The organism is Sphingobacterium kitahiroshimense (assembly GCF_025961315.1).
GTDB lineage: Bacteria > Bacteroidota > Bacteroidia > Sphingobacteriales > Sphingobacteriaceae > Sphingobacterium > Sphingobacterium anhuiense.
The window spans coordinates 2,479,878-2,537,548 of sequence record NZ_JAOQNK010000001.1 but is presented as its reverse complement, the minus strand read 5'-3'; the positions used below and the strand labels follow the sequence as shown (position 1 = coordinate 2,537,548).

The 57,671-nt window shown below is 37.4% G+C and carries 40 protein-coding genes, 2 tRNA genes and 3 rRNA genes (2 of these 45 cut by a window edge); 30 read left to right on the top strand and 15 right to left on the bottom strand.

All coding sequences use genetic code 11. The annotated features are described in order from the left end of the window. Positions 1-1,472, bottom strand: the 5' portion of a protein-coding gene (locus M2265_RS11445; protein WP_132772287.1) for a DUF4139 domain-containing protein. The gene continues 139 nt to the left of window position 1, outside the view; only the first 1,472 of its 1,611 coding nucleotides appear in the window; the start codon lies at positions 1,470-1,472; its stop codon lies beyond the left edge, outside the window. A gap of 359 nt (positions 1,473-1,831) precedes the next feature. Between M2265_RS11445 and M2265_RS11440 the strand changes: the two genes are divergently transcribed. After that, positions 1,832-2,725 carry an alkaline phosphatase family protein gene (locus tag M2265_RS11440; RefSeq protein WP_132772289.1) on the top strand — a complete coding sequence of 298 codons (894 nt, stop codon included), beginning with the start codon at positions 1,832-1,834 and terminating at the stop codon, positions 2,723-2,725. Between the two features lie 496 nt (positions 2,726-3,221). Further along, positions 3,222-4,889: a DNA repair protein RecN gene (gene recN / locus M2265_RS11435; RefSeq protein WP_132772291.1), complete on the top strand. Its 1,668-nt coding sequence runs from the start codon at positions 3,222-3,224 to the stop codon at positions 4,887-4,889. A 202-nt stretch (positions 4,890-5,091) separates the two neighbouring features. Here the strand turns inward: recN and M2265_RS11430 are convergent, their stop codons facing one another. Continuing rightward, on the bottom strand, positions 5,092-5,568 hold the full coding sequence (locus M2265_RS11430; protein ID WP_021187772.1) for a helix-turn-helix domain-containing protein: 477 nt from the start codon (positions 5,566-5,568) through the stop codon (positions 5,092-5,094). Between the two features lie 922 nt (positions 5,569-6,490). On the opposite strand from M2265_RS11430, the gene M2265_RS11425 reads away from it, so the two are divergent. From M2265_RS11425 to M2265_RS11405, 5 genes are all read left to right on the top strand, one after another. After that, on the top strand, positions 6,491-6,706 hold the full coding sequence (locus M2265_RS11425; RefSeq protein ID WP_021190221.1) for a hypothetical protein: 216 nt from the start codon (positions 6,491-6,493) through the stop codon (positions 6,704-6,706). Then, entirely contained in the window at positions 6,696-6,995 is a 300-nt protein-coding gene (locus M2265_RS11420) for a type II toxin-antitoxin system RelE/ParE family toxin (RefSeq protein WP_021190222.1), read from the top strand. The genes M2265_RS11425 and M2265_RS11420 overlap by 11 nt, the downstream gene beginning before the upstream one ends. Before the next feature lie 468 nt (positions 6,996-7,463). Next, entirely contained in the window at positions 7,464-8,276 is an 813-nt protein-coding gene (locus M2265_RS11415; protein WP_132772293.1) for an RNA polymerase sigma factor, read from the top strand. A gap of 14 nt (positions 8,277-8,290) precedes the next feature. Beyond that, the gene (locus M2265_RS11410) at positions 8,291-9,385 is read left to right on the top strand and encodes a hypothetical protein (RefSeq protein WP_021190224.1); all 1,095 of its coding nucleotides are present in this window, start codon (positions 8,291-8,293) and stop codon (positions 9,383-9,385) included. A 107-nt stretch (positions 9,386-9,492) separates the two neighbouring features. Then, positions 9,493-9,882 (top strand): hypothetical protein, encoded by a 390-nt coding sequence (locus M2265_RS11405; RefSeq protein ID WP_132772295.1) that lies wholly within the window; start codon positions 9,493-9,495, stop codon positions 9,880-9,882. 340 nt (positions 9,883-10,222) lie between these two features. Here M2265_RS11405 and M2265_RS11400 read toward each other — a convergent pair whose 3' ends face one another. Both M2265_RS11400 and M2265_RS11395 read right to left on the bottom strand, forming a co-directional pair. After that, complete coding sequence (locus M2265_RS11400) at positions 10,223-10,636, bottom strand: hypothetical protein (RefSeq protein WP_132772296.1); 414 nt, start codon at positions 10,634-10,636, stop codon at positions 10,223-10,225. Between the two features lie 126 nt (positions 10,637-10,762). Next, positions 10,763-13,297 (bottom strand): ATP-dependent Clp protease ATP-binding subunit, encoded by a 2,535-nt coding sequence (locus tag M2265_RS11395; RefSeq protein WP_021190227.1) that lies wholly within the window; start codon positions 13,295-13,297, stop codon positions 10,763-10,765. 182 nt (positions 13,298-13,479) lie between these two features. Between M2265_RS11395 and ettA the strand changes: the two genes are divergently transcribed. From ettA to ccoS, 7 genes are all read left to right on the top strand, one after another. After that, a complete protein-coding gene (gene ettA, locus M2265_RS11390) occupies positions 13,480-15,162 on the top strand; it encodes an energy-dependent translational throttle protein EttA (protein ID WP_132772298.1) in 1,683 nt (560 codons plus the stop codon). A gap of 3 nt (positions 15,163-15,165) precedes the next feature. Next, on the top strand, positions 15,166-16,356 hold the full coding sequence (locus M2265_RS11385; RefSeq protein WP_132772300.1) for a PAS domain-containing sensor histidine kinase: 1,191 nt from the start codon (positions 15,166-15,168) through the stop codon (positions 16,354-16,356). Between the two features lie 6 nt (positions 16,357-16,362). Next, on the top strand, positions 16,363-17,424 hold the full coding sequence (locus tag M2265_RS11380) for a response regulator (RefSeq protein WP_132772302.1): 1,062 nt from the start codon (positions 16,363-16,365) through the stop codon (positions 17,422-17,424). Positions 17,425-17,619: 195 nt separating this feature from the next. Continuing rightward, positions 17,620-18,033 (top strand): hypothetical protein, encoded by a 414-nt coding sequence (locus tag M2265_RS11375; RefSeq protein WP_021190230.1) that lies wholly within the window; start codon positions 17,620-17,622, stop codon positions 18,031-18,033. Between the two features lie 4 nt (positions 18,034-18,037). After that, positions 18,038-19,411, top strand: coding sequence for an oxygen-independent coproporphyrinogen III oxidase (gene hemN / locus M2265_RS11370; RefSeq protein WP_132772303.1), 1,374 nt, complete (start codon positions 18,038-18,040; stop codon positions 19,409-19,411). Between the two features lie 10 nt (positions 19,412-19,421). After that, entirely contained in the window at positions 19,422-21,809 is a 2,388-nt protein-coding gene (locus tag M2265_RS11365) for a heavy metal translocating P-type ATPase (protein ID WP_132772305.1), read from the top strand. A gap of 25 nt (positions 21,810-21,834) precedes the next feature. Next, positions 21,835-22,014: a cbb3-type cytochrome oxidase assembly protein CcoS gene (gene ccoS, locus M2265_RS11360; RefSeq protein WP_132772306.1), complete on the top strand. Its 180-nt coding sequence runs from the start codon at positions 21,835-21,837 to the stop codon at positions 22,012-22,014. A gap of 2 nt (positions 22,015-22,016) precedes the next feature. Here ccoS and M2265_RS11355 read toward each other — a convergent pair whose 3' ends face one another. From M2265_RS11355 to M2265_RS11340, 4 genes are all read right to left on the bottom strand, one after another. After that, positions 22,017-22,979, bottom strand: coding sequence for an FAD:protein FMN transferase (locus tag M2265_RS11355; RefSeq protein ID WP_132772308.1), 963 nt, complete (start codon positions 22,977-22,979; stop codon positions 22,017-22,019). 23 nt (positions 22,980-23,002) lie between these two features. Continuing rightward, complete coding sequence (locus tag M2265_RS11350; protein ID WP_132772310.1) at positions 23,003-25,186, bottom strand: PepSY domain-containing protein; 2,184 nt, start codon at positions 25,184-25,186, stop codon at positions 23,003-23,005. Between the two features lie 5 nt (positions 25,187-25,191). Further along, a complete protein-coding gene (locus tag M2265_RS11345; RefSeq protein ID WP_021190236.1) occupies positions 25,192-25,587 on the bottom strand; it encodes a DUF2271 domain-containing protein in 396 nt (131 codons plus the stop codon). 94 nt (positions 25,588-25,681) lie between these two features. After that, positions 25,682-27,187 carry an ankyrin repeat domain-containing protein gene (locus tag M2265_RS11340; protein WP_132772312.1) on the bottom strand — a complete coding sequence of 502 codons (1,506 nt, stop codon included), beginning with the start codon at positions 27,185-27,187 and terminating at the stop codon, positions 25,682-25,684. A 1,574-nt stretch (positions 27,188-28,761) separates the two neighbouring features. Between M2265_RS11340 and M2265_RS11335 the strand changes: the two genes are divergently transcribed. The 5 genes from M2265_RS11335 (at position 28,762) to rrf (ending at position 33,889) form a co-directional block, all read left to right on the top strand. Next, a 16S ribosomal RNA gene (locus M2265_RS11335) occupies positions 28,762-30,291 on the top strand. Between the two features lie 121 nt (positions 30,292-30,412). Continuing rightward, positions 30,413-30,489, top strand: a tRNA-Ile gene (locus M2265_RS11330). 10 nt (positions 30,490-30,499) lie between these two features. After that, positions 30,500-30,573: transfer RNA gene (locus M2265_RS11325), tRNA-Ala, on the top strand. Positions 30,574-30,796: 223 nt separating this feature from the next. After that, positions 30,797-33,684 (top strand): 23S ribosomal RNA (locus M2265_RS11320). A gap of 93 nt (positions 33,685-33,777) precedes the next feature. Beyond that, positions 33,778-33,889: ribosomal RNA gene (rrf, locus tag M2265_RS11315) — 5S ribosomal RNA — on the top strand. The 16S, 23S and 5S rRNA genes sit together here with 2 tRNA genes alongside, the layout of an rRNA operon. A gap of 579 nt (positions 33,890-34,468) precedes the next feature. Here rrf and M2265_RS11310 read toward each other — a convergent pair. Then, entirely contained in the window at positions 34,469-34,654 is a 186-nt protein-coding gene (locus M2265_RS11310) for a hypothetical protein (RefSeq protein WP_132772071.1), read from the bottom strand. Between the two features lie 202 nt (positions 34,655-34,856). Here M2265_RS11310 and ccoN point away from each other — a divergent pair, with 202 nt between their 5' ends. Genes ccoN through M2265_RS11280 form a run of 6 tightly spaced genes read left to right on the top strand, consistent with a single transcriptional unit; the run spans position 34,857 to position 40,620 of the window. Beyond that, positions 34,857-36,995, top strand: coding sequence for a cytochrome-c oxidase, cbb3-type subunit I (gene ccoN, locus M2265_RS11305; protein ID WP_132772070.1), 2,139 nt, complete (start codon positions 34,857-34,859; stop codon positions 36,993-36,995). Between the two features lie 11 nt (positions 36,996-37,006). Continuing rightward, the gene (locus M2265_RS11300; protein ID WP_021188306.1) at positions 37,007-37,198 is read left to right on the top strand and encodes a hypothetical protein; all 192 of its coding nucleotides are present in this window, start codon (positions 37,007-37,009) and stop codon (positions 37,196-37,198) included. A 2-nt stretch (positions 37,199-37,200) separates the two neighbouring features. Then, positions 37,201-38,070 carry a cbb3-type cytochrome c oxidase N-terminal domain-containing protein gene (locus M2265_RS11295; protein WP_132772069.1) on the top strand — a complete coding sequence of 290 codons (870 nt, stop codon included), beginning with the start codon at positions 37,201-37,203 and terminating at the stop codon, positions 38,068-38,070. Positions 38,071-38,081: 11 nt separating this feature from the next. Continuing rightward, complete coding sequence (gene ccoG, locus M2265_RS11290; RefSeq protein WP_132772068.1) at positions 38,082-39,464, top strand: cytochrome c oxidase accessory protein CcoG; 1,383 nt, start codon at positions 38,082-38,084, stop codon at positions 39,462-39,464. 33 nt (positions 39,465-39,497) lie between these two features. Further along, positions 39,498-39,920 carry a FixH family protein gene (locus M2265_RS11285; RefSeq protein WP_021188309.1) on the top strand — a complete coding sequence of 141 codons (423 nt, stop codon included), beginning with the start codon at positions 39,498-39,500 and terminating at the stop codon, positions 39,918-39,920. 1 nt (position 39,921) lies between these two features. Beyond that, positions 39,922-40,620 carry a sulfite exporter TauE/SafE family protein gene (locus M2265_RS11280; RefSeq protein ID WP_132772067.1) on the top strand — a complete coding sequence of 233 codons (699 nt, stop codon included), beginning with the start codon at positions 39,922-39,924 and terminating at the stop codon, positions 40,618-40,620. Here M2265_RS11280 and M2265_RS11275 read toward each other — a convergent pair. From M2265_RS11275 to M2265_RS11265, 3 genes are read right to left on the bottom strand one after another with little or no spacing between them, the layout of a single operon-like run. Beyond that, positions 40,613-42,067 carry an efflux transporter outer membrane subunit gene (locus tag M2265_RS11275; RefSeq protein ID WP_132772066.1) on the bottom strand — a complete coding sequence of 485 codons (1,455 nt, stop codon included), beginning with the start codon at positions 42,065-42,067 and terminating at the stop codon, positions 40,613-40,615. The two genes, M2265_RS11280 and M2265_RS11275, sit on opposite strands and share 8 nt — an antisense overlap. Positions 42,068-42,077: 10 nt before the next feature. After that, positions 42,078-45,233 carry an efflux RND transporter permease subunit gene (locus tag M2265_RS11270; protein WP_132772065.1) on the bottom strand — a complete coding sequence of 1,052 codons (3,156 nt, stop codon included), beginning with the start codon at positions 45,231-45,233 and terminating at the stop codon, positions 42,078-42,080. A gap of 35 nt (positions 45,234-45,268) precedes the next feature. Beyond that, the gene (locus M2265_RS11265; protein ID WP_132772064.1) at positions 45,269-46,429 is read right to left on the bottom strand and encodes an efflux RND transporter periplasmic adaptor subunit; all 1,161 of its coding nucleotides are present in this window, start codon (positions 46,427-46,429) and stop codon (positions 45,269-45,271) included. Between the two features lie 239 nt (positions 46,430-46,668). Here M2265_RS11265 and cls point away from each other — a divergent pair, with 239 nt between their 5' ends. Then, entirely contained in the window at positions 46,669-48,156 is a 1,488-nt protein-coding gene (gene cls, locus M2265_RS11260; RefSeq protein WP_132772063.1) for a cardiolipin synthase, read from the top strand. 91 nt (positions 48,157-48,247) lie between these two features. Continuing rightward, positions 48,248-50,974: a carboxypeptidase regulatory-like domain-containing protein gene (locus tag M2265_RS11255; protein WP_132772062.1), complete on the top strand. Its 2,727-nt coding sequence runs from the start codon at positions 48,248-48,250 to the stop codon at positions 50,972-50,974. 57 nt (positions 50,975-51,031) lie between these two features. Here M2265_RS11255 and M2265_RS11250 read toward each other — a convergent pair whose 3' ends face one another. Both M2265_RS11250 and M2265_RS11245 read right to left on the bottom strand, forming a co-directional pair. After that, entirely contained in the window at positions 51,032-52,033 is a 1,002-nt protein-coding gene (locus M2265_RS11250; RefSeq protein ID WP_021188696.1) for a YihY/virulence factor BrkB family protein, read from the bottom strand. Between the two features lie 69 nt (positions 52,034-52,102). Next, positions 52,103-53,869, bottom strand: a complete 1,767-nt coding sequence (locus M2265_RS11245; protein WP_132772061.1) for an AMP-dependent synthetase/ligase — start codon at positions 53,867-53,869, stop codon at positions 52,103-52,105. Positions 53,870-54,059: 190 nt separating this feature from the next. Here M2265_RS11245 and M2265_RS11240 point away from each other — a divergent pair, with 190 nt between their 5' ends. Continuing rightward, positions 54,060-54,560, top strand: coding sequence for a hypothetical protein (locus M2265_RS11240; RefSeq protein WP_132772060.1), 501 nt, complete (start codon positions 54,060-54,062; stop codon positions 54,558-54,560). Positions 54,561-54,618: 58 nt separating this feature from the next. Here M2265_RS11240 and M2265_RS11235 read toward each other — a convergent pair whose 3' ends face one another. Continuing rightward, entirely contained in the window at positions 54,619-56,352 is a 1,734-nt protein-coding gene (locus M2265_RS11235; RefSeq protein WP_132772059.1) for a M61 family metallopeptidase, read from the bottom strand. A gap of 207 nt (positions 56,353-56,559) precedes the next feature. On the opposite strand from M2265_RS11235, the gene M2265_RS11230 reads away from it, so the two are divergent. Continuing rightward, positions 56,560-57,426: an N-acetylglucosamine kinase gene (locus M2265_RS11230; RefSeq protein WP_132772058.1), complete on the top strand. Its 867-nt coding sequence runs from the start codon at positions 56,560-56,562 to the stop codon at positions 57,424-57,426. 9 nt (positions 57,427-57,435) lie between these two features. Then, positions 57,436-57,671, top strand: the start of a protein-coding gene (locus tag M2265_RS11225) for a glutathione peroxidase (RefSeq protein WP_132772090.1). The gene runs 283 nt beyond the window's last position; 236 of the gene's 519 nt are visible here — the first part of the coding sequence; it begins with the start codon at positions 57,436-57,438; the stop codon falls past the right edge of the window.

Genomic DNA, 57,671 nt, shown 5'->3' with positions numbered 1-57,671 from the left:
TCGACTGTGATTTCCATCGATTTGTCTGTCGAAATTGGTATCTGGTCCTGCAGGTTGATGGTTACACTGCTCTTCTTATTATTTTTTATGGTGATCTCATACACCAAGCTTTGTTTTTTGCTTCCGCCCAATATCTTGGTTTGAGATAGATCATTCACCTTGTCACGCTTTATGCTGATCATCTTGTCTCTCCCCATGCTCATTTTGAGCGTATCGGTAGACATATTTGGATCAATAAAGGTCTTGCCAACCAGCATATTTTCGAACATGACATTTGCAATTCCGGGCATCAGATTTAGTTTTTCGTAATCTGTTAATTCCGCCATGAGATAAACGCTAGGATCTAAGCGAGGTATCGCTACATAATTGTAATTTGCCGGATGCTTGTATTCTTTTAACGATACACTATGTGGCTTGCCGTTGGATGCAATATCGTATGGGATAGTAATATCAAATGTCGTATTCAGCTGATTTTCGTTTTGCTGCGTATAAGCATTGATACCATTTGTTCCCCGAATGCGGATATTTTTTTTGTCACTTATGGTAACGACCTCATCAAGCACAAGGCCTGAAGCCTTATTTTGCAAAGCTTGAGGAAACGTGGGTTGATTATAATACAGTTGCCAAGGAACTAGCGTTGGCGCTATTCCGTATTGAGACGGAGCACCTGTTGACAAGGTCAGATGAACCTGTTTCCAGTCGATTCCGGTTTCTTGCGTGACATTCGCTTTGTAAATGATTTCCAACGGTGCAGTAGTACTAGCGGATCGTAGATCATATGATGCATTCCAGGATGCCTGTGAAGATGTATACGTAATGTCGAAAGGTTGATTTCCAGCTTGGTTATTGATAACCTGAACAATCAGTTGTCCCCCTGAACCTGTTGTTTGTCCCTGTACCTCTTCTAGCTGGACTTTTGCTCTGTTAACGACATCTTGCTGGCTAACGATTTTATCTTCTAATATGGTAATATTACTTTTTACCTCCAGGTATTTAGTCTTATAATAATCGGCCATTTTAGCAAGTTCAGCAACAGTGGTACTACCATTTGTTCCAGCTATTTTTTGATTGTTTTCCAGTAGTTTTAAGATACTTTCTTCCGTTGCCTTTTGATTTTCAAAAGCTTTTAAAGCGTTAGCCTCCTTTTTGTATAAATTCTCTGCTTGTACAAATGCGTCACTTTTGACATCAGCTCCAATATAATTGACAGCTGACCGTACGGACATCACCGTTACGTTAGGAGAGCTTCCGATCTGAATACTGTTTTCATCGATGCCATTTGCAACATGTGTAAATACAAGTTCACTAGTTCCTGTGGGCAGGTTTACGGTTGCATGATGATTCAGTTCAGCCGCATTGGTATACAGCATAACCTCTTTTAAATCCGTCTTAATAATTTGGGGGCTCTGTGCAAATAAACTGCCACTGATGATGATGCTACCAATTGTTAATGAAATCTTTGTTATCTCCATCTTGTTCATTTAGTAATTTATATAAAGATGCGGTAATTAGTTTTATTTCATAAAAATAATTTCGCACAGGAATAATGTTGCCCCATGTACCTGGAATAATAGATTGGGATCTGATATTATTGGTACAATATGCTAGAGATGAATTTTGTTTTAAAAGAATGAGTAGGTATTTAATAAAAGGCTGCTTATCAGTAGGTAAACGGCGGTTGAAGAAATTTCAATTTTAGTTTTAATAAACAAAGTTTATGTTTGCTAAACAAAAGATATTTTCTAACTTTAGTTTTACCAATGTAATGGGACCGAATTGTTCTGGTGATGCAGTGAGTGAAATTCTGTTAAAAAATATAATATATAATACCATGAAAATAAGAGTATTAATAGTAGCATTGTTTATACTGGTTTACGTTAATGTAAACGCACAAAGGGTAGTTATAATTGGCCTTGATGGTTTTAGTACTGAAGGGTTCAACGGTTCTAAACACCCTAATATTGATCGGCTATTTGAAAAAGGACTGATTACGTTGACAAATAGGCCCGTAATGCCATCGATCACATTGCCCAATTGGACAAGTCATTTAACGGGACAGGGACCGGAAGAACACGGTATAACAGCCAACAACTGGACAATGGAAAACCATATATTAAAAGCCATAGAAACAGATGAGCAGGGATATAGTCCGTCTATCTTTAAGGTATTCAAAGATAAAAAAAACAATGCAAAAACAGCATTTTACTACAACTGGGCCGAATTAATCAATCCAATTAACAAAAAATATTTGGATGAAGTCTCCTTTGAGGAAGGCGACAGGTATAAAGATAATTATGCAAAGGCATTGAAATTTATAGAGAAAAATAAAAATGATCCTACTTTAGTCTTTTTGTATAGTGTGCATACAGACCATGCAGGACATGAATATGGATGGATGTCGCCGCAGTATATTACAGCAATTGAAGAGGTGGATGTAGAAATCGGTAATTTCATTGATAAGCTTAAAGAACAAAAGCTTTACGATGATACCTACTTTTTGTTTATTACAGATCATGGCGGTATAAAAAAAGGTCATGGTGGCGTGACTATGAATGAAATGCAGATTCCATGGGCGATTACCGGTCCAAAAATTAAAAATCTAGGGCTTACTGATCAGTTTTTTAATAGTAATAAAAATACCTCTTTGGTACTCGCTAAGCTATTTGGCTTGAAGAATATTCCAAAATCCTGGACGGGAATTGCGCCAATTGTGATTTTTAAATAACGATATGTTTCTGCTCTCGCTAGGCAGAGATCTGAAAGATAGGTATACGAAAATTTATCGCGCCTGTCTTTTTTTATTGAAATGCTTTTACTGATGATACTTGCAGAAGTGTTCTTATTCCTTTTGTGCTAATACAAATTAACGTGCGCACTTCGTATACATTCGCTTATTTACCTTGTCCCCCTTAAATATATTTTTGTACAGCTAGATGGTTATATAGGTTTGTTTTTCTTCCACATACCGCTTGTTTATACTAATAAAAATAGATTTTTAGCTATTTATATTAGTAAATTATCATTTATTGTTTTATCTTAGTGCTGGAAATTTTTATAGTTAGCTCGTTTTCAGTTAGCTTATAAAAAGATAATATTTATTATCTTTCCGATATTAAATAATTCTTGATGGTAACGGAGAGAGCGATATATTCGTTTAAATTTGATAGCGTTCAAGATTAATCTCATATAAATTAAGTCAAAAAATAGACACATAAAAAAATATGCTAGCGAGATTAGATATTAAAAATTACGCATTGATTGACGAATTATCAATTCAATTTGATAAAGGATTGAATATCATCACAGGTGAAACTGGTGCGGGTAAGTCAATTATCATGGGTGCGCTATCCCTTATTTTAGGAAGTAGGGTAGAAGGAAAATATTTTTTTAATCAAAATAAGAAATGCAGCATTGAAGGTTTTTTTCAAATTGAAGCATACGATCTGAAAGGTTTTTTTCAGGAACATGATCTGGATTATGAAAATGAAACCATTATTCGTCGTGAAATTAGTGTAGATGGTAAGTCGCGTGCTTTTGTGAACGATTCACCAGTTACCTTAGCTATCCTTAAAAGTTTAGGTGAAAAGTTGATTGATATTCATTCACAGCATGCCACCTTGCAGATCAATACAGAGGAATTTCAGTTTTTGGTCGTGGATAATGTAGCAAAGTCCACTGCTTTAAAAGCGGGTTACCTAACCTCATTTTTAAGGTATAAAAAAGTTAAAAACGAATTAAGAAAGATAAAGGAACAAGCCAAGCAAGCTCATATTGAAGCAGATTTTAATCAATTTCAGTTTGATGAGCTTCATCAAGCATCGCTAACAGCGGATGAGCAGGTGAATTTGGAGGCCGAGCAGCAACAACTTGAGAATGCAGAAGAGATAAAAAGAGGCTTACTTGGTGCCGTACATATCTTAGAGGAGCAGGAGCAGAACGTAATCTTACAGGTGAAAGAATCTTTAGGTCAGTTAGAGTCTGTAGCTCCTTATCTTACAGCTTTGCCCGATCTGGTCAATCGACTTCGGAGTGTCTGGATAGAGGCCAAGGATATTGCGACAGAAATTGGTTATCTGGAGCAGGGAACAAATTTGGATCAGGATAAATTATTGTTGATCAATGAACGTCTAAGTTTGATTTATAACCTTCAAAAGAAACATCATGTCGATACAGTAGAGGATTTATTGGCTATTAAAGATGCTTTAGAACAAAAACTACTGGATGTTAATAGTCAGGATGAACGGATCATCGCATTAGAGAAAGAGCTGACCGAGACTTATCAGCAGGCTTTAGAAAAAGGAAAAGCATTAACAGAGCTTCGGCAAAAAGCTTTACCTCAAATTGAAAAGCATGTCGTTTCAATCTTAGCGGAAGTAGGAATGCCAAATGCCAAACTGGAAGTCAGGCTGGAGGATTTAGCGGAAAATGAACTGAAAGAAAATGGAATGAACAGTATCCAATTTCTATTTTCGGCAAATAAAGGACAGGAATTACAGACAATTCATAAGGTTGCTTCAGGTGGAGAGTTATCGCGTGTTATGCTTGCGATTAAATCTTTGATTGCAAAGAGCTCAGCATTACCGACGATTATTTTTGATGAAATTGACACCGGTATTTCTGGTGAAGTAGCATTGAAAGTTGGGGAAATCATGGAACGCTTGGCTGGGGATATGCAGGTTATTGCGATTTCTCATTTACCTCAGATCGCATCAAAAGGAAGATCTCATTTTAAAGTCTACAAAATTGATGAAGGTGATAAAACAAAATCTAATATTGTGCTTTTAAATCAAGAAGAGCGTATCAAAGAAATCGCTCAGATGTTGAGCGGAATAAAACCGACCTCTGCAGCACTAGCGCATGCTAAGGCCTTGTTAAATATTGTTGATTAGTACGTGTAAGTACTAAAAATGATCTGATTAATCATAGTGGTCTAGTATGTTCAAGATAGATAAAGAGTTAACAACATGATCCTTGATAGATTGCTTGAATTTTGTACTTCTATAAGTTTTCGGCGTCTCAGCTTATTCAAAGGTCTTGCATAAGCTGAGATTGCTCATAAAATATATGATGAGATGTTGAATATTTGATCAATTAACTATTTCTATCCTCTTTCAATTTTTTCACTTCACTGGCCAGATCTAAAACCGCTTTACTTAATGCTGCAATAGATTGTGTTTTGATGCGGTCTTCCTCAATGAATTTTTCCAGTAGTGCCAATAATTTGTCGGAACCATCAGAATTGAATGTTGGTTGGGTATGCTGACTATGACTTTGATCTATTGCATGATCATTAAATGTATTCGTGTTATTCTGGATATTATATATTACATTTTCGTCTTTAAACGATTTGACGAAATCTGGTGTTACCCCAAGTGCATCTGCCAATTCTTTTAAAAGAGGTTCGTCAAAAGCAACCATATTTTCAAAATCAGAAATACGTTGTTGAGAGTATTTGCTTCTGCATAATTGCCCAAGGGCCTCTTGTTTAATTCCTTGAATTTCTCTTATCCGTTTTATATTGTGACCGATGTGCATGGTTTCTTTTTTTTCTTCAAAAATAGTGTTCATATGCTATGATTTTGTGGATCGGTACTATACCGGTAAATCGGTAGGATACCATGGAATGATTATGGTTGACAAAGTATAAATTTGATTTAAAATTACGAAAGTTTGTTGGTAAAGACAAAATGTAATGTATTCCTCTGCAAGAGGAATTATAAACCAAGATTAAACTTCTTAGTTCTTTGACGTATTGGTATTGATTGGAATAGTTAGTGGGGTAGGACTCACTACGTGATGCATTAGTTAGATAGTTAGAAGGTTAGTAAGTTAAGGGGGGCGAAGGTTACTTTGGCTCTTATTATAAAATAATTGAGGCTTCTTGTAACGCCGTAGGGTGAGGGTTATTGCCACTCACTGAATATCGAAAATGTATGAGTTGTAATTGACCATAATTTGAAAGGTATATACAACTTCTTTAATCCAAATATAGTACTTTTCGGGTTTTTAATGACCAGAATTTGGAAGGTGTATACAACCAGAACTTCAAGAGAGAATAGATTTGCTAGGTTGTTCCTGACTACAATTTGGAAGAGCGTTTGAAAATAGTTAGAAAGTTAAAGGGTGAGAAGGTTAGTTTCTAGTTTACCATATAAAATAATTGAGGCTTCTTGTGACGCCGTAGGGTGAGGGTTATTGCCACTCACTGAATATTTATCAATAATCTGAAATTTATACAGTGTTCTTGGCAGTAACACCTCATTGTTTAGGTTTAAGTTATATACACAATGCGTCCGCTTATTCGTTAATGAAATTAGAAAATAAGCTGTCAATTTTTTCTGGTCGTATTCTTTAATCTAAAAATATTCATATATAAAAGGTAGCTCTATATTGGAAATACTAAAATTAGACAAAATTGAGGTTCTCTTGATGCGGTCATTTCAAACTATTGCCAGTTAGGAACTTATAATATTTATTACTAAATTTGGTTATGACTACATTTAAAGTATCTGTTCCGGAAGACAAGACTTCTTTTTTCCTCGAAGTACTCGAACTTATCGGGGCTACATATGAGTCGAAAGAGACTAATTTCAAACTAACTGATGAACAAGAGCAGTTCCTTTTGTCTCAGAATGATGTGCCGCTTGATGATTGCCAGCCTGCTAGTCTAGTTTTCGAAGAGTTGAAGGTCAAATATGGCCTATAGCATACTTATCACTCCTGCAGCAAGAGAGCAAATTGAAGAAGCTACCGCGTATTATTTGGAACACGTCTCTAAAAAAGTTGCCTTAAAATTTCTTCAGGACTATAACAAAGCTGTTGCTGATATTTTGAAAGTCCGATACTTCCAGGTATTCTATCTTAACTTTCGTGGCAGGATGCTAACGAAATTTCCTTATATCGTTTTTTATACGTTAGATGAGGAGAAGGAGATGATCATCATCAAAGCGGTTTTTCATACCGCACAAACTCCGCAAAAATACCCTCACACATAAATAATTCTTGAGGCTGCTTGTGAAGCCGTAGGGTGAGGACTATAGGTCTCTCACTAAATACTTATTTATTACAACTATCCATAGTTGAATACTTCTGTATATACAATCTATGGGATAGCTATGCTACTAATTACTACACAACGGCCTACTGTTAGTCCATATTCTAAAAACTCCATATACCTCTAGGCATGCTCAGGTCACTTTGATGACGATGAAAAAGTAAGCCTATATATTATCTAGGTACTCACTCTTTGAGTTTAAGTCGTTAGATATATAACCGATTGGTATTCTCTTGATAAAGCTACTTATTTCCGATCAATTCCAATATGATATTAATGTTCTAAGTAGTCCTAGTATACCTCAAACATGATCTCAGTTTCCAATAAAATCCGCCAGGCCGGCTGAGATCTGTTGAGGTGAATAACCGATGAATTGGTATGCTCATATGCCTTGACTAAAACGATGATTATGAATAAAACTTTACAAATACTGAAAGCCGAAAAGTATATTTCCCTGCTTCAAGATGGAGATGAGCGTGGCTTAAATTATTGCTACAATCGCTTTTACGGATATCTTTTCGTTAGATCATTTCGGGCGACAAAGGATGATTGTGTAGCTGAGAGTATAGCTCAAGAAGCTTTATTGCGACTATGGCTATATAGAAAACAGGTGAAGGATATTGACGATACCTTAAATTTTTTAAAGGCACAGGTTAAATCGGCTATACATGCATTCTTTAATACAACGTGCAATAGATTTCACAAAAGCCTATTACGGCTAGATGGTATTGAGGATTATCAAAAGTTTTTACTCGGCTATGAAATTGAAGAAGAGGACGAAGTAGATCTGATCTATTTGGAGAAACTGGAGGAAGAAAAACAAGAACGATTGGATCAACTTAACAAACTATTGCCAAGCCTTAGTAATCAACAGCAGCTATTCATTAAACTTTGTTTAAAATACAGTTTTAACTATGAGCGTATTGCTCATTATTTGGGCGGTATATCTGACTATGAAGTCAGCTTGCAGGTTGAAAAAACCATTGAGACACTACGTTCTGTATTCAATAATTCGCAACACATGGAACTGTTAAATAGATCATCTAAAATTGTCCTTGAAGGTGAATTCAATGACCATCAGACAGAAATTTTTCATATGCGCTATGCGCTTCAATTGTCATTTGAGCAAATCTCTGAATCACTGAAATTGAATCCTACTATGGTCAAAAAGCTTTTTGTCCAGGCACATGCTAAGATTAAAACCGCCAAGAAAACCGCTTAATTATATATACCGTTATGGAAAAAGATACGCTAGTTTTAACACGAAAAGTTCAGCTTTATTTAGATTGTAATGATAAAGAACAACGATCTGAGTATTATAAGAAATTGTTCGAATGGCAGGACGTTGTGTACCGCGGATCGAATATGGTGATGACGCACCAATTTATTCAAGAGCAGATGAAGGATCTCATTTATCTGCGTGATGATATTAAAGTTAAATTGGGAGATTTTAAAAAGGATCCGGAAGGTATCTTCACATCATCAAAGATGAATACCACCTATCGCATATTGTCTTTATATTTTAAAGGAAAACTACCATCCGATATTCTTTCATCAATGAATATGACGTTGAACAGAGCTTTTAGTACTGATCGGGTGGCTTATTGGAAAGGTGAAAAATCTTTAAGGAATTATAAAAAGGACATGCCAATTCCCTTCGGTGGAAATCAAGTAAAATTGAGCAATGATGAGAAAGGCTGGGATTTTAAATTGAAGCTTTTTAAAATTCCTTTCCGCACGTATCTAGGTAAAGACCGATCAGACAAAAGGGTTTTACTACAACGAGCACTGGTGGGACATATCAAAATATGTACAAGTTCAATCCAGATTGTGAAAGGGAAAATATTTCTGTTGCTTGCTTTGGAATTACCGAAAAAGCAACACGAACTAAAAGATCATATCATTGCTGAAGCATCATTGTCTGTCGAGCATCCGATCACAGTTTCTATTGATAAGAATAGTTATCAAATCGGAAACAAAGAAGAATTCCTATACCGTCGGATGGCTATTCAGGCTGCTAAGCAACGATTGCAAAAGGCTGCAACATTCAATAGGGGTGGTCATGGTCGTAAGAAAAAAATGAAAAGTTTGGAGCAGTATAACGAAAAGGAGAAGCAGTATGTAGATAGTCGTCTCCATCTATATAGTCGAAGGCTGATTGATATATGTGTGAAATCTGAAGCAGGAACATTATTATTAGTCAATCAGACGACCAAAGAAGAGTTTGCTAAAGAGGATGAATTTCTATTACGAAACTGGAGCTATTATGGTTTGATTGAAAAGATTAAATACAAAGCCAATATGGCTGGTATAAATGTTATTGTAGAATAATTTTTTTGGATAGCAGATCGAAGTAAATTAAATTTGGTGTAGATATCTAATCGGGAAAAGGTTTAAATCATAGAAACGTAACAAATACTTGTTAATAAAAGTAAAGCATGGATAAATTATTTTTTGTAATCTTCAACAGTTATTATAAAGACAATCAATTTAAAAATGATAACCCGCCGCTGACAGTTGGAGGGTTATTCTTTGGTCTTTATGTAACTTTTTACTATTGTTATATTCTATATTTAGACATAGAGACGCGACAAGGGCCTACAGATTCAGCAGCAATTTTATTAGGTTTTTTGAGCGTATTAACGACGTATTTTGTTTTTTTTGGGAATAGACGCTACATGACCATCTATGAAAAGTATAAGGATGACATTGCGTTAAGAAGCAAAACAACAAAATTTTTCTGTTTCTTTTTAGTGTTCTTTCTTATACTTTCCAGTCTATTTTTAATTGCTATTCGGAATAAGCTTGTATTTGGAAATTGGATATAAGTAGACAGGAATAAGTGTGGGAGATAGGAGAGTGATTAGAGGCTAACATGCAAGTTTTTGTTATTTCTCATCTATTGCCAGATTGCATCAAAAGGTAGATCTCATTTTAAAGTCTACAAAAATGATGAGGGAGCAAAGATTAAGTACTATTGGTCTTTGAATCAAGAAGAACAAATCAAGGAAATTTCTCAGATGTTTAGCGGTATAGAACTAAAGTCGGTACCATTTTTATAGGTGAAGAATCTATCAAATGTTGTTGAACAGCCTATTTAAGTTAAGCCTTAATAACAAAAAACAAGTAAATTTAATCATTCAAATTTACTTGTTTTTTTAAGAAAAATTAATTGCCAACTGCTGCATCTGTCAAAACAATTTTGATATCCATATCGTTGGGTGCTTTTGGAGTTAAACCACTTACATCCCTCGCGAAAATACGTACTTTACCAATTGAATAGTTCGAAGAGTAGTCATGACCAAATATTATAGAAGGAATTAGTTCGTATGTTTTAGAATCTACAAAGTTTACAGCTACACTTACATGCCCATTTTCGTAATATTCTGCATCTAAGTTGTTAACAGCAATCTCGATACTATACATATTGCCATTTTTTGTCCATTGATTGGAGTTAACTGGGTATACATAACTGAATCCATCTAATACATTAACTTCTTGAGTAATATACTCTTTCGTGCAAGAACTAAATGAAGTTAAGGTTGCACCACCTATTAATAAGGCTAATAAAATTCTTTTCATATCTGTAGTTTTTTTGTTCCTTAATTTGTAAGACTGTTTGTAACTAAAATAGTTTAACAATCTTTTAACACTTCTAACAAAAAATGCACCATTTCTGGTGCATTTTCTTAAATAAATCAAATTCTATTAATCTTCTTTTTTATCTGCTGGCTCAATCGGTCTTTCAGAACGATCAGCAGTGACTTCAATTTCTTTAGTTTCAGCGTTTAAATCAACTTTTAAACGATCGCCAGATTTGATATCACCTTTTAAGATTTCTTCAGCGATTGGATCTTCTAAATATTTCTGAATTGCTCGTTTTAATGGACGGGCTCCAAAATTAGTGTCGTATCCTTTTTCTGCAATAAACTCTTTTGCTGTTTCAGTCAAATCTATTGTGTAACCTAAATCTGTGATTCTACCGAATAGAGATCTCAACTCAATATCAATGATTTTGAAGATATTCTCTTTCGATAACGAATTGAAAACAATTACATCGTCGATACGGTTCAAGAATTCAGGAGCAAAAGCACGTTTCAACGCTGTTTCGATAACAGTTCTTGAATGTGAATCTGCTTGTGTTGTTTTTGCCGCAGTGGTAAAACCAACACCTTGACCAAATTCTTTCAATTGACGTGCTCCGATATTAGAAGTCATGATGATGATGGTATTTCTAAAATCAACTTTACGACCTAAACTATCTGTCAATTGCCCTTCGTCCAACACTTGTAATAATAAGTTGAAAACATCCGGATGTGCTTTTTCAATCTCATCCAATAAGACTACAGCATATGGTTTGCGACGAACTTTTTCTGTTAACTGTCCACCTTCTTCATAGCCAACATATCCTGGAGGCGCTCCCACTAAACGTGATATCGCAAATTTCTCCATATACTCACTCATGTCAATCTGAATCAATGCATCTTCAGAATCAAACATAAAGCGTGCTAACTCTTTTGCCAACTCAGTTTTACCAACACCGGTAGGGCCTAAGAAGATGAATGAACCAATTGGTTTCTTCGGATCTTTAAGACCGGCACGTGTCCGTTGAATAGCTTTCACTAATTTCTGAACAGCATCATCTTGTCCGATGATTCTATTTTTCATCAGGTCACCCATGTTCAACAGTTTTTGACTGTCTGTCTGGCTAACGCGTTGTACAGGAATCCCTGTCATCATCGAAACAACTTCTGCAACATTATCTTCAGTTACGACATAACGTTTTGCTTTCGTTTCCTCTTCCCATGCTAATTTTTCACGGTCAAGTTCCTCTAACAGTTTTTTCTCAGTATCACGTAGTTTTGCAGCTTCTTCATATTTTTGACTGCGCACAACACGATTTTTCTCCAATTTGATCTCTTCGATTTTCTCTTCGATATCAATGATGGATTGTGGAACATGTATGTTTGTTAAATGCACACGTGAACCAGCTTCATCCAGCGCATCGATAGCTTTATCCGGTAAGAAACGATCGGTAATATAACGAGTCGTTAAACTTACACAAGCTTCGATAGCTTCAGGAGTGTAGTTGACATTATGGTGTTCTTCGTATTTTTCTTTAATACGATTTAAAATCTCAATAGTCTCATCACGAGTTGCAGGTTCAATGGTGACGCGTTGAAAACGACGATCCAAAGCTCCATCTTTCTCGATGTACTGACGGTACTCATCTAATGTAGTAGCACCGATACATTGAATCTCGCCTCTTGCTAAAGCAGGTTTGAACATGTTGGATGCATCTAATGAACCCGAAGCTCCACCAGCACCTACAATGGTATGAATCTCATCAATGAATAAAATCACATCTGGAGATTTTTCCAATTCGTTCATCACAGCTTTCATACGCTCTTCAAATTGGCCACGGTATTTTGTACCTGCCACTAAAGATGCGAGATCAAGCGTAACGACGCGTTTGTTAAACAGTACACGTGATACTTTACGTTGTACAATACGTAATGCTAATCCTTCTGCAATGGCAGATTTACCAACACCCGGCTCTCCGATTAACAACGGATTGTTTTTCTTACGACGTGATAAAATCTGAGAAACACGCTCAATTTCTTTTTCACGACCTACAATAGGATCAAGACGTCCTTCTTCCGCAGCTTTTGTTAAATCGCGGCCAAAGTTATCCAAAACCGGAGTTTTAGATTTAATGTCAGATACCTTTTTAGGTTGGATGAATTGCTCTTCTTCAGGATAATCGTCATCACCAGTGGACGAACCTGGAGCTTCATCTCGGATAGTTGTTTTATTTTGTTCTACTTCCGCTTTGAAGATATCATAACTCACTTGATATTGTTGTAGTATTTGAGAAGCGATATTATCCTCATCTCTCAAAATAGCTAATAACAAATGCTCTGTTCCTATGATTTCACTTTTAAAAATTTTAGCTTCTAAATATGTGATTTTAAGTACTTTTTCTGCTTGTTTAGTAAGTGGCATATTGCCAATTGGAGCGCGAGATACAGCTGAGCTTTTCACGGCCTCCTCTACAGACTGACGTAAAGCCGCAGTGTCAATTCCGATATTTTTCAAAATCTTAATTGCCATGCCATCACCTTCACGAATCAAACCTAACAACAAGTGTTCTGTGCCAATATAATCGTGACGCAACCTCAAAGCCTCTTCTCTACTGTACGATATGACATCTTTTACGCGCGGTGAAAATTTTGCTTCCATGTAATTTACCTTTCTTTTAATGACCAAGAATGATATAAATGTAATAAATTTACTTTATCAATCCTTAATATTTTAGTAATATTTATCAACAATTAAGCCATGCTATTAAATCGATCAAAATGTCAGTATAAAAGTTTACATTTGTGTGTATTTATTGTCCAAACAAAGAATAATTGATTAGTATGTCAGACGAAAAAATAATCTTTTCAATGGCGGGTGTCAACAAAATCTACCCTCCTCAAAAACAAGTTTTAAAAAATATTTACCTTTCTTTTTTCTACGGTGCAAAGATTGGTGTAATCGGTCTTAACGGTTCCGGAAAATCTTCACTGTTAAAGATAATTGCTGGTTTAGATAAATCTTTTCAAGGTGAAGTTGTTTTCTCACCAGGTTATTCTGTGGGTTATTTAGCGCAGGAACCTATTTTAGATCCGGAAAAAACAGTACTTGAAATTGTTCAAGAAGGTGTTGCCGAGATCACGGGTATTCTGAAAGAGTACGAAGAAATTAATGAAAAATTTGGCTTACCTGAAGTGTATGAAAATGCAGATGAAATGGATAAGCTTTTGGCTAGACAAGGTGAACTTCAGGATATTATTGATGCAACCAATGCTTGGGAAATTGACTCAAAATTAGAACGTGCCATGGATGCTTTACGTTGTCCAGAGCCTGATGCTAAGATTGCCAATTTGTCAGGAGGGGAGCGCCGTCGCGTGGCAATGTGTCGTCTTTTGCTACAAGAACCGGATGTTTTATTATTAGATGAGCCAACCAACCACTTGGATGCTGAGTCTATCGATTGGTTAGAACAACATTTAAAACAATATAAAGGTACAGTTATCGCTGTAACCCACGATCGTTACTTCTTGGATAATGTCGCTGGATGGATTCTGGAATTGGATCGCGGTGAAGGTCTTCCTTGGAAAGGAAACTATTCTTCTTGGTTAGATCAAAAATCTAAACGCTTAGCGCAAGAGGAAAAAACAGAGTCAAAACGTCAAAAAACATTAGAACGTGAATTGGAATGGGTACGTATGGCTCCTAAAGCTAGACATGCCAAATCTAAAGCACGTCTTCATAATTATGAGAAATTAGCTTCAGAGGAAACGAAAGACCGTGAAGAGAAATTAGAATTATTCATTCCACCGGGACCACGCTTAGGTAATGTCGTGATCGAAGCAGATAATATTTCAAAATCTTACGGTGACCGTATCTTATTTGAAAACTTAAGTTTCTCACTTCCTCCTGCAGGTATTGTGGGTATTATTGGTCCCAATGGTGCCGGTAAGACAACTTTGTTCCGCTTGATTACAGGACAGGAACAGCCTGATACGGGTACATTTAAAGTGGGCGAAACGGTAGCTCTTGGTTATGTGGATCAAAACCATGATGACTTGGATCCGGAGAAATCAGTATGGGAAAATATTACCGATGGAAACGAGAATATCATGTTGGGCAACCGCTCATCAAATTCGAGAGCGTATGTTTCAAAATTTAACTTTAATGGAGCAGATCAGCAGAAAAAAGTTGGTGTGTTATCTGGAGGTGAGCGTAACCGTGTACACTTGGCCATTACATTGAAGAAAAGTTCGAACGTACTTCTTCTGGATGAGCCTACCAATGATATTGACGTGAATACTTTACGTGCTTTGGAAGAAGGTTTGGAGAATTTCGGTGGTTGTGCAGTTGTCATTTCCCACGATAGATGGTTCTTAGATCGTATCTGTACGCATATTTTAGCATTTGAAGGTGATTCTCAGGTATATTTCTTCGAAGGGAACTATTCAGAATATGAAGAAAATAGAAAGAAAAGAATTGGCGATGTCACTCCACACCGTCTTAAGTATAAAAAACTAGTGAAATAGTAAATGGATAGTGCGAAGCTTTTAGAAGCAATTATTGATCATGCTATTGATGGAATTATTACGATCGACAATCGGGGATTGATCGAATCTATTAATCCGGCAGCGTCAAGTTTATTTGGTTATTCAGATCATGAAGTTATCGGTAATAATGTTTCGATGTTAATGCCCGAACCGGATCATAGTCGCCATGATAGCTATATCGATAATTATAAAAGAACAGGGCACAAAAAGATAATTGGAATAGGAAGGGAGGTTCTTGGAAGAAAGAAAGATGGAACCACCTTTCCTTTTCGTTTGGCAGTGAGTGAGGTGTGGTATAAAAATAGAAATATTTTTACAGGCTTTATCCATGATCTTACAAGAGAAAAAGCCGCGGAAAACCGATTGAAAAAACATGCTGTCGAGCTTGAACAGAAAGTGAGCGAAAGAACGAAAGATTTGATTATGCTTGTTTCGGAGTTGGAGAAAACAAAGGCTGAAGTTTCGAAATCGCTTGAGAAGGAGAAAGAACTTGGTCAGCTAAAATCGCGATTTGTTTCCATGGCTTCGCATGAATTTAGAACTCCCTTGAGCTCTGTACAGTTATCAGCTTCATTGATCGATAAGTATATTGAAAAACCAGATTTTGCAAGTGTATTGAAACACACCGGTAAAATTAAGAGCTCTGTTCAATTGCTAACAAGCATCTTAAATGATTTTCTATCACTGGAAAAATTGGAAGCAGGTGTTGTTACGGTCAATAAGCAAATGATCAATGTGGTTGGATTAGCAGAAGAAATTACCGAAGAGATGCAATTGATCTGTAAAAAGAATCAACATATTGTTTATCAGCACACAGGTGAGGTTGGACTGTTTATGATGGATTCTAATTTACTTAAAAATACGGTGGTTAATTTGATTTCAAACGCCATAAAATATTCTGGTGAAGATACCTTCATTGAGTTTAATACTATAATCGAGGATAATATTTGCATCATCACAGTCCGTGATAATGGAATAGGAATTCCGGAGGAAGATCAGATCAATCTATTTGAACCGTTTTTTAGAGCTCATAATACAGGTAATATACCAGGTACAGGTCTAGGGTTGAACATTGTAAAACGCTATGTTCATCTTATGGACGGATTATTGGAATACAAATCTGCTATCAACGAAGGAGCTTTTTTTAAGATGATATTTACCCAAAATAAATAATTGTAGGTGGAAAAGAAGACAATATTAATTATAGAGGATAATACAGATATACGGGAAGGAACGACAGAGATTTTGGAGTTAACAGGACGTTATCATGTACTTGCAGCGGAAAATGGCCGTGATGGTGTTGATTTAGCAACAACTCATTTGCCCGATTTGATTCTCTGTGATATTATGATGCCTGAGTTAGATGGCTATGGCGTTTTATATATTCTAAGTAAGAACGAAGAAACGGCACACATACCTTTTATTTTCCTTACGGCTAAAGTTGAACGGTCTGATATGCGAAAAGCAATGGAGCTAGGAGCAGATGATTATTTAACAAAACCTTTTGATGATGTTGAGTTGTTAAATGCCATTGATGTGCGCTTTAAAAAGCGGGGACAGATAGGCGAGGCCATAACAGTTAAAAACTCCTTGTATTTAAGTCCTGAAGAACAAGATTTTTTGTTGAAAGAACTCATTGAAAAATCTCGTGTTAAAGTATTCAAAAAGAAACAAAGTATTTACGAAGAGGGTGATGTACCCGTATTCGTCTATTTTGTGTTGAGTGGACAGGTCCGCAGTTTTCTATGTTATAATGATGGACGGGAGCTTTCGACAGATATTCAGATTGCAGGTACATATATCGGCTATGAAGCGATGCTGTTGAACGAAAATTATTCTGATAATGTTGAAGCTATTGAAAAATCGGAAATAGCACTGATCAGTAAAGAAGACTTTTTTGAATTAATTTATCGCAAACCATTGATTGCAGGTAAATTTATTCAATTGCTATCGGGAAATATTAGAGAGAAAGAAGAGCAATTGTTGGGATTTGCTTATGATACAGTACGTAAACGTATTGCCAATGCATTAATTAGTGTCGCTGAGAAAACGGTGAATACAGCAATTGAAGATGAATGTGTTATTCAAATATCAAGAGAGGGAATCGCAACAATTGCAGGTACTGCAAATGAAACGATCTCACGTGTTTTAGCCGATTTTAGAGAAGAAAATTTAATTGCAAAAGAGAAAAGTGCCATTCGTATTTTCTCAGTTAAAAAACTTCGTAAGGTTAAGCAGTAAGGTCTTTTATTACCACGATATTTTGATCAGAAGGGTCGCATCCAGCAAGGATGCGACCCTTTTTCGTTTTCAGAGCATTTTTAAGCTTAAAAATGTGACGTAGATCACTTTTTAAGCTGATGAACTTCATGTGTAAGTATTTGAAGACTATTTACTTTTGTTCTAGTTCGGATTTAGAATATCAAAAAAGATAGCATGAAAGTAGTTGTTTACAGTATTCAGACCTATGAAAAGGAGTTATTAGCATTAGCTAATGGTAAAATGCATGATTTGACATTAATTTCTAATGGGCTAAATGAAGAAACAAAAGTTTATGCTACAGGGAAAGATGTTGTTGTCATTTCGGCACAGGATATTCTAGAAGCTTCCATGCTCCGGGTGTTAAAAGATATGGGTGTAGGCCGTATTCTGACACGTACTTTAGGGACAGAACACATCGACTTAGTTGAAGCCGGAAAGTTGGATATACAAGTTGCTAATACACCTTATGAGGACCAAAGCCCAAAAGGTATTGCCGAACAGACAATTCGCAATTTGAATTTGTGGGGTGCTGGCAAATGTGTGGGCACTGCTTGTTGTTGTTTAAAAGTATGTCCTGTAAAATTATAATCTCATGAATTCGAACAATGGAATAGATTTGCAGTCTTTAGTACGGAAGTACAATGTTGCAGCCCCTAGATATACGAGTTACCCAACTGTTCCATTTTGGAATAGCGACCAATTCTCTGAGAAGGAATGGTCTAGTCGCGTATATCATACCTATCAAAAATCAAAAAAAGCAGGGATAAGTCTCTATATTCATTTGCCATTCTGTGAAAGTCTGTGCACATATTGTGGTTGCAATACCCGAATTACGAAAAATCATAAAGTTGAAATACCTTATATCGACAGTTTGCTAAAAGAGTGGGGGATGTACACAGCAATATTAAAGGAAGGTGCGCCTTTGATTTCTGAAATTCACCTTGGTGGTGGAACCCCTACCTTTTTTGCTCCAGAGAATTTAGCAAAATTACTGGCGGGTATTTTATCGAAAGCTCAGGTCGCAGACGATGCATCATTTTCTTTCGAAGCACATCCTGGCAATACGACTTATGAACACTTAGCCGATTTGTATCAGTTGGGATTTCGAAGATTAAGCTTGGGAATTCAAGATTTCGATCCGCTTGTGCAGTTTACTATAAATAGAAAGCAGGATGTGGAAGATGTACGTCGCGTTATGCAAGAAGCTCGTGCTATCGGATATACTTCTATTAATTTTGATCTGATTTACGGACTGCCCAAACAAAGTTTGAAAACAATAACAGAAACGATCAAAGAATCGCTGTTGCTTGATCCGGATCGTATTTCTTTTTATAGCTATGCGCACGTGCCATGGTTAAAGCCTGGACAGCGTCATTACACTGAATTAGACTTACCTCAAGGTGAAGAAAAGCTTGCGCTTTATACACTGGGAAAGCAATTTATTCAAGATGCCGGATATAGAGATGTTGGAATGGATCACTTTGCTAAACCTGGCGATGAATTGTTTATTGCATTTCAACAGCAAAGGCTTCATCGCAATTTTATGGGATATGCAGATCGTTATCGTCCCTTATTGATTGGTCTCGGAGTATCTTCTATCAGTGATTCGTGGGATGCTTTTGCACAAAATGTTAAAAGTGTGGAGGAATATCAAAAGATGATTGAAAACAATCAGTTGCCGGTTGTGAAAGGGCATTTACTTGATGACGAAGATCTGATTATAAGACGCAACATTTTAGATCTGATGTGTAAAGGAGAAACAAACTTAGCGGTTGGTTTGTTTGAAAATGAGTCTATTATAAAGCGTTTAGAAAAAATGGTAGAAGAGGGGTTGGTTCTTATTCATGAGGATCGTGTTCTTATAACCCAATTAGGAAGATCTTTTCTACGCAATATCTGTATGGCTTTTGATCTGAAATTACAAAACTCCAAAAACGAAAAAGAATTATTTAGTCAAGCTATTTAAATAATCTGTAATGGTGGATATCAAACAAACTCAAATAGACCAGCATTGTTTTCATTGTGGTGATGCAGTTATCTCCAGTGGCTATCAATTTGATAACCATGATTTCTGCTGTTTAGGCTGCCAAACAGTATACCAGATTTTACATGATAATAATATGCAAAGTTATTATCGCTATAACCAGCATCCAGGAAAATCAAACCTTGATAAAACTGCTGATTTGTCTTATTTGGATGAAGCTATTATTACCGATAAACTGATTGACTATAAAGATGAGCAGATCACGATCATAACATTTTACATTCCTGTAATTCACTGTAGCTCTTGTATCTGGTTATTGGAGAACCTGTATAGAATAAACCCAAATGTACTTGTTTCGAAAGTTGATTTCATGAAAAGACAAGCAAGTATCACATTTAAGCATACGGAATTATCACTCCGTGATCTTGTACAGTTACTGCGAAGTATCGGTTATGAACCAAAGATTACCTTGCAGGATGTGGTTAAGGCGGGCAAAAAAATTAATGCTAATCCATTGATAGCAAAAATAGCGGTAGCAGGTTTTTGTTTTGGAAATTCGATGATGTTGAGCTTCCCTGAATACTTTGGACTGGCAGGTTTTGAAAAAAACTATTCGGTGTTTTTTGGGTATGCAAATCTTTTATTTACACTGCCTGTTTTACTGTATAGTGCTTCAGATTATTTTAAATCGGCATTTTTAAGTATCCGTCAAAAAAGACTGAACTTAGATGTACCATTGGCATTGGGAATATTTATCTTATTTGTACGTACCGCATATGAAGTGATCTCGCAGACCGGGGCTGGCTTTGGGGATACACTTTGTAGTTTGGTCTTTTTTATATTGATTGGGAAATGGGTTCAGGAAAGAACATATTATCACATTTCTTTTGAACGTGATTATAGAAGTTATTTTCCTGTAGCTGTAACAACGATACACGATGAAAAGGAAAAACCGATTCAGCTGGCCGATTTAAAAGTTGGGGATCGGATTTTAGTCCGAAATAATGAAATCATACCAGCAGATGCGGTGTTGCTCCGCGGGGATGCCTGTATAGATTTTAGCTTTGTGACTGGAGAGTCAAAACCTGTGACTAAAACACTAGGCGAAGTGATTTATGCTGGAGGACGTCAAATGGCTGAAGCGATTGAGCTTGAAGTGGTCAAATCGGTTTCGCAGTCTTATTTAACCAAGCTTTGGAATAATGAAAATTTTAAACAATATGATAAACATTTTCAGACATTTATAAGTTATATCAGTAAATATTTTACGGTTGCTTTATTGATTATTGCCCTATCTGCAACAGTTTTTTGGATGATGGACGCAGATACCGATAAAGCTTGGGGTGCATTTACAGCAGTATTGATCATTGCCTGCCCTTGTGCTTTAGCATTGAGTTCTCCATTTACATTGTCTGCAGCTTTAAGTGTATTTGACCGAAACAAATTCTACGTTAAAAATACAGATGCCATTGAGCAGATGGCATCAATTGACACGATAATATTTGATAAAACAGGGACAATCTCGTCACCTACTGTTAATGGAATTGTTTTTGACGGATATTTAACAGAAGAAGAAAAAATATTGGTGTATTCTTCTTGTCGAAATTCAAGTCATCCATTGAGCCGGGAGATTGTAAAATGGTTAGAAGGAGTAGATGCTGTACCGGTTAATCGGTATGAAGAAAAAATTGGAGAAGGGTCAGTAACGCATATTGGCCAATATACAATCAAGATCGGTAGTGCCCGTTTTGTAGATGTGCCTACTAGAGCAGCAGAAGCTTCTTATGTATTTGTTTCTATTAATGGTGAAGTAAAGGGTAGTTTTGCAATGGAACAGTCTTGGCGTGCCGGGCTTTCCGGTATTATTCATGATTTAAAACATTATGATCTTCACTTGATATCGGGCGATAATGATCGAAAAAAAGATTTATTAAAGGAGATTTTTCCTTCAAAAACACGATTGCTGTTTAATCAATCTCCGCAGAATAAATTGGATATTATCAATTTATTCAAAGAGAATGGACATCGTGTCTGTATGGTAGGAGATGGACTTAATGATGCTGGAGCGCTAAAAACTGCCGATCTAGGGATCGCGGTCAGTGATGATATCAATAATTTTTCTCCAGGTTGTGATGCAATCTTGGATGGCGAATCTTTTGATAAATTACCTAAGTTTTTTGCTTTTAGTAAAGATGCAGTCCGTGTTATTCACTTAAGTTTCTGTATCTCTATTTTTTATAACGTGATTGGACTGAGTTTTGCTGTTCAAGGAGAAATGTCTCCCTTATTTGCAGCAATACTGATGCCTATAAGTACGGTAACCATTATATCATTCACCAGTATTTTGACAAGATGGTTTGCAAAAAGAAGGGGATTATAGAAGATTTTTATATTAAAATAGTGTTATGAGTATCATCTTTATGTTGATTGGCTGTAGTGTATTTGTTGCGTTATTGTTTTTAGGTGCTTTTTTTTGGGCTAATAAAACGGGACAAAATGATGATACCTATACGCCTTCTGTTCGAATCCTGTTTGACGATGACGTGGAAGAAATTGAACCGGAACCAGAAGAGAAGAAGCGCTAGGTTTATCTTTGGCTTTTTATAACAGTTCCGTTGTCAGTTATCAGAAGATAATGATAGAGGGGAAATCTTTTTGCTAATAAAATACCTTCTTCTTGACCTAGAACCATAATCGAGGTGCTTAGAGCATTCGCAAACTCAGCAGAAGGGCCGTAGATCGTAACACTGGTCAGTCCAGTAGAAGGATAGCCAGTTTTAGGGTTGATGATATGTGCATATCGTCTGTTGTCAATTTCAGCATACTTCTCATAATTGCCCGATGTCGCAACAGCATTTTCCTGCATTTTTAATATTTTAATCGTTTTATAAGCTTTGAAAGGGTTTTTTATGCCTATTAACCAAGGCTTATTATTTGGTTGAAGCCCCCAGGTCGATAGATCTCCGGATGCATTAACGATGCCAGCTACAACATATTTTTCTTGCATCAAAGCTCTTCCACGATCTGCCGCATAACCTTTTCCAATTGATCCAAAACCTATTTTCATACCCGGGAGTGCTAAGTAAATACTGCAATTGACACTATCTAAGATAATATGCTGATAACCCACTTTTTCAACTGATTTACGAATAGCTTCTTCCGTAGGTAATTCGGTCATACTGCCATCAAATTTCCAGATTTTGTCTAAAGCAACAATACTGATATCAAAAGCTCCATTTGAATTGCGGGAATACGCGATTGCTCTTTTGGTCAGATCAAAAACTTCACGATCTACTTTTACAGGTCTAATACCTGCATTGCGGTTTACTTCCGAAATCTGGGTTTCCGGTCTCCATTCTGAAATCAGATTCTCAATACGTGTAACCTCTGCTATTACAAGATCAATATGATTTCGGGCAGATGCGGTATCCCGGTCTACAATAGTGATTTCAAAGACAGAGCCCATTAAAGTCACTTGCTTTTTTTGTAATACCTGTGCCTGACTAAGCGTTATAATAAATAGGAAGGTGATCGTACAAAGAAGTCTCATGAGCAGTAGTATTGATTTGTCTTTTAATAACAATCGGTTAGAATCTGTTTCTTCTCCTTATAATAAAGCAGTGCTTTACCTTTTTGCGATAGGGTCATTTCTTCAAGGACCTTTTCGACGTCACGTTGCATTTGAAGCGATCCACAGATCATAATGACACCGTCATTCTCTAAATGTTCTATAAATAGTTGTACGTCATGTTTGATTAGATCCATCACATATTGTGCTGTTGATTCTCTTGAATATGCAAACTGATAGGCTGTTAAATGTTTTTTTACAATTTCCTCTTGTGCAAATTGTTGATAGCGCTGTGTGAGTGTATTGTTGTATCTAAAACCAGCATATAAACGAAGAGGTGTTTTTACATTGTTTTGAATCATACCTAAAAAAGGTGCAATTCCTGTTCCGTTTGCAATCATAATAACAGCAGGAGCTTTAGGAAAGTGGAAGTCAGGATTCGTCATCACCCGGGCATCAATATGGTCATTTTCCTTTAATTCATATAGAAAATTTGATCCCAATCCATTGGGATGCAGCTTAACTTCCAGTTGAATCGTTCCATTATTTTCACCAATGGAATAAAAGCGTTCCCTATTATCATGTGCAGGATATATCGCTAAAAGATCGCCCGATTGAAATTTTAACTTTCTGAGAGGTTTAAATAAAACAGTGAATGTCGCGTGATCTTGGCTTGTTTTTTTAACAACCTGAAGTTGCTGCAGATTGGCAACTTTTGACTGGTATAAAGATGGAGCAGTAGCTAGAGCAATGCACGATTTTTCACTCCAGTGATGTACCCAATTTGTAAATTCATGAGCAGATCGATCATTAATTTTATGAAGATCTAAGAAGCGGGTAGCCCATTCTTTGGTCGCAAGAAGTTTATCTATATGTTCTGCGTAGGCACAATAATCTGGGTAAGCTTTCGATCCGAATCCAATTACACTGTATTGGACTGTCTGTTCTTGAGGAAATTTCTCAAGTAGCTCTTCAAAATTTGATGCTCCAGTCGGTGCTGTCCCGATCCCATATGTCGAAGTGAATATTAAAATATGTGTCGCATTTGGATAGTTTTGGTATTGGTTCATCGCTGTTACAAAAGAACGTTTACCATCTGCTAGTAGTTGCTTATGAATCTGATTTGCAAAAAATAAAGTACTGCCATTTTCTGAGCCAACTAAAATAATAAATTCAGCTTCATTGGCTTTATATTTATTTTTAATCTTAGTTTTTGTTCTTCGGAATGTGATGACAAAGCCAGTATAAATAAAGAATACAATGTTTAAAGAAGCAAGACCTAGAATAATAGCCCAAATCACATTTGTTCGGCCTGTATGGATATCGAGACTTAATTTCTCTAGTGCTGCAGTATAAGGATATTTTGTTTCTTTAACGATTTCGCCATTAAACTGATTAACTGTAACAGCACGATCCTTAAATTTGATCGTGTAAAATTCTTCAGGATCATCATCCATGAAAGGAAATTCAATCTTTTCAATTGTACCTAAAGTGTGCTGTTGAAAAATCGCAAATTCCTTTAAATCCTTTTGATTCTCAGTTTGCGTATCCTGATGTTCAAGCTCTTCGTTCGATTTCTTGATCAGTTCCATTCGTGCCATAAATAAATATGTGCCTGATAAAGCAATGATCAAAATAGGAATGAGGAACAATCTTCCACTGACAACATGAAAATATTGAGCAAAAAAATCACGGTTTATTTTAGAAAAGAAATTGCGAAGACCCTGCTGACGTTTAAGGATCAAGATGAGTCCACTAATGGTAATCAATAGCAATATGAAGGAAACCAGGCCGACTAATATACGTCCTGTTTCGTGTAGAAATAAGGAACGGTGTAAGGCGGTTGTCCACTGGATGAACTGGCTTTTGGGTTTGATTTCACCTAATACTTTTCCTGTGGTCGGATTGATATAAGCTTTAATGGTATTACCCTCTTCATCTAAAGCATCTATACTGACAAATTGATTGTGATCGACTGCTATTTCAATGATTTCAGGGTAAACCTTGCGCAAGGCCGTTATGGATTGCGCAAGGGTTATGGTATTGGAATCTTCTACTCGGTATGCTTGTGTTTTTTCGTTAACTGCATCTATCGCCAATATAATTCCTGTTACGGAAAGTATGAGTAAAAATAGGGATGATACGATCGCAAGAGCTAAATGTGCATACCTCCATATGGATAAGGTCATTTTAATTATTGAACTTTACTTAATTTTACAAATTTAATATATCCTTTGCCGCTAGCACGCTCCGCTAATGCTTCTGTTGTCAAGGGAATTTCTACGTCAGTGACATGATACTTTTGTTCTTCAACAGCCGATTCGAAACGTAATTTATAACCTTTGTTCAATTTTGTATCGTCAATTTCTATTGTTCTCATTGCACGGTCACCACCACCAACAGAGGCGCCTGTAATTGCACTAAGTTTGTTGTTGGATTTTGTTTGAAACTTATGCCATTCTTTAAGCGTATTATACCATTGTTTATCCGGGCCTAATACAGAAAGCGTTTTTTCGTAAGCGCCTTTTGGATTGATTAATGATATAATGATATATGCTCCCTCACCCTCATAGCTATTCATTTGAATCATGCACTTGAATTTACTTGATTGTGCAAATGAATTTGAGCTAAATAGTGTAATAAGAAATATAAGTACAGTAAATTTTAAAGAGGTTTTCATGCCGTTATTTTAAGAAATCGATAGATACATTATTTTTTGCTAAAAAGTCATTTTCCTTTGCAATGTCGTAAGCTGTTTCATCAAATGATGTTAGCAGGTCTTTTTTAGCACCGATTGAAATCAATTTTTTAAGAATAGTATCATCTTTTGCTATTAAAGCCGCTTTATGTAAAGCGCTCATGCCATCATTGTCCTGAGCATTAATATCAGTTCCTAAGGCAGCGACTCTTTTAATAAGGTTTATGTTCTCTTTTGCAACAGCTAAGTGTAATAAAGAGCTTTTATTTTTTTGAAGATCAGTGACTGTTAAGCCATTATTCTTTAATAAGGTTAATTTTTCTTCAAAACTATCTCCTTGTGGATTGCGTTGCTGGCCACCTTGTGTTTGAGGATTAGGTTCTGTGTATGAATTTAACCAATAATAAGCAAGATTGTTTCCATCTTTATTCAGCACTTTGATGTCAGCACCATTTTTAAGTAATAAAGCTGCTACTTCTGAAGAGCCATTTGCAATTGCTTTTGTCAATGCAGATTCTCCTTTATCATTTACAGCGTTAATATTTGTTGTTTTTGATAATAGAAGCTCGACCAATTTCGCATCTTTACCGGCAGCTGCGACCATAAGGACGGTATTTCCTTCATTGTCCGCTTTGTTGATCGCAACGTCCTTTGCCAGGAAATAGTTGATTACTTCCATATTGGGTCTACGTACTAATGCATGTAGAATTGTAGCACCATCTTTATTTGTTGCTTTTGGATCTAACTTTAGAGTTTCTACCAAGTATTTATAGGTTTCAATACCATTAGTAACCTGTCTAGATCCTTGAGTAGCGAAGAAAAGAGCATTATTTGTTGGTTTAACGCCTCTTTTTATCAGTTTTTCGATAAGTTCAATATGACCAAGTTTAGCCGCATAGTCGACTGCAGTACGTCCAAAGTTATCCTTATCTGTTAGCGATAACCCTTTCGATACAAAATAATCAGTAATGCTTAAATCATTATCTGATGCGACTGACAATAAAAGTAAGGTCGCCCCATCTTCATATTTTTGCTTTGGATCTACACCTGCTTTGAATAAAGCATCGTAAACAGCTGTGTTTTTGTTTCCTGTTGATGCCGCATAGGCTGCAATAGGAAAGCCATGACTATCTTGATAATTGACGTCGGAACCTTTAGCTATTAAATATTTGACAAGTTCAAGATTTCCTGTAGAAGCAGCCCAATGTAAATAACTGCGGCTATGGTGTGTTTTTTTAGTAACACTATTTCCTTCTTGTTCAATTAGATATTGGATAATATCATTAGGAGCTTTATTTAAAATAGCGGTAGTAACAGGATCGAATGAAGCCGCATTTGGTTTTGAAGGGCTATTTCCTTTTGCGATTTCAGTTTTAACAGTAGCTAAATTTGGCGAACCTTTCCAAAAATCCGCATTCATCAAGGTGTTGTTATTTTGGGCTTTTCCGTATAAAGCCGATAGTAATAAAGCTGCTAGAAAAATCTTTTTCATATTATGATTGGAATATCTTGAGTTTGGAATTTATTTATACTAAATCTAAATAGTAGGCAAATCTATAAAATTTAATTATAGAAAAAAAATATTATTTATTGAAAATTACACTATTTAAAGGCATTGAAGTGATTTTGGTAACAGGACGCTATTAATAATATCTTGTACAATCTCACTTTGTACGTTTAGCTTTTACTTTAGTTTTAAAGTAACTTTTTTATATCAAGGGGAATTGGATCATTAAATGAATTTAATTACTGCCGTTATGCTATTTGTAAGTGAACTAATATCCTCTTATTACTTTTTCACCTGCTAGAAGTTATTTGTATAAACTTCTATGGTGTGTATTTGTATGAATAATTTGTATACTGGGCTATTGGGATAGCGATATTATAAAAGAAGGAAGTATAAGGATACTGACTGTTACGAAAGTGATCATAAAGCACCTCTTTAAACCAATTGAATTTGGAGAAACCTACTATTGTTAGCAGGGTGATACCATGTTATAAGCAAGTAGGGATCTTGTTCGAATATAATAGAGGTATAACAGGGGGATAAGAGGGGGTTTATAGGGGGTTAGTAGAGGTAAAGCTCTATTAACCCCTTATAAAATCCCAGTAATCTCTCTATAAATCCCAGTTTAAGTATTAATCAGGCCCCTATCAGTTCCTGATCAGGTTATAATATGCCTTATTCTGGAGTATCTGTACGGGGGATAGCTGGCTATTGCAAAACAGCAGCACTTCTCAGGATCCCTTTTGTAGTATATACTTTATAGTATAAAGTAAAGATGTCGGCCCTGCGGAAAGCATGAGGAGACATGGATCACCTTATCAGTAATAGTAATAGTAATAGTAATAGTAATAGTAATAGTAATAGTAATAGTAATAGTAATGTAGTATATATAGTGTCGATGATGCCGCTGTACCAATACTCCGATAAGATATAATTTCCACCTGGCCATTTCCTGAAAGCATACTGCATCCATAAAAGACGGCGGAGGACGAACAGTCTCCCTGCATACCCTTTTTTATAGTTCAAAGCCAGGATTGTCCGTTTCTCAGCGCCGAGAACAGATCATAGGTAAATTTATCGGCCAGGTTATAAGCCGTTTACCGGTTCACAGCAAACTATTTCCGGAAAAGATTAGGAAGTGATTATAAAAAGTCGCTATCTTTGCACCACTCCGCAAGGGAGGAACGGCTTATCCGAAAGGATAGGTACTGAAAAAAGAAGGGTTTAATTCAGGTTAAACGCAGAAACAGCAGGAAAACAAAAAAAATAAATTTTCACATTTATTTTGGAGAAACCAAAAAGATTTCTACCTTTGCAGTCCCAACGGAAACGAAGGGAAACAGAATAAGATCGATACCGGCGCAATGCCGACATCATAAAAGCCGAAGCGAGATGCGGAAGCGACAGAAGTTCTTTAAAAATATAATCATGTAACGTAACGAGTAGTGTTGAGAAACGACGAAAGTTAAAAAAATCAACCTGTTCAATTTTAGAATTAGAAATTAAAATACAAGACAATTCTATTTATTATAAATAGTCTTGATCTTACACTTCATTTTACAATGGAGAGTTTGATCCTGGCTCAGGATGAACGCTAGCGGCAGGCCTAATACATGCAAGTCGGACGGGATTCAGGGAGTAGCTTGCTACGAACTGATGAGAGTGGCGCACGGGTGCGTAACGCGTGAGCAACCTACCCATATCAGGGGGATAGCCTCTCGAAAGAGAGATTAACACCGCATAACATCATTTACCGGCATCGGTTTTTGATCAAATATTTATAGGATATGGATGGGCTCGCGTGACATTAGCTAGTTGGAGAGGTAACGGCTCACCAAGGCTACGATGTCTAGGGGCTCTGAGAGGAGAATCCCCCACACTGGTACTGAGACACGGACCAGACTCCTACGGGAGGCAGCAGTAAGGAATATTGGTCAATGGAGGCAACTCTGAACCAGCCATGCCGCGTGCAGGATGACTGCCCTATGGGTTGTAAACTGCTTTTGTCAGGGAATAAACCTTTCTACGTGTAGAAAGCTGAATGTACCTGAAGAATAAGGATCGGCTAACTCCGTGCCAGCAGCCGCGGTAATACGGAGGATCCAAGCGTTATCCGGATTTATTGGGTTTAAAGGGTGCGTAGGCGGTCCTATAAGTCAGTGGTGAAAGACGGCAGCTTAACTGTCGCAGTGCCTTTGATACTGTAGGACTTGAATCTATTTGAAGTGGGCGGAATAAGACAAGTAGCGGTGAAATGCATAGATATGTCTTAGAACTCCGATTGCGAAGGCAGCTCACTAAGTTAGTATTGACGCTGATGCACGAAAGCGTGGGGATCAAACAGGATTAGATACCCTGGTAGTCCACGCCCTAAACGATGATAACTCGATGTTTGCGATACACAGTAAGCGTCCAAGCGAAAGCGTTAAGTTATCCACCTGGGGAGTACGGTCGCAAGATTGAAACTCAAAGGAATTGACGGGGGCCCGCACAAGCGGAGGAGCATGTGGTTTAATTCGATGATACGCGAGGAACCTTACCCGGGCTTGAAAGTTAGTGAATGATCCAGAGACGGATCAGTCCTTCGGGACACGAAACTAGGTGCTGCATGGCTGTCGTCAGCTCGTGCCGTGAGGTGTTGGGTTAAGTCCCGCAACGAGCGCAACCCCTATGTTTAGTTGCCAGCATGTAATGATGGGGACTCTAAACAGACTGCCAGCGTAAGCTGTGAGGAAGGTGGGGACGACGTCAAGTCATCATGGCCCTTACGTCCGGGGCTACACACGTGCTACAATGGACGGTACAGCGGGCAGCTACATAGCAATATGATGCTAATCTCTAAAAGCCGTTCACAGTTCGGATTGAGGTCTGCAACTCGACCTCATGAAGTTGGATTCGCTAGTAATCGCGTATCAGCAATGACGCGGTGAATACGTTCCCGGGCCTTGTACACACCGCCCGTCAAGCCATGAAAGTTGGGGGTACCTAAAGCATGTAACCGCAAGGAGCGTGTTAGGGTAAAACCGATAATTGGGGCTAAGTCGTAACAAGGTAGCCGTACCGGAAGGTGCGGCTGGAATACCTCCTTTCTAGAGCATTCGGAATTGAAGCTCGTTACGGATACACATGATTTATATAAGAAACAGAAACATTTGAAGAAATGTGCCCATCCCTGAAAATGGACGGTCCAGAGAGATAGAATGATAAGCTAGTCCCGTAGCTCAGTTGGTTAGAGCACTACACTGATAATGTAGGGGTCAGCAGTTCAAATCTGCTCGGGACTACCATAAATAATACGGGGAATTAGCTCAGCTGGCTAGAGCACCTGCCTTGCACGCAGGGGGTCATCGGTTCGACTCCGATATTCTCCACATGTATGCCCGGACACTAAGATATTGTGTTCACGATAAGGCTACAAAGAGTTCTTTGACATATTGAAAGAAAAAAAATTACAAGAGAAGACAACAGTAGAGACAATACTGTGATGTGCTCGATGTATTATGAAGACCCTCGGTCAAGGCCGAACGGATTAATGCGTAGCATCACGGTTATATATCAAAAAGCAACCCATAGTAGCAAAAGGGCTATGAGGTGAAGAAAGTAAATAAGGGCACACGGGGGATGCCTAGGCTCTCAGAGGCGATGAAGGACGTGATAAGCTGCGATAAGCTTCGGGGATTAGCAAATGTGAGTTTGATCCGAAGATTTCCGAATGGGGCAACCTAGCATACTGAAGGTATGTTGTAAAATACGCGAACGCGCTGAACTGAAACATCTAAGTAGGCGTAGGAGAAGAAAATAATAATGATTTCCCAAGTAGTGGCGAGCGAACGGGAAAGAGCCCAAACCAATAATGTTACGGCATTTTTGGGGTTGTAGGGCTGCGATATGGCATTAGCAAACAGAAGTGGAATGGGATGGGAAGCCCAGCGATACACGGTGATAGCCCTGTACACGTATAGAATGCTAGCCTAGCAGTACCCTGAGTACCGCGGGGTCGGAGACGCCCTGTGGGAATCTGTCAGCACCATCTGATAAGGCTAAATACTCCTGAGAGACCGATAGTGAACTAGTACCGTGAGGGAAAGGTGAAAAGAACCTCGAACAGAGGAGTGAAAAGAACCTGAAACCGTGTGCTTACAAGCGGTCGGAGCTGGCAGGTCCAGTGACGGCGTGCCTTTTGCATAATGAGCCTACGAGTTACTCTTGTCTGGCAAGGTTAAGTGGTTCAGCCACGCAGCCGAAGCGAAAGCGAGTCTTAATAGGGCGCATAGTCAGATGAGGTAGACGCGAAACCTTGTGATCTACCCTTGGGCAGGTTGAAGTTGCAGTAACATGTAATGGAGGACCGAACCGATAAACGTTGAAAAGTTTCCGGATGACCTGAGGGTAGGGGTGAAAGGCTAATCAAACTGGGAAATAGCTCGTACTCCCCGAAATGTTTTTAGGAACAGCGTCGGCATGGAGTCTTATAGAGGTAGAGCTACCGATTGGGTGCGGGGGAGTCAAATCCTACCAAATCCAGACGAACTCCGAATGCTATAAGATATGGCCGGCAGTGAGGCTTTGGGTGCTAAGGTCCAAGGCCGAGAGGGAAAGAACCCAGACCATCAGCTAAGGTCCCTAAATATACGCTAAGTTGAACTAACGAGGTCCGACTGCACAGACAGCTAGGATGTTGGCTTGGAAGCAGCCATTCATTTAAAGAGTGCGTAACAGCTCACTAGTCGAGCGGTCGGGCGTGGATAATAAACGGGCATCAAGTGTATTACCGAAGCTATGGATTCATGCATTATGTGCATGTCTGGTAGGGGAGCATTCTATTTACGGAGAAGCGGTCTGGTAATGGGCCGTGGAGTTGATAGAAAAGCAAATGTAGGCATAAGTAACGATAAGGCGGGTGAGAAACCCGCCCACCGAAAGACTAAGGTTTCCTGATCAACGCTAATCGGATCAGGGTTAGTCGGGGCCTAAGGCGCATCCGAAGGGAGTAAGCCGATGGACAACTGGTTAATATTCCAGTACTTTTTATAACTGCGATGTGGTGACGGAGTAGTGACACTGCCGCGAACTGACGGAATAGTTCGTTAAAAGGCGTAGGTATAGGGACGGTAGGCAAATCCGCCGACCCTGCTGAAACCCAATAGTACAGCAAAGCTTCGGCGGCGCTGATAGAGCAGGTAAACAGACTTCCAAGAAAACCCGCTAAGCTTCAGGTTATAAAAACCCGTACCGTAAACCGACACAGGTAGTCGAGGAGAGAATCCTAAGGTGCTCGAGTGAATCATGGCTAAGGAACTCGGCAAAATGGCCCTGTAACTTCGGGAGAAGGGGCGCTTCCTCCAGCGATGGAGAAGCCGCAGTGAAAAGGCCCAGGCGACTGTTTAACAAAAACATATGGCTTTGCAAAATCGAAAGATGAAGTATAAGGCCTGACACCTGCCCGGTGCTGGAAGGTTAAGAGGGGATGTCATCGCAAGAGAAGCATTGAATCGAAGCCCCAGTAAACGGCGGCCGTAACTATAACGGTCCTAAGGTAGCGAAATTCCTTGTCGGGTAAGTTCCGACCTGCACGAATGGTGTAACGATCTGGGCGCTGTCTCAGCCATGAGCTCGGTGAAATTGTGGTATCGGTGAAGACGCCGATTACCCGCAACGGGACGGAAAGACCCCATGCACCTTCACTATAGCTTAACATTGAAATTGGGTACAGGATGTGTAGGATAGGCGGGAGATGTTGAAGTGGCTTCGCCAGGAGTCATGGAATCAACCTTGAAATACCGCCCTTTCTGTATTCGGTTTCTAACTCGATCATGTCGAGGACATTGTTTGGTGGGTAGTTTGACTGGGGTGGTCGCCTCCAAAAAGGTAACGGAGGCTTTCAAAGGTAAGCTCAGTACGCTTGGTAACCGTACGAGGAGTGCAATGGCATAAGCTTGCTTGACTGTGAGACCAACAAGTCGAACAGGGTCGAAAGACGGACATAGTGATCCGGTGGTTCTGTATGGAAGGGCCATCGCTCAAAGGATAAAAGGTACGCTGGGGATAACAGGCTGATCTCCCCCAAGAGCTCATATCGACGGGGAGGTTTGGCACCTCGATGTCGGCTCGTCACATCCTGGGGCTGGAGAAGGTCCCAAGGGTTGGGCTGTTCGCCCATTAAAGTGGCACGCGAGCTGGGTTCAGAACGTCGCGAGACAGTTCGGTCCCTATCTGTTGTGGGCGTTGGAAGTTTGAGTGGATCTGTCCTTAGTACGAGAGGACCGGGATGGACTGACCGCTGGTAAACCAGTTATGCCGCCAGGTGTACGGCTGGGTAGCTACGTCGGGAATAGATAAGCGCTGAAAGCATCTAAGTGCGAAACTAGCCACGAGATGAGACTTCCTTATAGGGCCGTAGTAGACTACTACGTTGATAGGTTGCAGGTGTAAAGGTAGAAATACCATAGCTGAGCAATACTAATCACCCGAAGCTTTCTCAAGCAACGCAGACACTGTTGTCTTCCTCTTTTAGTTTTTCTTTCAATTGTCTATAGATAATGCTTTTTATAGAGCATATATCACATAAAAACATTTTAGGTGCCTATATCGGCGGTGTCTACCTCTTCCCATTCCGAACAGAGAAGTCAAGCCCGCCAGAGCCGATGGTATTGCCGTAACAGGTGGGAGAGTAGGTCGGTGCCTTTTTTTATACAGAAGCCTTTGCTATACAGCAGAGGCTTTTTTGTGTTTATACCTTTTTTATGCTGAGAGCATAGCTATTCCTGTTCTTTCGGTAACTTTATATGACACCGCACTTTTTCATTGATTATTGCATAAATATTATCTGTTGCTCAGTTATTGGATTTTTCATTTCTGCTATGGCCTATTAGCTGCTTTGTATTAGGTTCAGTACTTTTTGTCCATATTGACACTTGTTGGTCATGATATTGAGTCCCTAGTTTATAATAATTGTGATCTATTGCAATACTCTTAAATCTAGTTTATCTCACGTTATAAGAATACAGGTATTAATCCATTTCTTCTTTTTTATTATAGATCGGTAATCTTCGACGTCTACTTATATAAACACTTTCCTTACTTTACAAAATAGTGTACAGTATTTATATTAAATCGCTGTAAAAGATATTATATTTTTTAAAAATTTGGATATGGCCACTCATTCAGTTTGCTTATTTATCAACATTATTTTATTAAACTAATTGTTTGAAATATGCAAAACTGGTCTGTCATTACTATTTCATTAATAAGAGAAGTGGTTTTTGCTTATGAGGCTATCCTAATTGTATCTTTGATATTTTTTAATGTGTTGATAATTATAGGTAAATATGGTGTAGTAATTGATGCATTTTTATAGTAAAGAGCAATTCCTGTTATTTGACCTAATGAAACAAGTATTGTGATGACAGCCATTTTTGCCATAAACTCTTTATTATTAGTGATTTTTTTCAAACCAACTCCACCTATTTTTTATACCAAATAACCATACAAACTGCATTACTATTTGTAAAAAGTAGTTGAAACTCATCATTTATGTTAAAACATTATTAATGTGATATAAATGTGTGACGAATGTTATTTTTTTTGGTTATCGCCATCATTCTAATGTCATAAAACAAGCTCTACTTTTGGTAAGGAAATCAATATTATAAGTATGCAGTTAGAGCAGTTTAATTATGACAATAAGATTGTCAGAAATTTCGGTATCGCTACCATTATTTGGGGGATAGTTGGTATGTCCATTGGACTACTTGTAGCTACTCAACTGGTGTGGCCTGCGATGAATTTTGGGATTCAATTTTCCACTTTTGGTCGGATCAGACCTGTACATACAAATGCAATAATCTTTGCATTTGTCGGAAATGCAATTTTTATGGGTGTTTATTATTCGCTACAACGTGTTTTACGAGCGCGGATGTTCAGTGATATGCTCAGTAAAATTCATTTTTGGGGTTGGCAATTGGTGATTGTTGCGTCAGCAATTACATTACCACTTGGATTGACGACAAGCCATGAATATGCTGAGATGGAGTGGCCCATTGACCTTGGTATCACCTTAATTTGGGTGGTCTTTGGTATTAATATGTTTGGAACAATTATAAAACGTAGAGAGCGACATATGTATGTAGCAGTTTGGTTTTATATTGCAACGTTTGTTACCGTAGCAGTTCTCCATATTGTAAATTCTGTTCAATTACCGGTATCAGGTTGGAAAAGTTACTATGTTTACTCTGGTGTACAAGATGCTTTAGTACAATGGTGGTATGGTCATAATGCAGTTGCATTTTTCTTAACTACACCATTTTTAGGTATGATGTATTATTTCTTACCTAAAATGGCAAATCGCCCGGTATATTCTTATAAATTGAGTATTCTTCACTTCTGGTCATTGATCTTCATATATATCTGGGCTGGCCCACATCACTTACTTTATACTGCTCTTCCAGGATGGGTTCAATCATTGGGTGTTGCATTTTCAATTATGTTAATTGCTCCAAGCTGGGGTGGTATGATCAATGGTCTGCTTACGCTACGTGGTGCATGGGATAAAGTACGAACAGAACCTGTGTTGAAATTTATGGTTGTTGCCTTGACTTGTTATGGTATGGCGACATTTGAAGGACCAATGCTATCGCTGAAACAAGTAAACGCAATTGCCCATTTTACGGATTGGATAGTGGCTCACGTACACGTTGGTGCTCTAGGATGGAATGGCTTTATGACTTTCGCGATTCTTTATTGGTTGATTCCTCGCATTTATAGAACTGAATTGTACTCTAAAAAAATGGCATCTGCTCACTTTTGGATCGGTACATTAGGAATTTTATTTTATGCAATTCCGATGTATTGGGCAGCTGTTGTGCAAGGGTTAATGTGGAAAGAATTTACACCAGAAGGTGTTTTGAAATATCCTAACTTCCTTGCGACTACGTTGGAAATTATTCCAATGCATATGATGCGTGCTGTCGGTGGTGCTCTTTATTTAAGTGGTGCTATTTTGATGACATACAATTTGGTAAAAACAATGCGTCAAGGTAAGTTATTGGCTAATGAGCCCGCGCAAGCACCTGCATTATTGCCTGTAACGACCAATGAGCAATCTACACATAGACGTTTAGAACGTAAACCTATTATGTTTATGGTGCTGGCGTTAATTGCTATTTTGATCGGTGGAATCGTGGAAATGATTCCAACATTTACAATATCTTCTAATATTCCAACAATTGCAAGTGTTAAGCCATATACTGCATTGGAATTACAAGGACGTGATCTGTATATCCGTGAAGGCTGTGTGAATTGTCATACGCAATCGATACGTCCTTTCCGCTCGGAGACTGCACGCTACGGGGAATATAGTAAAGCCGGTGAATATGTGTATGATCATCCATTCTTATGGGGCTCTAAACGAACAGGTCCTGACTTGCATCGTATAGGCGGGAAGTATCCTAATAAGTGGCATTTTGACCATTTACTCGATCCTACAATAACATCTCCTGGTAGTATTATGCCTACGTATCCTTGGCTAATTGATCAAGAATTGGATAATTCTTTATTGACCGCAAAATTGGAAGCAATGAAAACATTGGGTGTCCCTTATACGGATCAGGACATAGCACAAGCACAGGCTTCTTTGGATAAGCAAGCGCAAGAGATTGCGGCGGATTTGAAAAAGAACCAAGTTCATGTTTTACCAAACCGTGAAATCATAGCCATGATTGCTTATCTACAGCGATTGGGTACGGATATTAAAGCTGAACCAAAAGCTAAGGAAATAGTTGATGAACTAAATTAAAATAGAAGATTATGTTCAAACAAATAACAAATTTAAATGGTAGCGAGCTGTATTTGATCGCTTCATTATGGATATTTTTAGTATTCTTCATTATCGTAGGAATTATGTTGTTCAGAATGAATAAAGAACATATTACCTATATGAAGGAGCTTCCATTTCAAGAGGATGATATTAACAAAGGTGAATCATCAGATAGTCTATAAATATGAGTTTATTTTTAAATACAACAGTTGTAAATGCAGAAACTTGGAGCATAAGTTCTGGTAATATATATCAGAATATTTTAATCATTGTACTCATTGTAGTCATGCTTGCTTTATTGGCTTCGGCATTGATGGTGAACAAGGCGATACGCTCAATTTTGCGTATCACGATGCCTGAGATTTTAAAAGAGGAGCAAGTTACTAAAATTAGAAAAAAAGAGTCACGTAAGGCTTCCTGGAATAAATTGCTAGGGTTACGTCCTATTTCGGAAGAGAAGGATTTAATCATTGATCACGAATATGACGGTATTAAGGAATTAGATAATCCAATTCCAATTTGGTTCAATGCTTTATTCTATTCGACAATGACTTTTGCGGTTGTTTATATCTTAATTTATCATGTTTTTGGCTGGGGTCTAAATCAAAATCAAGAATATGCTCAGGAGATGGAGAAGGCTGAAATCGCAAAACAAGAATACCTAGCGCAAGCGGCTAATTTGATCGATGAATCCAGTGTGGTATACGATGAATCAAAAGTTGCAGCCGGTCATGCTGTTTTTCAAGCAAATTGTGTTGCTTGTCATGGTGGAGCTGGTGAAGGGGGAATAGGTCCTAATTTGGCTGATAGATTCTGGTTACATGGTGGGGAGATCAAGGATATTTTTAAAACGGTTAAGTATGGTGTTCCTGATAAGGGGATGGTGCCTTGGGAACAGACTTTGACTCCGGGACAGATTGCGGAGGTGAGTAGCTACATTATTTCGATCCGTGATACTAAGCCTGCAAATCCTAAAGAACCTCAAGGTACTGAGGTTACATACGCAACGGCTGATGCTAAAGCAACAATCGCCGATTCTACAAAAGTTCAATAAAAAAAGTATTTATGAAAGCAGTAGCAACAAATCTTCCTGACAACCAGAGTAATAAAACAAAACGGGCCTGGATTTATGCAAAGAAACCTTCGGGACAATTGTATGCAATAAGGCAATGGGTCGGGTATGGGTTGCTGCTGTTTTTATTCGGAGCTCCTTTTATTAAAATTGGAGGTGAGCCATTATTGATGTTTAATATTCTTGAGCGAAAATTCAGTATTTTGGGAAGTATTTTTTATCCTCAAGATTTGCACATTTTTGTTTTCGGAATGCTTATCGTAATGGTTTGTGTCGTTCTATTTACAGTTGTTTTTGGTCGCATCTGGTGTGGCTGGACTTGTCCACAGACAATTTTTATGGAACTGATATTTCGTAAAATAGAATACTGGATTGAGGGGGACTGGCAACAGCAGAGAAAATTGAATGAAGGACCTAATACGGATGAGAAAAAGTTAAAAAAGGTATTAAAGCATAGTATATTTCTATTGATTTCATTTTTAATATCTAATATTTTTTTATCCTATATAATTGGTGTTGATGCACTTTATAAAATTGTAACCGACCCGATTGACCAACATTTAGGGGGGCTTTTAGCCATTACGATATTTACATTTGTTTTCTACGCAGTGTTTGCACATATCAGAGAAATAGTCTGTACAACAATATGTCCGTATGGACGGTTGCAAGGGGTATTGTTAGATGATCAAAGCATAACAGTTGCTTACGATCACCGCCGTGGTGAGCCACGGGGAAAACAGAAAAAAGATGTAGAACAAGTAAAAGGAGATTGTATTGATTGCCAGTTATGTGTCCATGTCTGCCCTACAGGGATAGATATTCGAAATGGTCTGCAGATGGAGTGTGTCAGCTGTACTGCTTGTGTTGATGCTTGTGATGCCGTGATGGACAAAATAGGTAAGCCGAAAAAACTTATTGGTTTTTATACCATGGGTGAGATTCAAGGAACTATAACCAAAAGAAGCAATACTCGAGCTGTTGCGTATTCTGTTGTATTGGTTGCATTAGTTTCTGTCTTTGTTTCGCTTATATTGATGCGATCTGATGTAGGTGCAACTTTGTTAAGGGCCAAAGGAAGTTCTTATCAATTACGAGATGATCATACAATCAGTAATTTGTATTCATTGGAGTTAGTGAATAAAAGTAGTGCTGAAATGCCTTTTACACTCGTGCCTCAAGATGAAAAACTTAAAATACAAGTTGTAAATCCGATCAAATCGTTGACAAAAGGAGGATCGGCTTCTTTAAGCTTTTTTCTCATCATCAATAAAGATGATGTAAAACGCTATAAAGAAGATGTGAAAGTTGATGTATATTCGGGAGATCGAAAAATAGAAACCTTAAAAACGACCTTCATTGCTCCTCCGGGGATGTGATAAAGGAAGGGTTAAATTATAAAGAGATAAAGGATGAATTGGGGTACTAAAATATTTTTAAGCTTGGGTATATTTATGCTCTGTATCATAGGTGCTGGGATTTATATGGTCAGTCATGATACAGATACATTAGAAGATACAGATTATTATGAGCAAGGTCTAAATTATGATCAGGTTTATAATAAGAAATCAAATGTTGCCAAGCATAAAGCTGAACCTGTTATTAAAATTAATCATGATACTTTGTATATTCAGTTTGCCACTGTTGCAAATAGCGGTAATCTGATCTTTAAACGTCCTTCGGATCGCAGTATCGATTTGCAGTTACCATTTGAAACAAATACAGGTGTATATCAGTTACCGATTTCTACTTTAAAAAAAGGAGCCTGGAATCTGGAAATTGTTTGGAAGAGTGAAGGTTTAGAGTTTTTGACAGATCAGCAACTGCATTTATAAGATGAGTTACCAATATTTTGCTTTTTTTATGGGTTTGTTTGGTAGTGTACACTGTGCGGTGATGTGTGGTCCTTTGCTTTTTGCTGTGCAGGGTAATCATGAACTGACCTGGAAAATAGCGTTCAATAAGATATTATATCAGATAGGGCGGATATTGACCTATGGTGTTTATGGTCTTGCACTCGGTATGATTGGTAGAATTGCATCGATCCAGGGATGGCAAATGGGATTGAGCATTTTAACGGGATTGATACTACTTGTTATAGGTTTAGTGCAATTATTTAAATTTAAAAACCAGGATTTTATAAAATTGCAGACACGTCTTGTTCACCCGATAGCTAAACTTATGGGACGTTGGTTATACCGTCCAGGTGGAAGTTTTTTTGCGGGTGTATTGAATGGTATTTTACCTTGTGGCATGTTGTATATGGCCGCAGCTGCAGCAATGAATACAGAATCAAGTTTAACAAGTTTCTATTTTATGGTCATGTTCGGTTTGGGAACATTGCCACTGTTATTAATCTTCTCTTTTTTAGGCAACTTTATTCGGACATATTTTAAAATGAATTTTTCGAAATGGTTACCTTTTCTCTATATCTTGATGGGAATCTGGTTTCTGTTGCGTGGAGCAAATTTAGATATTCCTTATTTAAGTCCATTGCTCCATGTCGACGGAGCAATGAACTGTCATATTATTTAGTTTCTGCCCATCCACCTCCTAGGGATTTGTATAGTTCAACGAATGAATCCAGCTGGGATTGCTTTATGGAAACGAGGTTAAGTTCGGATGTCAAGGCATTGGATTGCGCTGTAATAACTTCGAGATAGGTTGCATATCCAGATTTAAACAATAAACTAGCATTTTTTACTGCCAAATGAGAATTTGCGACTCGGGCTTCTGCGAGTACCAATTGCTCTTTTAATTTCGCAAGTGATGTGAAGCTATTGGATACTTCGTTGACCGAACGTAATACTGTTTTCTGTAAGTTGATCTCTGCTTTTTCACGTTCTAATTTTGACACTTCAAAAGCTGTCTTTAGTTTTTTGTTTTTAAATATGGGAGTTGTAATATTTCCCAATGCGGAACCTAGCAATGATCCTGGAATATTAAACCAATTTTCAGGCAACATGGAGTTTAGACCCAGTGTACCTCCGAGCGTCAATGAAGGGTAGCGTAAAGCTTGATTAATATTAACTTGTGCATTTGATGCGATTAAACTTAATTCTGCTTCACGGATATCTGGTCTGTTGCGGATCAGATCTATAGGAGATCCCATTGAGATCTTAGATTCATCAATTAAATACTGTAGACTTTTGCCCCGTTCAATTTTATCGGGCATTCTACCGGTCAATTCTAAAAGTGAATTTTCTTGAATCTGTATTTCTTGTTCCAACTGCGGAACTAGTGATGCTGCGAGCAATCTTTGGGATTGCGTTTGCTGAATGGCTAATGAGGTGATTTCTCCGGCATCAAACTGTAATTGAATCATACGTAAAGTGCTATCATTGAGTTGTACATTACGTAAGGCCACTTCAATCTGAGCATCTAGCTTTAAAAGATTGAAATAACCCTTAGCAATATTTGCAATCAGACTAGTTTGAATCGCTTTTTTTGCTTCTGCAGTACCTAAATAGTTAGCGAGTGCTTCTTCTTTCTGGGCAGATATTTTACCCCATATATCAATTTCCCAACTGAGGTTTAATTCCGTTAAATACTGAGATTGGGTTCTAAAAAGATTATTTTTTGCTTCTTTACCATTATAGATTTTGGAAGCAGGTCCTGCGTAATAATTTTTGGAACGCCATTCTTGGCCTACACCTGCAATCGTTGCATCCAATTCTGGCAGATAACCTGCTTTAGCCTGCGTTAATTGACGATTTGCGATTTGAATATTCAAGATAGCACTACGCATATCATAATTATTTGCCAATCCGGCATCAATTAGTTTTATCAGGCTTGAATCTCTAAAGAAATCGCGCCAATTGACATAGGCGAGTGCCCCTACACTATCTTGATAGGTCGAATCTGCACGGTATTGATCTGGAAGATTATATTTTGGAGCAGTATAGCGTTGTCCAACTTTACAGGAAGAGAACAGAAGTAAGATAGCCCCGAATAGGAAGATATGGCGATTGATAAGATTCATATGTATCGGACTAATTTGATTTGAATTTAATTTTTAAACGTTCATCTAAGGTTTTGAAGATGATATAAAGTACTGGGATAATAAAGATCCCGAGCAATACACCGAAAAGCATACCGCCAGCGGCACCAAAACTAATGGAATGATTTCCTTTTGCTGATGGTCCTGATGACCACATAAGGGGTATTAATCCTGCTACAAATGCAAATGACGTCATTAGGATAGGACGCAGACGTAATTTGGCTCCTGCAATAGCAGAGTCGTAAATGCTCAAACCTTTGTTTCTTTCCTGTACGGCAAATTCAATAATCAGAATGGCATTTTTGGCAAGCAACCCAATCAGCATGATGACACCAACCTGTACATAAATGTTATTTTCTAATCCTACGAGTAAGATGGTCGCATAAACGCCTACTAACCCAACTGGAATGGATAACAGAACGGCCCAAGGTAAGATGTAGCTTTCATATTGTGCCGATAATAGAAAGTATACAAAAACAATACTCATGATGAAAATCAGTATAGTTTGGGAACCTGATTCCGATTCTTCTAAGCTCATACCGGTCCATTCATAACTGTAGTTTCCAGGTAACTTTTCCAAAGCTAATTTCTCTATCGCCTTCATGGCATCACCTGTACTGTACCCTTCATTTGGATTGGCATTAATGGTAATTGCATTGTACAGATTATAACGAGTGATGGTTTCCGGTCCCACTACCTTTTTTAAGGTAAGTAATGTACTGATGGGGACCATCTCGTTGTTTTTGTTTCTGACAAAAATGGATTTAAAGGATTCGGGATCTGTTCGGTAATCGTAATCTGCCTGAATGTATACACGATATTGTCTGCCGAAACGACTAAAATCGCCAGCCTGTACACGGCCGTAGTAAGCTCGTATGGTAGACATCAAGGATTTAATATCGACTCCCAATGATTTTGCTTTAACAGCATCGATATCCACTTCATATTGTGGGAAGTTTGCTTTAAAGGAAGTGTATGCACTTTTAACTTCTGGTAATTGATTGATTTCATTGATGAAGTTATCTGCAATACTGCTAAAATCCAAGATCTCTCCACCTAATTTATCTTCTAAAACCAGCTGTATACCTGCGAAATCCCCAAAACCTTGAACAGTGGGACGAGGAAAGACATTGAAAGTGGCTTCATTGATTACTGATAAGTCCTGACGGATCGAATCCATAAAGGCTTCAATATCTTTAATTTTTTCTCTTTTATCGTAGCTTTTTAGGTTAATGTAACCAACTGCATATGCAGGACTTGTACTTCCATCTAATGCATTAAATCCTGAGATGGTGGTCATTCCTGCAATATCTGGATTTCTTTTTTGAAGAATACTATCTGCTTGTTTTAAAACTTCTGTAGTTCTTGCTAGTGAAGCACCTGGTTGCATGGCCAGCGAATAGGTCACAAAACTATCGTCTTCCGTAGGGATAAAACTTTTGGGTGCTAAAAGTAATAAGGTAAATCCGATTGCTGAAATACCGATCAATCCTGTAATGGCAATCTTCTTATTTCGGATCAGATATTTAACACCGACAATGTAACGTGAGGTTAAGCTATCAAATGAGGTGTTAAAGGCCGTGAAGAAGCGCTTTTTATATGCGGTAAATTTATTTTTTTCTTTCTGATCCGTCTGATCTTCATGTTCGGGTGCTTTTAGAATCAAGGCACATAAGGCCGGACTTAAAGTCAAGGCGGTTAGAGCAGAAATCAAAATTGCTGTTGCCAGGGTATAAGCAAATTGACGATAGAATATACCTGCTGGTCCCTCCATAAAACCGACCGGAATAAATACGGCCGCCATGACTAAGGTAATGGATACAATGGCTCCGGAGATTTCGGACATTGTAGAAAGCGTTGCCTCCCTGGCTTTCATACCTGTCTCATGCATTTTTAAGTGAATGGCTTCGACGACGACAATGGCATCATCAACAACAATACCTATCGATAGTACCAATGCAAACATGGTGAGCACATTGAGTGAGAAACCGAATAAATTGAGAAAGAAAAAGGTACCTATGAGGGAGACCGGAATTGCAATCGCTGGAATTATGGTTGATCTAAAATCCTGTAAAAAGATAAAAACAATAATAAATACCAAAATAAATGCTTCAAATAAAGTATGTTTTACTTGAGAGATCGATGCGTCAATCTGATCTCTTACAGAGTAGGAAACTTCATATTTAATGCCTTCTGGAAAAGTTTTGGATAACTCTTCCAATACTTTACGCACTTCGATATCAATATCGTGGGCATTGGAACCTGATGTCTGTGTGATATTTAAGGTTAATCCGGGTTTTCCATTTACTTTATTGTCCGAACCTAAGTTAGAAGAGCCAAACTCTATACGGGCTAAGTCTCGTAAATATAATACGGAACCATCTTCATTTGTTTTTATAACAATGTTTTCAAATTCCTCGGGTTGACTGAATCGTCCTTTATGCTTAATTACGGTTTCAAATACCTCATCGGATGTTTCGCCAAATTTTCCGGGAGCAATTTCGAAATTCTGATCTTTAATGGCTGTTATGACATCGTCAGGAACTAGATTAAACAAAGCTAGCTTTTCAGGATTCAACCACATACGCATGGAGTAATCACGTGCTCCAACACGAGAAACTTGGGCAATGCCATCAACACGAAGTAATGGCCGGATGATATTGATTTGGGAATAGGCTTGAAGAAAAGTTTCATCAAACATACTTTCTTTGGAATCTGCAAAGAGGTTGATGGTCATGATTACCCCAGATTGACGAGGCATTACCGTGATACCGGCTTCATTGACTTCTGAAGGAATAGAACCTATTGCTTTCGATATTCTGGTTTGGACATTTACAGAAGCTATATCTGGATTAATACCTGTTTTAAAGAACACCTGAACAGATCCTGAGCCGGAATTACTGGCCGTTGAACGGATGTAAGTCATATCTTCTACACCATTTACGGCTTCTTCAATTGGAAGGAGAACAGATTTAGCAACGGTTTCGGCATTCGCGCCAGGGTAACTTAATGAAACGACCACAGACGGAGGAGCTATTTCTGGGAAACGGGATACAGGTAACATTTTAAGCCCCACAGCTCCTAATACTACTAAGAGCATGGAGACAACGGTAGCCAATACGGGTTTATTAACAAATGTTTTTAGCATTTATAGTGCGTTTAATTAAAAATTGGAAAAGTATTTTATTGGGTCTTGTTGATCGGAATGATGGTAGCTCCTTCCGAAATCTTGTCGAAACCGGACATTAAAATTCTGTCTCCTACAGCTAACCCTTCTGAGATGATATAGTTCGAATTGGATTTACCCTCAATTTTGATAGACCTGCGGTGAACCGTATTTTTGTTATCAACAACGTATACAAAGGTTTTATCTTGTAGCTCCGATGTTGATACTTGTGGGATTTGTATCACTCCTTTTTGCGTTTCCACAAATTTTAATGTACCGGTACTACCTGTACGTAATATATTGTCAGTATTTGGGAAAGTGGCACGTAAAGAAATTGCACCAGTGGTTCTATTTACTTGACCATTTACGGCATCAACTCTTCCTTTTTGACTGTAGGCTTCTCCGTCTGCAAGTACCAATGATACTTCTGGAAAAGCAAGTTTTCGGATTTTTCCATCCGATTTATAGGATTCATCTTGCTGGTCTTGTTTTGCTTGTTTCTTTGTGAAATATAAGAAATCGGATTCGCTCATCGAAAAATATACATAGACTTCTTGTACATCGGATAGTACGGTAAGAGACTGGGAATCATTTTTAGTCACTAAATTTCCTACGCGTTTGGGAATACGGCCTATATAACCTGAAACAGGTGCTTTGATTGTTGTAAACTGTTTGTCAATATCGGCTGAACGTACCGCCGCGGATGCCTGCTGTAAGGATGCTTTTGCGACATCATATTCTGATTGCGCAGATTTTAAGCGTACTTCTGAAATGACCTCATTTTCTACTAAAGGACGGAGACGCTCTACTTCTAAACGTGCATTCTGTAATTTTGCTTTGGCTACATTTTCTGTCGCGACCATATTATTTAATATCTCATCATAGGCTGAGGCATTAATTTTAAATAATTTTTGATCAGCTTTCACAAAATCACCCTCATCGACATATATTTCTTCTAAAATCCCTTCAACTTGAGGGCGGATCTCAACATTGACTTTTCCTTCAATCGTACCAATATAATCTTTTATTGTATTCGCAGAACTTGTATCAATTGAGTATATTGGTAGTGCAATAGCGTTGTTTTTTTTGTCTAATTCTTTGGTTTTACCCGAGTTACAGCTAAAAAAGAGTACTCCGGTCGAGGCAAGGGCTAGGGTAAAAAGTGCGATTTTATTCATAAATATTATTTAGAGTTAATTGTTAATTAACTTTTGACTTTTAGATTATTATACATTAATACATAAATGTTGCCAATAAGTTCTGTATAGTATGATTTAACATTTGTTAACAAAATAAATTGATCAGATTTGACTTCATTTAGAGATACTTTATTTCCAAATGTATCTGATATGTTACAAATGTTAACGTTTGATACGGCTATTTGTTACTTATAAGATTAAAATAAGTTGATTTTTATATGCAAAACTTCTTTAATGAGATTGAAATAGATTGGAACCAATTGTGGCAATGGCTATTAAATTGGTATTGGCTTCCCTTATTTGTGTTATATTTTGGGATAATAAGTACAATACTGATTGAAAATAGGAATCCAACGAAGACGATTTCATGGGTAATGGTTATTGTATTTCTTCCAGGTATTGGATTGGTTCTATATTATCTATTCGGACAAAAATTTAGAAAAGTTAGGCGACTGCAACATATTAATCGCGAGCAGAACACAAAACTGTTAGCAGCATGGCAGGAAAGTTTAATACGAATGGACGAGCAACTGGAAACAATTCATGAAAAAATAGGAACTTTATCCCGCGTTTTTGACTATCTGAAAAACCAAAAATTATCTTTTTTCTCTTTAAATAATAGGGTCGAATTGTTTATCAATGGCGAGGAGAAATTTCCAGTTTTATTAAAAAGACTTCGAGAAGCAAAACATTCCATACACCTGGAATACTATATTTTTGAATTGGACAATATTGGTCGTCAGGTGCTTGAAATTTTGGAAGAAAAGGCAAAAGCGGGGGTAAAAGTGCGACTAATACTGGATAGTTTTGGTTCTCCTGATGTGATCAAATATTTAGTTAAAAATCCACCTGGTTATCCTTTTGTTGCATTTTTACCAGTCAATTTTACTTCTTTAGCAAATAGTAATTATCGAAATCACAGAAAGATTGTAGTGATTGATTGTCAATATGGTTTTGTGGGGGGAATTAATATTTCTGATCGATATATCAATACTCCGGATCACATTGATTATTGGAGAGATACTGCAATGGCTGTAGAAGGAATAGCAGTTAATAATCTACAGATCCAATTTTGGAACAGTTGGAATCAAACTGAAGGTGAACCCTTTTTATTGACTGATGAATATTTAAATTTTAGTGTACCGCACATTCCTGAGCGTGCCGCTGTTGCATTTTCTTCTAGTGATCCAGGGTCCCTTGGTCCTTTTAATATGGAAGCTATCATATTGGCGATCAATGATGCAAAGGAAAGCATTCAATTGTGTACGCCTTATTTTATACCGAGTGAGCAGTTATCTACGGCTTTGGAGATAGCTGTTTCCTCTGGGGTAAGAGTGGAGCTGATGCTCCCAGAGAAAGCCGATTCTTATATTGTACAACATGCTTCTTTTTCCTTTTTGAAGCCTCTTTTGCAACGTGGTGTGCAGGTTTATCTGTATAAGAAAGGTTTTATCCATGCTAAGACAGTATGTATTGATGGTCAATTGGCTTTCGTAGGGACTGTAAACCTCGATATGCGGAGTTTCTACATCAATTATGAAATAGCAAGTATTGTTTCTGATGAGGCTTATTGTAAACGTCTTGAAAATCAATTTGAAATTGATAAGGAGGCATCTGATCTGATTACTTTGTACATCTGGGCACATCGAAAAAAATGGAAAAGGGGTATTGATTCTTTATGCCGGCTTTTGGCACCTTTATTATAGCCTAAAAAATGTTAAAAACTTGTGATACTTCCGATATCTAATTAAAATTGAATATATTTATCTATTCTATTTTAATTACCAATAGTATTAGATGAAGTATATAAAATTATTGACGCTTACGATGGGGGTTTGTGGAGTAAAGCATGCCGTTGCCCAGACAACCGAAGCTACACTACCTATCAATACAATAGTCGAAAGAGTACAAAAGTTATTTCAAGTATTTCCTGTTGAAAAAGTGCATCTTCACTTTGATAAACCATATTATGCGGTAGGTGATACGTTGTGGTTTAACAGTTACTTATCACGCAATCTTGCGGAGTATGAACCGAGTAAGGTTACATATGTTGAGATTCTTAATAGCAGAGATTCGCTGATTCAAACGTTAAGGATTCCGTTGGATAAGGGAGTGGGAGATGGTTATCTTGTTTTGGATCCGCAGTACCTGGCGCAGGACAATTATCGATTTCGAGCGTACACGAAATGGATGGGTAACTTTTCATCGGATTATTTTTATAATAAAGTGGTTCCTATTGGAGATGCTATTAGTAAAAAACTAATCACTGATATTACATTTGTTAACAATGATCAGAATGCAGCTAAAAGTCAGGCTGTTATTCAATTTAGAGATGCTGTTGGTAAGCTATTGATTAATTCGAAAGTGAATTGGTCTATGATTTCTGGATGGGAAACCATTGCTGATGGCAAAGGTGAAACGGATAATATGGGTAAGGTCACTGTGAATTTAAGTGCTAAAGATAAAGAAATCCTGAAAAAGGCATATCTGGAAGTCTCACTTCAAGAGAATAAGAACGACAAGCCATTAAAGAGTACATTTTCCTTAAAAAATGCCTTGTGGGATGCCGATGTTCAATTCTTTCCTGAAGGGGGTGATCTATTAGCTGGAATCGCTAAAAACGTTGCTTTTAAGGCTGTTTCTGCCGATGGAAAAGGTATTGCTGTTAAGGGCCGTATCTTGGACGGTAAAGGAAAACAAGTCGCAGAATTTTCAGATTTAGGCTTAGGTATGGGATTTTTTAGTCTTTTACCTCTCCCAAATGAAAAATATGTAGCCTCGATTACATTTGCTAATGGTCAGGAACGAAAGTTTAAATTGCCGGAAGTGGTTCAGAATAAAGCGAATGTTGTTTTTGTAAAACAAGATGAAACAAATCTGAATATGGCGATTGTGACGAGTGAAGAAGATTTTGCTAAAAATCCAAATCAATCGTTCTATGTGCTGGTACAATCAAACGGTCATCTCGTATATGCGGCACAGGCGAACTTGAAAAGTGCAACAGCATTGATTACTATTCCGAAGGAACGTCTTCCTAATGGTATTGCTCAAGTAACCTTGATGACTCCCGAAGGTAAGGTGATCAGTGAACGTCTTACTTTTGTTAAAAGTGAGAAACTACTGGATATCAATTTAGCGGTCAATAAGGAACAGTTTAAAGCGAAGGAAAAGGTTAATCTGAAACTTTCTGTACTTAATAACGGTAAAAAATACCCGGGTAGTTATTCCATTTCTGTTATTGATGAATCTAAAGTTCCTTATGATGATAATCAGGATTTATCAATTGTCAGTAATTTCTTGTTGACTTCTGATCTGAAGGGATATATTGAAAGTCCAAATACGTATTTTGATGAAAAGAATGTGAATCGCGATAAAGCATTGGATGCTTTATTAATGACACAAGGATTCCGTCGATTTGATTATCAAGACCTGGTGGCTGAGAAACTTCCTGTACTATCATTTATGCCTGAACAGGGAATTGAGATTGGTGGAACGTTAAGACTGAACACGGGTAGAACTGTGCCGAATGGGGGCTTACTCTTATCTATTCCTTCTAAGAGTATTCGTAAAGATACTTATACAGATGATAAAGGGCGTTTCCTATTTAAAGATCTTGTATTTACAGATTCTTCAAAAGTTACTGTTAATGCCCGGGGAAATGATAATTACCGCAGTATGGTGATTAATATGGATCAGACTTATTTTCCGGAGATTGATAAAAACAATGCTTATAAGAATAATTTTGTCATGAATATTGATCGGGCAATGGTTCCGTATCTAGAAAATAGCAAAAAGGAATATCGTAAATCTATTCTTTTGGATGAGGTCGCGGTTACTGGTGTGCAGAAAAAGGTGATCACCAACAGAGATTTTCCTTCCATTTCAGGATTGTCGATGCCTGAACATCGTATTGATGCAGAGCGTTTATCAGGATGTAATGTATTGACGATGTGTCTGAACACATTGTTGACTGGTATTACTTACGATTCGCAGACGCAGAAATACTATGTTACACGATCTTATAATAGTGGAAGTCGGGTGCCCGTTCAATTTTTCTTAAATGGAATGGCAATCGATGAACCAGGATTAAATAGTATTAATGTTCCGGATATTGAAGGAATTGAGATTTTCCTAAAAGATGACCTCGGAACTGTTTCCAGAATGTACCAGAATAATGGAGTTGTGTCTATCTATACGAAGAAAGTAGAGAAAAAACCTAGAATGTCATTGACGGAAATTGAAAAATTATTACCAAAATCAAATGTGATTGATCTGTTTCCTTTGGGTTATATAAAAGAAAGAAAGTTTTATGAGCCAAAATATGAAACACCAGAAAGTAAAGCTGTGAATGATTTGAGGACAACAATTTATTGGAATCCAAAAGTTAAGGTTACTGAAACGGGTGAGGCTGCTTTAGAATTCTATAATGCTGATGGAAATGGACAATATAAAGTCATTGTGGAAGGTATGGATGAAACAGGTAATGTGGGTCGAAAAGTGATTCGTTATAACGTTACTCCATAAGGAAGTAATCAATATTATTATAGAAGGGTGCATTTTGTTATAAAGTGCACCCTTTTTTTATTTTAGAACATGAAGAATTTCTCCTTCTTTGGAATCGGCTTCTTCGCCAACTTTTTTAATGCGTTCTGTTTGTTCGATAACAACAGCGAATGAGGAAGGTTCAATACCGCCACCTAATTTTTGAGCATAGAACTTGGTGAATTCAGCGCCAAAATATAAAATTGCTGCAGAGTAGTATATCCACAATAACATAACGATGATTGAACCTGCGGCGCCGTACAAACTTGCTGTTGAGGATAAAGTCAAGTATAGCGATATAAAATAGCGACCTAACATGAACAATAAAGCTGTAAAGATTGCTCCACCAAGTATATCTTTAAATTTCACCTTTGCATCTGGCAAAAATGAAAATATGAAGCCAAAGAGCGTCGTGATAATGATAAACGTGACACTGGTATTGATCCAGTCAATTAATGTAATCGGGATAAAAGGAAAATATTGTAGCACAAGATTTGTAACTGCTGCAATGACGCCATTGATCATTAATGAAGCGATAAGGAGGAAACCTAATGCAATAATAATCGAGAAGGAGATGAGCCTGTTAATAATTAATTTTAACCAGCCTTTTTTTGGTTTGGGTTTCACTTTCCAGATTTGATTAATAGAATCCTGAATGTCGACAAATATTGTTGTAGCACTAATAATAAGGGTTACAATACCAATAGTAATTCCTAAATTAGATTTATTTTCAAAGTTTATTTTTTCGATAAAGGATTGAATTTGTTTTGTAACATCTGCTCCGAATAAGACCATTAGCTCATCAAAAACTTCCTTTTGTCCAGTAGTTTCTTTACTCAAATGCTGTCCATAAAAGAAACCGATACACCAGATCACGATCATCAATAATGGACCAATAGAAAACACCGTGTAGTAGGCTAATGATGCACTTTTTTTCATACAGTTGTCGTCCATAAAGCCATTAAAGGCATCATAAACTAATCTTAAAACTTGTTTCCAGTAGGTAGGGGTCAATAAATCTTTAAAGTATACTTCTTTCATAATATGATGGCGGATAAACAAATTTTATTTCAAAAATACCCTCTATTTTTTAGATAGAGGGTATTTTTTCTAATTTTCCTGATAGAGCTTCTCAATTTTCTCATCAAACTCTTTGAGAATGACTTTTCTTTTTAAGCTTAATTTTGGTGTTAACTGACCATCGTTGATGGTCCATTCTCTAGGAAGTAAGATAATTTTTTTGACTTTTTCCCAGTGACCGAATTCTGTAGATAACCTGTCGATTTCTTGATTATATTTTTCGATTACTTTTTGATTTGTAACGATCTCTTCTTTGGAACCTACAGGAATGCCTTTATGTTTCATCCATTTTTCGATTTCTTCAAAAGCGGGAACGATTAAAGCTGATGGAAATTTTCTATTTTCTCCCACGACCATAATTTGTGCAATGAGGGTAGATTCCATTAGTTTTGTTTCAATAGGCTGTGGTGCGATGTACTTGCCACCTGCTGTTTTGAACATTTCTTTTTTACGGTCTGTAATTTTCAGAAATCCATCAGCCGATATTTCGCCAATATCGCCTGTTTTGAAGAATCCGTTTTCATCAAATGATTCTTTTGTCGCTTCATCATTTTTGTAATAGCCAGAGGTGACACTTGGTCCTTTTACTAAGATCTCTCCATCTTGAGCTATTTTTACTTCTAAATTTTTCAGAGGCCGACCAACTGTTCCGAATTTGATACCCGTGTCAAAAAATGTGTTGACTGCTATAACTGGAGATGTTTCGGTTAGACCATACCCTTCTAATACTTTCATATCAGAAGCCCAGAATACACGCGCTAATCTTTCCTGAAGAGCTGCACCACCAGAAACAATAATTTTTATGTTACCACCAAGGGCTTCTTTCCATTTTGAAAAGATTAATTTTCGAGCAATGGCTAATTGAAAATTGTACCAAGCGCTGTTTTTTGTTGGCTCTTGGTAACGAAGGCCAAGGTTTAATGCCCACATGAACAGTGATTTTTTGATTCCAGTTAGGTCTTTTCCTTTCGCAACGATTTTATCATATACTTTTTCGAGTACCCGCGGTACAGTGGTAAAAAGATCCGGTTTAACTTCATTGATATCCACAACAACATTGTCCAGTGTTTCACAAAAATAGATCTCTATACCTTTTGAATAATACATGTATACAACCATCCGTTCAAAAATATGACATAAGGGTAAAAAGCTGATCGCTTTTTTAAAATCGGGTCTTATGAGATGGTAGCAGGCGAGTACATTACTTAAAATATTTTTATGGGATAAGTATACTCCTTTCGGTTTACCGGTGGTACCTGATGTGTAGATTAACGTGAGTAGATCATCTTCCTGTATAGCGTCATTGTAAGGCTTTAGATCTGTATCCAATGTGTCACCAATTTGATATAAGGATTCTAGATCTTTATGATGTTCAGTCTTCTCAAAAGTATAGAGCGGAATTGTTAATTGATGATCTTTTAATGCTGTGTCAACACGTGCAGCAAGCTCGGCATTACTGACGAATATCAATTTAGCTTCTGCATCATTGACAATATAGGATAGGTCCTGTGGAGCTAATGTAGGATACAGCGGTACAAGTGCAATACCCAATTGATTACAGGCAAAATCAATGATACTCCATTCAGGACGGTTTCCGGACATCAGGGCAACTCGATCTCCTTTTATTAAGCCGATACTTATTAGCGCTCTGCTGAGACTATTTATTTTATCAATGAATTCAGTGGTCAAGTAGGTTTTCCAACGACCATTTTTATCGCGTCCAGCAATAATCGTTTTATCGGAGAACTCGGATTTATAATTTGTGATGAGGTCAAAAATTCTACTTTGTTGTGCCATAATGAAATATTTAAAATATTTGCTTAATTGGTTTATTACTAAGTATTCAAATACAATCTAATATATGAAAAATGTTTTGATGTACATTTTTTATATTTAAAATAGTTAATAACAATTTAGTATTTGCGTCGTTTAATTATTGATATTAACTTTGAACGAATAAATTGAAAAACAAATAGGCACGTTAAATATGAAAAAATTATCTTGGATCTTTGGAGTGACAGTTGGCTTATTGGGCGTATCGAACGAAGCTTCCGCGCAATTAGATTCAAAAGGGGCAATTGGGGCTCGTTTTGGTTCTGCTCAGGGAATTACCTATAGACATACACTTTCAAATGACCGAGCTTTCGAAGGGCTTTTGAGCATTCAGAGCAACTCAAATTATAGACGTTTTAGAGTTGTTGGATTGTACGAATATTATAAGCCTATATCAGGTGGTTTTAATTGGTATTATGGATTTGGTGGTGGCCTGGGGTCTTATAAGGAAAAAGACAAAACGATTGATGGAAAACGTGTTGAATATGATTCGGAGCTGGCGCTTAGTATTGATGGAATTATAGGGATTGAATATAATATTCCTGAAACTCCTTTCCAGGTTTCTTTGGATGTTAAACCTTATTTTGATTTCTTGCAATCGAGTACTATCAAGCTTATAGATCCAATCGGTTTTTCATTTCGATATAAATTTTAGATATCCTCTAATAAAACAAAAAAGGTCACTTGATAAATCGAGTGACCTTTTTGCATTTTTATGATAACCAGAATTCTGCTAATTGTTTTTGCTCTTCCGATTGTTCTTTGAGGGGTTGTATACGGAATAATTTTTTATTGGCCGCCCGTATCTCAATTTTCAGTTCTTTTATAATACCATCTCTTGCTATTAAAATATTTAATATATCTCCTTCATTGCTATGCTGCATAAAATAGTCGTATTCTTTATCTTTGAGGTCGAGTCTGATGCCATTGATGGCTATTAATTCATCACGGACATTTAATCCTCCATCCCAAGCTCCCGAACCTCGCTCTACTGCAGTAACGGTTTGAATCCCATCATTTTTTTGATGACTTATTCCAATTCCTAAAGTTTTGCTTTCTGCATTAATGTCTATGATCTCATAACCTACTAGGTTGAAATATGCATTATAGTCAAGTTCACCATTTTCGTGTGCAGCTTTGAAGATATCGGAAACGGATATACCTGTAAATTCTTCTACGAGTCGCTGAAATTCATTTTCTTCAAAACCCCTGTTCTGATCTAAATAGAAATGGTTATATGCTTCTTTTAATACATGATCTAATTTTTTTGTTCCTTTTGAAGCTGCTATAATTTTTAAATCCAGCAACACCGTGAGCATAGCTCCTTTATTATAATAGGATATACTTGAATTAGGTGAATTTTCATCTTGTCTATAATATTTGATCCAGGCATCAAAGCTTGCTTCTGCGCCTGATTGTATGTGATGTCCAGGACGATTCAGTACTGTTGTGAAATCATTTGCTAGTAGATTCAGATATTCTAGTTCTGAGAAGAAACCACATCTTTTGATGATCAGGTTATCGTAGTATGAGGTAAAGCCCTCCATAATCCACAGCCCCGTGGTGTAATTTTCCTGATCATAGTTAAATGGTCCCAATGCTTTGGGACGAAGTCGTTTAACATTCCATAAATGGAAATACTCATGGGCAATTAGGCTGAGGTATGTCTTGTACGATCCTTCGTTACTATATGCTGTCCTTGATGCTCCCAGTACGGTCGAATTGAGATGTTCTAATCCTCCGCCTCCGGATTGGTAGTTATGTGTAATGAAGACGTATCTTTTATTGGGGTTAGAACCCCAGATGCGGGTTTCTTCTTCGACTATTTTTTTGACATCGGCACTTAATCGTTCTTTGTCATAAGTACCACCACCTACCATGGCAAATTCATGCTCTACGTTGGAAGCTTGAATGGTCCAAATATCTTGATTACCGACTTCAAAGGGTGAATCGTAAAGAATATCAAAATCGGGTGCATAAAAAGTATGCGTATCGATTTGTTCAAGACCTGTTGAAATACTGCTCCAGTTTTCAGCGGGTCTGATGGTAACAGTTACTGGGCTGTCAATGTTGCCGTCTATATGTAAAAAGGTTGCAGTCGGTACTATAAAGGCATGCTCGTCATTGATAAAATTAGTACGAACGGATGTTTCAAAACCATAGATATGGTAGTTGATAACAATTGAGCTTTTATTTTTGGTAAATATACGCCAAGTATTTTTGCTTATTTTTTCATATCCTACTTGATCATCAACAGAGAATCGTTCTACTTGTTTAGAATATTCGCGTACTAGGTAGGATCCTGGGGACCAAACGGGCATTTTAACATCAATAAAATCAGACTGAATTTCTTTGATGGACATTTTTACGGCTGCGTAATGTGCTTGAGGCTCACTAAAGGAAACATCAAAATGTATTTTTGACGTATAATTACTTTTTTCAATCATTTTAAAGCGTTAAATAACTGATAGCTATACCAGTTCAAAATTTATTTGTGGTATGCAAAAGTACAAGGTTATGAGGGTTATACAAAATTATTTGACGTAATGTTTTGTAATGGTAGGCCATTTTATTTTATGGCTACATCTTTGGTTAATTTAAACTTGAAAATTTTGTATATTTGATACGCTCGATGTAGCATAATCTTATAATTTATGATTTTAGTCGTTGATAGCGGTTCTTCTAAGTCAGACTGGAAATTAGAGCTTCCAGATAGTCCACCTTTGTCTTTTTCGACAAATGGGCTTAATCCTTTTTTTGTAAACGATAAAGAAATAACCCGAGTAATTAAAGAAATACCTGAGATAATACCTTATGCGAATGAAATAACGGAACTTTATTTCTATGGCGCAGGTTGTATATCTCCAGATCGTAGGGAAATGGTTTCCAATGCGCTGACTCCTTTGTTTGAAAATGCTTTTATTTCGGTTGAGAACGATCTTGTAGGTAGTGCTTTAGCGACTTGTGGTACTAATAAAGGGTATATTGCCACATTGGGTACTGGCTCTGATATTAGTTTTTTTGATGGACAGGAGGTGCAACCCTCTAACCATGGAAATGGATATGTGCTGGGAGATGAGGGATCGGGTGCCTGGTTTGGCAAAAAGTTAATTACATTGTTTCTTTATGGTCGATTGCCTAAGGATCTGTCAGAGAATTTTGCAGAGAATTATCGCATAACAAAGGAGATCGTTATTAAGAATGTGTACCAAAAGGAGAGACCGAATGCTTATTTGGCTTCATTTGCACCATTTTTATCTGCGAATATTACGCATCCGTTTATAGATGAAATTATTCGTTCGGGTTTCGAGGAATATGTACAGACTTGTGTATTAACTTATCAGAATTATCAGGATTACGAGTGTCACTTTGTGGGATCAATTGCTTATTATCTGGATCTGATATTACGTGATGTCTGTAATGGATATAATATTAAAATTGGAAAAATATTGAAATCACCGATCAATGAATTGTTTGATTTTGTGATAGAAAGAGAAAAAAGTTCACTTATTAATTTTTAAAATAACATGATGATTTTATCAACGATTATTGCTTGTTTTTCCATGATATTTGGAAATCCTAGCATTTACGATTATAGTTTTAAAAGTCTCGATGGTAAAGATGTTAAAATGTCGTCTTTTAAAGGGAAGAAAATTTTAATAGTCAATACAGCCTCAAAATGTGGCTTTACTAAACAGTATAAAGATCTGCAAGCATTGTATTCGGAGTATGGAAATGATTTGGTGATCATTGGGTTTCCGGCGAA

Coding starts and splice junctions, on each gene's coding strand:
- M2265_RS11255 (WP_132772062.1), top strand. CDS start 48,248: ATGAAGTATATAAAATTATTGACGCTTACGATGGGGGTTTGTGGAGTA.
- M2265_RS11430 (WP_021187772.1), bottom strand. CDS start 5,568: ATGAACACTATTTTTGAAGAAAAAAAAGAAACCATGCACATCGGTCAC.
- M2265_RS11440 (WP_132772289.1), top strand. CDS start 1,832: ATGAAAATAAGAGTATTAATAGTAGCATTGTTTATACTGGTTTACGTT.
- M2265_RS11230 (WP_132772058.1), top strand. CDS start 56,560: ATGATTTTAGTCGTTGATAGCGGTTCTTCTAAGTCAGACTGGAAATTA.
- M2265_RS11235 (WP_132772059.1), bottom strand. CDS start 56,352: ATGATTGAAAAAAGTAATTATACGTCAAAAATACATTTTGATGTTTCC.
- M2265_RS11295 (WP_132772069.1), top strand. CDS start 37,201: ATGAGTTTATTTTTAAATACAACAGTTGTAAATGCAGAAACTTGGAGC.
- M2265_RS11365 (WP_132772305.1), top strand. CDS start 19,422: ATGGTGGATATCAAACAAACTCAAATAGACCAGCATTGTTTTCATTGT.
- M2265_RS11240 (WP_132772060.1), top strand. CDS start 54,060: ATGAAAAAATTATCTTGGATCTTTGGAGTGACAGTTGGCTTATTGGGC.
- M2265_RS11280 (WP_132772067.1), top strand. CDS start 39,922: ATGAGTTACCAATATTTTGCTTTTTTTATGGGTTTGTTTGGTAGTGTA.
- ccoG (WP_132772068.1), top strand. CDS start 38,082: ATGAAAGCAGTAGCAACAAATCTTCCTGACAACCAGAGTAATAAAACA.
- M2265_RS11350 (WP_132772310.1), bottom strand. CDS start 25,186: ATGACCTTATCCATATGGAGGTATGCACATTTAGCTCTTGCGATCGTA.
- M2265_RS11275 (WP_132772066.1), bottom strand. CDS start 42,067: ATGAATCTTATCAATCGCCATATCTTCCTATTCGGGGCTATCTTACTT.
- M2265_RS11400 (WP_132772296.1), bottom strand. CDS start 10,636: ATGAAAAGAATTTTATTAGCCTTATTAATAGGTGGTGCAACCTTAACT.
- M2265_RS11270 (WP_132772065.1), bottom strand. CDS start 45,233: ATGCTAAAAACATTTGTTAATAAACCCGTATTGGCTACCGTTGTCTCC.
- M2265_RS11395 (WP_021190227.1), bottom strand. CDS start 13,297: ATGGAAGCAAAATTTTCACCGCGCGTAAAAGATGTCATATCGTACAGT.
- ettA (WP_132772298.1), top strand. CDS start 13,480: ATGTCAGACGAAAAAATAATCTTTTCAATGGCGGGTGTCAACAAAATC.
- M2265_RS11340 (WP_132772312.1), bottom strand. CDS start 27,187: ATGAAAAAGATTTTTCTAGCAGCTTTATTACTATCGGCTTTATACGGA.
- M2265_RS11345 (WP_021190236.1), bottom strand. CDS start 25,587: ATGATTCAAATGAATAGCTATGAGGGTGAGGGAGCATATATCATTATA.
- M2265_RS11405 (WP_132772295.1), top strand. CDS start 9,493: ATGGATAAATTATTTTTTGTAATCTTCAACAGTTATTATAAAGACAAT.
- M2265_RS11420 (WP_021190222.1), top strand. CDS start 6,696: ATGGCCTATAGCATACTTATCACTCCTGCAGCAAGAGAGCAAATTGAA.
- recN (WP_132772291.1), top strand. CDS start 3,222: ATGCTAGCGAGATTAGATATTAAAAATTACGCATTGATTGACGAATTA.
- M2265_RS11410 (WP_021190224.1), top strand. CDS start 8,291: ATGGAAAAAGATACGCTAGTTTTAACACGAAAAGTTCAGCTTTATTTA.
- M2265_RS11415 (WP_132772293.1), top strand. CDS start 7,464: ATGAATAAAACTTTACAAATACTGAAAGCCGAAAAGTATATTTCCCTG.
- ccoS (WP_132772306.1), top strand. CDS start 21,835: ATGAGTATCATCTTTATGTTGATTGGCTGTAGTGTATTTGTTGCGTTA.
- M2265_RS11375 (WP_021190230.1), top strand. CDS start 17,620: ATGAAAGTAGTTGTTTACAGTATTCAGACCTATGAAAAGGAGTTATTA.
- cls (WP_132772063.1), top strand. CDS start 46,669: ATGCAAAACTTCTTTAATGAGATTGAAATAGATTGGAACCAATTGTGG.
- M2265_RS11425 (WP_021190221.1), top strand. CDS start 6,491: ATGACTACATTTAAAGTATCTGTTCCGGAAGACAAGACTTCTTTTTTC.
- M2265_RS11245 (WP_132772061.1), bottom strand. CDS start 53,869: ATGGCACAACAAAGTAGAATTTTTGACCTCATCACAAATTATAAATCC.
- M2265_RS11300 (WP_021188306.1), top strand. CDS start 37,007: ATGTTCAAACAAATAACAAATTTAAATGGTAGCGAGCTGTATTTGATC.
- M2265_RS11385 (WP_132772300.1), top strand. CDS start 15,166: ATGGATAGTGCGAAGCTTTTAGAAGCAATTATTGATCATGCTATTGAT.
- M2265_RS11265 (WP_132772064.1), bottom strand. CDS start 46,429: ATGAATAAAATCGCACTTTTTACCCTAGCCCTTGCCTCGACCGGAGTA.
- hemN (WP_132772303.1), top strand. CDS start 18,038: ATGAATTCGAACAATGGAATAGATTTGCAGTCTTTAGTACGGAAGTAC.
- ccoN (WP_132772070.1), top strand. CDS start 34,857: ATGCAGTTAGAGCAGTTTAATTATGACAATAAGATTGTCAGAAATTTC.
- M2265_RS11355 (WP_132772308.1), bottom strand. CDS start 22,979: ATGAGACTTCTTTGTACGATCACCTTCCTATTTATTATAACGCTTAGT.
- M2265_RS11285 (WP_021188309.1), top strand. CDS start 39,498: ATGAATTGGGGTACTAAAATATTTTTAAGCTTGGGTATATTTATGCTC.
- M2265_RS11250 (WP_021188696.1), bottom strand. CDS start 52,033: ATGAAAGAAGTATACTTTAAAGATTTATTGACCCCTACCTACTGGAAA.